The sequence below is a fragment of the Streptomyces sp. NPDC059957 genome (assembly GCF_042730015.1).
In the GTDB taxonomy this organism is placed as follows: domain Bacteria; phylum Actinomycetota; class Actinomycetes; order Streptomycetales; family Streptomycetaceae; genus Streptomyces.
Map to the genome: position 1 here is coordinate 29,055 of NZ_JBHWMB010000023.1, position 57,387 is coordinate 86,441.

At 71.2% G+C, this 57,387-nt stretch carries 46 protein-coding genes and 2 pseudogenes (1 of these 48 cut by a window edge); 20 read left to right on the plus strand and 28 right to left on the minus strand.

The genetic code is table 11. The features are described from left to right. Positions 1–153 precede the first annotated feature (153 nt). The gene (locus ACFWBW_RS17580) at positions 154–276 is read right to left on the minus strand and encodes a hypothetical protein (protein ID WP_385373481.1); all 123 of its coding nucleotides are present in this window, start codon (positions 274–276) and stop codon (positions 154–156) included. On the opposite strand from ACFWBW_RS17580, the gene ACFWBW_RS17585 reads away from it, so the two are divergent. Continuing rightward, on the plus strand, positions 261–1,037 hold the full coding sequence (locus tag ACFWBW_RS17585; RefSeq protein WP_385373466.1) for an aminotransferase class V-fold PLP-dependent enzyme: 777 nt from the start codon (positions 261–263) through the stop codon (positions 1,035–1,037). The genes ACFWBW_RS17580 and ACFWBW_RS17585 overlap by 16 nt on opposite strands. Before the next feature lie 435 nt (positions 1,038–1,472). Here ACFWBW_RS17585 and ACFWBW_RS17590 read toward each other — a convergent pair whose 3' ends face one another. The 4 genes from ACFWBW_RS17590 to ACFWBW_RS17605 form a co-directional block, all read right to left on the minus strand. Next, positions 1,473–1,775: a hypothetical protein gene (locus tag ACFWBW_RS17590; protein WP_385373352.1), complete on the minus strand. Its 303-nt coding sequence runs from the start codon at positions 1,773–1,775 to the stop codon at positions 1,473–1,475. 486 nt (positions 1,776–2,261) lie between these two features. Next, the gene (locus ACFWBW_RS17595) at positions 2,262–3,809 is read right to left on the minus strand and encodes a hypothetical protein (protein WP_385373354.1); all 1,548 of its coding nucleotides are present in this window, start codon (positions 3,807–3,809) and stop codon (positions 2,262–2,264) included. Next, positions 3,793–4,476, minus strand: a complete 684-nt coding sequence (locus ACFWBW_RS17600; RefSeq protein ID WP_385373356.1) for a hypothetical protein — start codon at positions 4,474–4,476, stop codon at positions 3,793–3,795. The genes ACFWBW_RS17595 and ACFWBW_RS17600 overlap by 17 nt, the downstream gene beginning before the upstream one ends. 287 nt (positions 4,477–4,763) lie before the next feature. Beyond that, positions 4,764–5,480: a TSUP family transporter gene (locus ACFWBW_RS17605; protein ID WP_385373358.1), complete on the minus strand. Its 717-nt coding sequence runs from the start codon at positions 5,478–5,480 to the stop codon at positions 4,764–4,766. A gap of 360 nt (positions 5,481–5,840) precedes the next feature. Here ACFWBW_RS17605 and ACFWBW_RS17610 point away from each other — a divergent pair, with 360 nt between their 5' ends. The 4 genes from ACFWBW_RS17610 to ACFWBW_RS17625 all read left to right on the plus strand — a co-directional run bounded on the left by ACFWBW_RS17610 (position 5,841) and on the right by ACFWBW_RS17625 (position 10,992). Then, positions 5,841–6,461: a LuxR C-terminal-related transcriptional regulator gene (locus tag ACFWBW_RS17610; RefSeq protein WP_385373360.1), complete on the plus strand. Its 621-nt coding sequence runs from the start codon at positions 5,841–5,843 to the stop codon at positions 6,459–6,461. 472 nt (positions 6,462–6,933) lie between these two features. Then, positions 6,934–9,528, plus strand: a complete 2,595-nt coding sequence (locus ACFWBW_RS17615; RefSeq protein ID WP_385373362.1) for a WD40/YVTN/BNR-like repeat-containing protein — start codon at positions 6,934–6,936, stop codon at positions 9,526–9,528. Between the two features lie 15 nt (positions 9,529–9,543). After that, positions 9,544–9,798: a hypothetical protein gene (locus ACFWBW_RS17620; RefSeq protein ID WP_314616007.1), complete on the plus strand. Its 255-nt coding sequence runs from the start codon at positions 9,544–9,546 to the stop codon at positions 9,796–9,798. A 369-nt stretch (positions 9,799–10,167) separates the two neighbouring features. Then, complete coding sequence (locus tag ACFWBW_RS17625) at positions 10,168–10,992, plus strand: DUF1826 domain-containing protein (RefSeq protein WP_385373364.1); 825 nt, start codon at positions 10,168–10,170, stop codon at positions 10,990–10,992. Here the strand turns inward: ACFWBW_RS17625 and ACFWBW_RS17630 are convergent. Continuing rightward, positions 10,928–11,854, minus strand: coding sequence for a hypothetical protein (locus tag ACFWBW_RS17630; RefSeq protein WP_385373366.1), 927 nt, complete (start codon positions 11,852–11,854; stop codon positions 10,928–10,930). The genes ACFWBW_RS17625 and ACFWBW_RS17630 overlap by 65 nt on opposite strands. A 49-nt stretch (positions 11,855–11,903) precedes the next feature. On the opposite strand from ACFWBW_RS17630, the gene ACFWBW_RS17635 reads away from it, so the two are divergent. Together ACFWBW_RS17635 and ACFWBW_RS17640 are read left to right on the plus strand one after the other, a co-directional pair. Continuing rightward, positions 11,904–13,265 carry a 2OG-Fe(II) oxygenase gene (locus tag ACFWBW_RS17635; RefSeq protein ID WP_385373368.1) on the plus strand — a complete coding sequence of 454 codons (1,362 nt, stop codon included), beginning with the start codon at positions 11,904–11,906 and terminating at the stop codon, positions 13,263–13,265. Then, on the plus strand, positions 13,262–15,412 hold the full coding sequence (locus tag ACFWBW_RS17640) for a sulfotransferase (protein WP_385373370.1): 2,151 nt from the start codon (positions 13,262–13,264) through the stop codon (positions 15,410–15,412). The genes ACFWBW_RS17635 and ACFWBW_RS17640 overlap by 4 nt, the downstream gene beginning before the upstream one ends. Positions 15,413–15,417: 5 nt before the next feature. Here the strand turns inward: ACFWBW_RS17640 and ACFWBW_RS17645 are convergent, their stop codons facing one another. Together ACFWBW_RS17645 and ACFWBW_RS17650 are read right to left on the minus strand one after the other, a co-directional pair. Continuing rightward, complete coding sequence (locus ACFWBW_RS17645; protein WP_385373372.1) at positions 15,418–16,236, minus strand: aspartyl/asparaginyl beta-hydroxylase domain-containing protein; 819 nt, start codon at positions 16,234–16,236, stop codon at positions 15,418–15,420. Then, the gene (locus ACFWBW_RS17650; protein WP_385373467.1) at positions 16,233–16,997 is read right to left on the minus strand and encodes a polysaccharide pyruvyl transferase family protein; all 765 of its coding nucleotides are present in this window, start codon (positions 16,995–16,997) and stop codon (positions 16,233–16,235) included. The genes ACFWBW_RS17645 and ACFWBW_RS17650 overlap by 4 nt, the downstream gene beginning before the upstream one ends. 63 nt (positions 16,998–17,060) lie before the next feature. On the opposite strand from ACFWBW_RS17650, the gene ACFWBW_RS17655 reads away from it, so the two are divergent. Beyond that, complete coding sequence (locus tag ACFWBW_RS17655) at positions 17,061–17,747, plus strand: DUF6492 family protein (protein WP_385373374.1); 687 nt, start codon at positions 17,061–17,063, stop codon at positions 17,745–17,747. A gap of 141 nt (positions 17,748–17,888) precedes the next feature. Here ACFWBW_RS17655 and ACFWBW_RS17660 read toward each other — a convergent pair. The 6 genes and pseudogenes from ACFWBW_RS17660 to ACFWBW_RS17685 form a co-directional block, all read right to left on the minus strand. After that, positions 17,889–18,219 (minus strand): annotated as a pseudogene (locus tag ACFWBW_RS17660) (PAS domain S-box protein); the annotation flags it as partial. Continuing rightward, entirely contained in the window at positions 18,158–18,841 is a 684-nt protein-coding gene (locus ACFWBW_RS17665) for a MarR family winged helix-turn-helix transcriptional regulator (RefSeq protein ID WP_385373376.1), read from the minus strand. The gene ACFWBW_RS17665 and the pseudogene ACFWBW_RS17660, both read right to left, overlap by 62 nt. Before the next feature lie 366 nt (positions 18,842–19,207). After that, on the minus strand, positions 19,208–20,731 hold the full coding sequence (locus tag ACFWBW_RS17670; protein WP_385373377.1) for an aldehyde dehydrogenase family protein: 1,524 nt from the start codon (positions 20,729–20,731) through the stop codon (positions 19,208–19,210). 56 nt (positions 20,732–20,787) lie between these two features. After that, positions 20,788–22,197: a GAF domain-containing protein gene (locus tag ACFWBW_RS17675; protein WP_385373379.1), complete on the minus strand. Its 1,410-nt coding sequence runs from the start codon at positions 22,195–22,197 to the stop codon at positions 20,788–20,790. A 118-nt stretch (positions 22,198–22,315) separates the two neighbouring features. Then, the gene (locus ACFWBW_RS17680) at positions 22,316–26,437 is read right to left on the minus strand and encodes a trypsin-like peptidase domain-containing protein (RefSeq protein WP_385373381.1); all 4,122 of its coding nucleotides are present in this window, start codon (positions 26,435–26,437) and stop codon (positions 22,316–22,318) included. Positions 26,438–26,501: 64 nt separating this feature from the next. Then, the gene (locus ACFWBW_RS17685; protein WP_385373383.1) at positions 26,502–26,831 is read right to left on the minus strand and encodes a CU044_2847 family protein; all 330 of its coding nucleotides are present in this window, start codon (positions 26,829–26,831) and stop codon (positions 26,502–26,504) included. Between the two features lie 282 nt (positions 26,832–27,113). Here ACFWBW_RS17685 and ACFWBW_RS17690 point away from each other — a divergent pair. Then, positions 27,114–27,940 (plus strand): annotated as a pseudogene (locus ACFWBW_RS17690) (IS5 family transposase). A 357-nt stretch (positions 27,941–28,297) separates the two neighbouring features. On the opposite strand, the gene ACFWBW_RS17695 reads toward ACFWBW_RS17690, so the two are convergent. Beyond that, positions 28,298–29,662: an SWF or SNF family helicase gene (locus ACFWBW_RS17695; RefSeq protein WP_385373385.1), complete on the minus strand. Its 1,365-nt coding sequence runs from the start codon at positions 29,660–29,662 to the stop codon at positions 28,298–28,300. A 5-nt stretch (positions 29,663–29,667) separates the two neighbouring features. Beyond that, positions 29,668–32,658: a DEAD/DEAH box helicase gene (locus ACFWBW_RS17700; RefSeq protein WP_385373386.1), complete on the minus strand. Its 2,991-nt coding sequence runs from the start codon at positions 32,656–32,658 to the stop codon at positions 29,668–29,670. A 223-nt stretch (positions 32,659–32,881) separates the two neighbouring features. Between ACFWBW_RS17700 and ACFWBW_RS17705 the strand changes: the two genes are divergently transcribed. Beyond that, positions 32,882–33,064, plus strand: a complete 183-nt coding sequence (locus ACFWBW_RS17705) for a hypothetical protein (protein WP_385373388.1) — start codon at positions 32,882–32,884, stop codon at positions 33,062–33,064. A gap of 19 nt (positions 33,065–33,083) precedes the next feature. Next, complete coding sequence (locus ACFWBW_RS17710) at positions 33,084–33,665, plus strand: MOSC domain-containing protein (RefSeq protein ID WP_385373390.1); 582 nt, start codon at positions 33,084–33,086, stop codon at positions 33,663–33,665. Between the two features lie 83 nt (positions 33,666–33,748). Here ACFWBW_RS17710 and ACFWBW_RS17715 read toward each other — a convergent pair whose 3' ends face one another. The 4 genes from ACFWBW_RS17715 to ACFWBW_RS17730 all read right to left on the minus strand — a co-directional run bounded on the left by ACFWBW_RS17715 (position 33,749) and on the right by ACFWBW_RS17730 (position 36,539). Continuing rightward, the gene (locus tag ACFWBW_RS17715) at positions 33,749–34,135 is read right to left on the minus strand and encodes a hypothetical protein (RefSeq protein ID WP_385373392.1); all 387 of its coding nucleotides are present in this window, start codon (positions 34,133–34,135) and stop codon (positions 33,749–33,751) included. A gap of 139 nt (positions 34,136–34,274) precedes the next feature. Then, positions 34,275–34,754: an SAM-dependent methyltransferase gene (locus ACFWBW_RS17720; RefSeq protein WP_385373394.1), complete on the minus strand. Its 480-nt coding sequence runs from the start codon at positions 34,752–34,754 to the stop codon at positions 34,275–34,277. A 99-nt stretch (positions 34,755–34,853) separates the two neighbouring features. Then, entirely contained in the window at positions 34,854–35,642 is a 789-nt protein-coding gene (locus tag ACFWBW_RS17725) for a hypothetical protein (RefSeq protein ID WP_385373396.1), read from the minus strand. A 396-nt stretch (positions 35,643–36,038) separates the two neighbouring features. Further along, positions 36,039–36,539: a methyltransferase domain-containing protein gene (locus tag ACFWBW_RS17730; protein ID WP_385373397.1), complete on the minus strand. Its 501-nt coding sequence runs from the start codon at positions 36,537–36,539 to the stop codon at positions 36,039–36,041. Positions 36,540–36,913: 374 nt separating this feature from the next. On the opposite strand from ACFWBW_RS17730, the gene ACFWBW_RS17735 reads away from it, so the two are divergent. From ACFWBW_RS17735 to ACFWBW_RS17755, 5 genes are all read left to right on the plus strand, one after another. Continuing rightward, positions 36,914–37,711 carry an MHYT domain-containing protein gene (locus ACFWBW_RS17735; protein WP_385373399.1) on the plus strand — a complete coding sequence of 266 codons (798 nt, stop codon included), beginning with the start codon at positions 36,914–36,916 and terminating at the stop codon, positions 37,709–37,711. 80 nt (positions 37,712–37,791) lie between these two features. Next, the gene (locus ACFWBW_RS17740) at positions 37,792–40,485 is read left to right on the plus strand and encodes a nitrate- and nitrite sensing domain-containing protein (protein WP_385373400.1); all 2,694 of its coding nucleotides are present in this window, start codon (positions 37,792–37,794) and stop codon (positions 40,483–40,485) included. Next, positions 40,485–40,943, plus strand: a complete 459-nt coding sequence (locus tag ACFWBW_RS17745) for a roadblock/LC7 domain-containing protein (protein ID WP_385373469.1) — start codon at positions 40,485–40,487, stop codon at positions 40,941–40,943. The genes ACFWBW_RS17740 and ACFWBW_RS17745 overlap by 1 nt, the downstream gene beginning before the upstream one ends. A gap of 56 nt (positions 40,944–40,999) precedes the next feature. Next, a complete protein-coding gene (locus tag ACFWBW_RS17750; RefSeq protein ID WP_385373471.1) occupies positions 41,000–41,326 on the plus strand; it encodes a DUF742 domain-containing protein in 327 nt (108 codons plus the stop codon). Continuing rightward, positions 41,326–41,964 carry an ATP/GTP-binding protein gene (locus tag ACFWBW_RS17755; RefSeq protein ID WP_385373473.1) on the plus strand — a complete coding sequence of 213 codons (639 nt, stop codon included), beginning with the start codon at positions 41,326–41,328 and terminating at the stop codon, positions 41,962–41,964. Before ACFWBW_RS17750 ends, ACFWBW_RS17755 begins: the two co-directional genes overlap by 1 nt. A gap of 84 nt (positions 41,965–42,048) precedes the next feature. Here ACFWBW_RS17755 and ACFWBW_RS17760 read toward each other — a convergent pair whose 3' ends face one another. Then, positions 42,049–42,477, minus strand: coding sequence for a PPOX class F420-dependent oxidoreductase (locus ACFWBW_RS17760; protein ID WP_385373402.1), 429 nt, complete (start codon positions 42,475–42,477; stop codon positions 42,049–42,051). A gap of 105 nt (positions 42,478–42,582) precedes the next feature. Between ACFWBW_RS17760 and ACFWBW_RS17765 the strand changes: the two genes are divergently transcribed. Next, positions 42,583–42,981 carry a roadblock/LC7 domain-containing protein gene (locus ACFWBW_RS17765; protein ID WP_243340556.1) on the plus strand — a complete coding sequence of 133 codons (399 nt, stop codon included), beginning with the start codon at positions 42,583–42,585 and terminating at the stop codon, positions 42,979–42,981. 230 nt (positions 42,982–43,211) lie between these two features. After that, positions 43,212–44,003, plus strand: coding sequence for a DUF6397 family protein (locus ACFWBW_RS17770; RefSeq protein ID WP_385373405.1), 792 nt, complete (start codon positions 43,212–43,214; stop codon positions 44,001–44,003). Here the strand turns inward: ACFWBW_RS17770 and ACFWBW_RS17775 are convergent. From ACFWBW_RS17775 to ACFWBW_RS17785, 3 genes are all read right to left on the minus strand, one after another. Beyond that, the gene (locus ACFWBW_RS17775) at positions 43,967–44,377 is read right to left on the minus strand and encodes a YchJ family protein (RefSeq protein ID WP_385373407.1); all 411 of its coding nucleotides are present in this window, start codon (positions 44,375–44,377) and stop codon (positions 43,967–43,969) included. The two genes, ACFWBW_RS17770 and ACFWBW_RS17775, sit on opposite strands and share 37 nt — an antisense overlap. 48 nt (positions 44,378–44,425) lie before the next feature. After that, positions 44,426–45,328 carry an acyl-CoA thioesterase gene (locus tag ACFWBW_RS17780; protein WP_385373409.1) on the minus strand — a complete coding sequence of 301 codons (903 nt, stop codon included), beginning with the start codon at positions 45,326–45,328 and terminating at the stop codon, positions 44,426–44,428. A 106-nt stretch (positions 45,329–45,434) separates the two neighbouring features. Then, positions 45,435–47,957 carry a DEAD/DEAH box helicase gene (locus tag ACFWBW_RS17785; protein ID WP_385373411.1) on the minus strand — a complete coding sequence of 841 codons (2,523 nt, stop codon included), beginning with the start codon at positions 47,955–47,957 and terminating at the stop codon, positions 45,435–45,437. Positions 47,958–48,102: 145 nt separating this feature from the next. Here ACFWBW_RS17785 and ACFWBW_RS17790 point away from each other — a divergent pair, with 145 nt between their 5' ends. Then, positions 48,103–48,894 carry a metal-dependent hydrolase gene (locus ACFWBW_RS17790; protein ID WP_385373413.1) on the plus strand — a complete coding sequence of 264 codons (792 nt, stop codon included), beginning with the start codon at positions 48,103–48,105 and terminating at the stop codon, positions 48,892–48,894. 143 nt (positions 48,895–49,037) lie between these two features. Here ACFWBW_RS17790 and ACFWBW_RS17795 read toward each other — a convergent pair whose 3' ends face one another. Further along, on the minus strand, positions 49,038–50,819 hold the full coding sequence (locus ACFWBW_RS17795) for an ABC transporter ATP-binding protein (RefSeq protein WP_385373415.1): 1,782 nt from the start codon (positions 50,817–50,819) through the stop codon (positions 49,038–49,040). Further along, on the minus strand, positions 50,816–52,684 hold the full coding sequence (locus ACFWBW_RS17800; RefSeq protein ID WP_385373417.1) for an ABC transporter transmembrane domain-containing protein: 1,869 nt from the start codon (positions 52,682–52,684) through the stop codon (positions 50,816–50,818). Before ACFWBW_RS17800 ends, ACFWBW_RS17795 begins: the two co-directional genes overlap by 4 nt. 298 nt (positions 52,685–52,982) lie before the next feature. On the opposite strand from ACFWBW_RS17800, the gene ACFWBW_RS17805 reads away from it, so the two are divergent. Beyond that, positions 52,983–54,197, plus strand: coding sequence for a tryptophan 2,3-dioxygenase family protein (locus ACFWBW_RS17805; protein WP_385373419.1), 1,215 nt, complete (start codon positions 52,983–52,985; stop codon positions 54,195–54,197). Between the two features lie 25 nt (positions 54,198–54,222). Here ACFWBW_RS17805 and ACFWBW_RS17810 read toward each other — a convergent pair whose 3' ends face one another. Together ACFWBW_RS17810 and ACFWBW_RS17815 are read right to left on the minus strand one after the other, a co-directional pair. Further along, a complete protein-coding gene (locus ACFWBW_RS17810; protein WP_385373421.1) occupies positions 54,223–57,159 on the minus strand; it encodes an FAD-binding and (Fe-S)-binding domain-containing protein in 2,937 nt (978 codons plus the stop codon). A gap of 84 nt (positions 57,160–57,243) precedes the next feature. Then, on the minus strand, positions 57,244–57,387 hold the end of the coding sequence (locus tag ACFWBW_RS17815) for a MarR family winged helix-turn-helix transcriptional regulator (RefSeq protein ID WP_385373423.1). It continues 372 nt past the right edge of the window; only the last 144 of its 516 coding nucleotides appear in the window; its start codon lies beyond the right edge, outside the window; the stop codon is at positions 57,244–57,246.

Sequence of the window (57,387 nt, forward strand, 5' to 3'; positions counted from 1 at the left end):
GTGCGTTTACGGGAGGGAGTTGGTAGGGGGTTTAGTCCGTGGGGGAGTGTGGTGGATGCTGTAGGAGGGAGACTGCGTTTTGATGCTCTCGCCCTCCCCCCCCCCTCCCCCGGGCCCCGGCCGATCAGGTGTCGGGGCTCAACTCAGCCAGGATCAGCTCGGGTTGGTGTAGACGTCGCACGCCGAGGAGGTCAGACGGACCGGACCGGCCTTGCGGACCTGGATCTTCTTCATGGGAATCTCCTTCACATCAGTGGGTGATGCGGACGTGTCCATCCTGGCGAGGGCCGCCATCGTTTCCCCAAATCTCCGCCAAACGCTTCACGGGGCGCGCACGAGGCGGTCGAGGTCGCGCAGCGCACCGGGGAGATCCCCCGGGCCGCCGGGGGTCCCCTATCTGCTCGACGCCACCCAGTCGGTCGGGCTGGGGCTGGGCGCCGCCGTACAACAAGCCCTCGACCTGGGCCCCGCGGAGACCGGGCGTCCGCGCTCGAGCGCGGCTGCGCGGCGCGCTGGACTCCGTACCGGGCGTCACGACGTACGACCAGGGCCGGGAGCGGTGCGCGATCGTGACCTGCACCGTCGCCGGAATGCCGACCTCCGCGGTCGCGGCCGCCCTGGCCGGGCACGGCATCAGCGTCAGCACGACCGACGCGCTCCAGGACCAGTTCGACACCGAGGTGTGTGGCGTCCACCCCCTGGTCCGGTTGTCGCCGCACTACTACAACACAGAGGCCGAGGTCGAACGCGCCCCCGCGGTCCTGACGGGGCTGGCCGCGGGCGGGCTCCCCTGCGGCGGCCTGCGCGGATGGTCTCGGCGGTGGCGGCAACAGCCTCTTCGTCCAGGCGGGACATCTCCCGCAGCAGCAGGTGCGCATCGGGCCGGGACTTCCTCGCCTCGCTCACCAGCGAGGCGATCACCTTCACCGAGTTGTGCGACCGCCCGTGGGTCTCCACGAATTTCTCGCCGACCGCCAAGATCTCGTCGGTGTTCCGCAGCACCCAGTCCAGGCGGGCGAAGGCAGCAGAACGGGTGAGGTGATTCACCGACCAGGTCTTGCCGTTCTCGGAGCACGGCTCACCCTGTCTGGCCGGGCAGGTGAAGCACGGCACTGCGCGCGTCAGCTCGTTCCAGCTCTCGGCGTCCAGCCCCTTGGGGTAGCGCTCTTGGCGGCGAGCCACGCCCCAGATCCTCTCGCCGTCCGGGCGGTTGGTTTTGTTCAGGAGGTGCGCCCCGGCGAGGGTGTACCGGTAGAGCGCATCGCGTTCCAGTGCCTTGAGGTCGGCGCTGGGAATCGTGGGCTCGAACGCCGGTGCTAGGCCCGGGTCCTTGCGCAGAGGGGCCATGAACAGGTTGCGGTTCACGACGAAACGGTCACCCACCGGGGACCGGGCTATCGCGTGTCCGTTCAGGCGTTGCGGGGGTAGCTGTCGACTCTCGCCACGGACGGCCAGCTGCTCGGTCTGCCGGGCTATTCGCGGTGGGCGGGATGCCCGTCGGTGAGGAGACTGCCGTACGCGAGGGCCAGAACGGGGAAGCCGAGGTCGTGCAGCGCAAGGCGGGCCGTCTCGGCGGTGGAGGGCTGGTAACCGGTGGCCTTCTTCAGGAGGGCGACAACGTAGTGCAGGCCCCCGCCGACGAGCGCGAACCAAGCCTGATTCTTGCTGAACGTGCAGCTGTGCGCGGGCACCAGTTCAGCTGCGGCCTGCTGGACCTGGGCGAGGGTGACTTCGCGGCGGGTGCCGTCGGAGAGGAACGTGGCGGTGGTGGGCATGGGCTGGTCCTTCGGGTCGGTGTCGCGCCCGAGGATCGTACGCGCCCCCTGCCTGGACGGGCCTGGGGGCGCTGGATCAGGCAGGTTATGTGCAGCCCAGACCAGCCCACCGGGTAACCGGTCCCCTCCACTCTGGAGTGAGTTGGCGTATCAGGCCATGCGCGCGGCCGCCGTCACAATGGTCCTGCGGACCACGTGATGAAAGCGTTGGGGCACAAAGGGCGTGCCCACACCCACGGCACCCTGCAGAGCCGAGCCGTCCCGTTGCGTCGTGCCACGAAAACGACTCTCGTGCTGCTTCCGGTAGGTGGTGTGGTCCGGGAATGGTCCGGGTCTTGGTCGTACGTGAGCTGGTTGGCGCAGCTGTCTTGCCGGAGTCACGTTGAGCTGCGCCTCGGCTTGGACGCGAGCGAACCAAGGGGGTCGGCGTACAGATCGAGTGGGCGCGGACCCGGCGGCTCGCCGCCTGACCCCCGGGGCCGCGAGTCATCGCTCCGGTCCGGTCCCCGCCGTCCGGTCGTCGAGGCCGAGGTCGCGCAGTGCGGCGAGTACCAGCTCCTCCGGAAGCTTGAAGCGGCGGGCCAGCTTCCGGCTGCCGAGACGTTCCACGGCCTGCCAGTCCTTCATCTTCTGCAGGGCTGCGATCTCGTTCACGGCCCTGGACACCCGGTTCACGGCCGTCCCCGGGGCCTGCACCACCTCGGGGCTCGGCGCGCGGTACGGGTCCGCTTCGGGCGCCGGTTCTTCCAGTGCCGAGCCGCTCACCGCCTCCGCCGCCCGACCGCCCCGTTCGTCGAGCTCGTACGCGCCCGGCCCCCACGTCTCCCACGGAATCGCTTGCTCGGCGTAGCGGCCCGTCAACAGGTCCTGGGTCGCGGCCCACTGGAGCCACGCCCGGGAGGGACGCAGGGCCGCCGCCACCCGCTCCGCCGGGCTGCCCGCGGGCAGCACCCGGCCGTCCTCGGCATCGGCGGGCAGCAGGCAGTGCCGGTACGCGGAACGGAGCATGGGCGGCCACGGCACCGTCATCGGTGTCAGCCGGGCCGCGGCGGCCAGGACGTCCGGATGCGCCGGCCGCAGCCGGTCCAGCAGCCCGCGGACCACCCTCGTGTAGGCCTTCGACGGCTTCCACCGGTCCCGCTCCCGGTGCAGGGCGAGGATCGCCAGCATGGGATTGGCATCCTTCTCGTTGGCGAGCTCATCGATCGCCTCCGGGGCGGGCATCACTCCGTCCCGCAGCCCTGCCAGCGCGGCCTCGACCTCCACTGCCGTGGGATCCCAGGGCTCCCAGACCTCGCCCAGGGGAACCATGTGGACCGAAGCGCCTCTCGGGTCCGGACCGCTGAGGGTGTTGGGGAGGAACACGAGGGTCTGCCAGCCGGCGCACAGCCAGACCGTCTGGTCTGTCCACTCCGTCCAGCTTCCCTCCACGACGGATCCCGGGTAGGTCTCCGTACGGTCTTCCGCGGCGCCCGGCACCGACCCCGGATACGCGGTGCGGCCGGTGCGCAGGAGATAGGGCCCCGGAGTCAGACGACCGCACCGCCCGATCGCGGTCCCGTGGGTGGGATCGGGTATCCACTCCGAGCTCCACTCGGACACCGGGCGCAGCCGCGAGTCGAGTAGGACGGCCAAGTCCCCGTCCAGTGGAGCTTGGGGGGAGTCGCGCAGGGTGCGCAGGATCAGTACCGCGCCCGATTCGGGGCCCGCACCGGCCGCGAGCACGGAGCTGAGGCGGCGTGTCAGTTCACCGTGGGTCTCGTTGACGGTCCGGGTGCCGTTCGCCGGGGCGCCGACGGCGAACTCCACCGTCAGGTCACGGTGTTCCTCCGCGCCGGGCGCCAGCATGATCAGCTGCGTGTTCTCGGCACTGCCCACCCTGCCCTGGATCCGGTAGACGCCGGGCTCCAGGGACATCCTCAGCTCGCCCTCCTTGGAGGCGATCGGCCGGAGCGCGCCGTCGAACACGCTGAGCAGTGTGTTCGGGACCTGACTGGACAGCGTGAGCGTGGCCGGTTCAGAGCTGAATGACACAGCTGCCTCCAATGGATGCCATGAACATGCCGCCACCGGCGAAGCGCGCCCCGTCGAACGTGCTGCGGAGCACGACGGCGTACGCTCCCGGCGCGAGGGGGAGGGCCCACGGGCCGGCCGTCGGATCGTAGGAGGCGACCCGCACGGTGCCCTGGAGGAGATCCACCGGCTCTGTCCAGCCGGCGGGGAAGCCAATGGTCACCATGCACTTCTCCTGGTCCCCGGCACTGCTGAAGACGATGGGATGCCCGGCATCCGAATACATCTCCGAGTGCTGCGGCACCGGCCTTTCCCGGGTGGCCTCCAGCACCGCAGTCGCGACGTATTCGGCGAGAGTGACGGAGGTGACGGCGTTGAAGGCGGGGTTCCTGTTCGCGCGGCGCAGGCCTTCCACGAGGGCCCGGGTGGAATAGCCCCGCCGCTCGTCGGGCGGGATGGCCAGCTCCCGCTCCTCGTACGCCGGATCGTTCGGTCCGGCCGCGTACCCCACCAGGGTGCGCACCCGTTCCCCCGGTTTGCACAGGTCGAACCCCACCGTGGACGGCTCCACCTGGCGGAAGTACGTACGGCAGCAGTCGGCGAAGACGACCACCTCGTGGAAGACCGCGCAGCTGCGGCCTTCCCCCGCATGGAGTCGAGGGTACGTCTCCGTCGAGCCGTCTGGCACGGGAAGCCGTCGCGCGGACCGGTTCCTTGACGGCGGCGCCCTTGGAGGTCAGCGCTTCGACCGTCCGTCCGAACTGCGCCGGCGTGGGGATGGACTTGTTGCCGGGTGACTCCGTGATCGTTATCAGGGGCCCTCTCCGGCGGTGGCCGCCTGACGGTGTGCTGCGCGGGTACCCATCAACGGGCCTATAACGCGTGCGAGTTCGCCCCGACGCCTCGCCCCATCCCAGCCCCGTACCGTAGCCCGAACCGCCGCACCGCGTGGGGCCGCGGCCGGTGCGGGCGATCTCACAGGCCGGCTAGCAGGCGGCCTGTATAGCCCACCATGACGGTCCAGAACAGCCCGGTGTAACCGCGTTCACCGATCTTCTTGTTGAACCGTCTTCCCATGAACGTCGCGACCAGCATCAGCGGCACGCACACCAGGGCGATGAGATAGTCCCCGCCGTTGAGCAACGCCGCGTCCGTCCAGACCGCCGTCTTGGTCACGTCCCCTACGAGTGAGGCCATGGACAGCGCACCCACGAGGTGAAGGCGGTCCAAGTCCAAGCCACGGACCGCCAGCCCCTTGAGGGGTCCGGACGTGCCACTGAAACCGGATGTCGCGCCTGACGCGAACGCCAGCAACGGGGATCCGAGCCGTCTGAAGCGGGTGAGGTCCAGGGACTCCACCAGGAACGCGACCACGAAGCTCAGGATGACCGCGATCGTCACCGCTCGTTCGGGTGCCGAGACGAGCAACTTCGCCCCCAGAAACGTTCCGGCGCCGACGAGCACGATCACGGGGACCGCTTTGCGGTACGGCAGGGTCTCCCGGTAGGCGAAGACCTTGACCACGTTGTTGGCGGCGAGAAGCAGCGCCGCCATTGCCACCCCGGACTTCGTGCCGAGCACGAGGGCCAGTGTCGGCACGAGGATCAGACTGCCCCCGAACCCGGCCGAGGCGGAGAGCGTGAACGCGGCGGCGACCGCCACGAATACGACCGGAAGCAGGTATGGCTCCATCGGTGCTCCTCAATCGGTCGGTCCCCAAGACAGAGCGGTGTGTTCCCCCTCTCCACGATGGAACGCTCTGCGCTGATTCGCCACAGGGGCGGGAGCCGGGGTGACAGGCTGCCCTGCGCAGGTGATTTCCGTTCGACTGCGGCCTGTTCACCCTGAAACCGCCGGGGCGGGAATCCACATGCGGGGAGAGCTACTCCAATCGGGCCGAGGGAATCGTTTCGCTTTCTCCCGTATGAGTGACCCGGCATTTCGAATGTGCCCAGCCCGCCGATCTGTGGCGATGCTGTCACGCAAGCAATTTTTCCACACCGAGGGAATCCATCGCATTGCCGCTACCATCCCCACGACTGAAGGTTTCAGATGGGTGCTGACCTGAGGCGTGTTGTGGCCGTAGGAGACTGCGCGCTCTTTCGGCTCGGCATCGTTCAACTGATCAATACCGAACCGGACCTCCTCCTGGTCGCGGCCATATCGTCCATCAAGGAATTCGACGACAGGCAGCCCGACGCCGGCATGGTGGTGCTCAACCTCCGGCTGACCACTTCCGAGCTCGCCCGTACCGTCGCCCGGCTCTGCGAGCACGGCTATGCGGTCATCGTCGTCTCGGCCTCCACGCGCATCGACCTCGTTCCGGTGATCCGAGCGGGCGCCCGTGGCTGTCTGGACAGCCAGGCCGAGCAGTCCGAGTTGGTGTCCGCCATCCGGGCCGTGGCTTCGGGTGAAACCTACGTACCAGCCCCGCTCGCCGTACACCTGCTGGTGGCGCCGCTCCACCTCACCGACCGGGAGCGGGAGATCCTGGGGCGGGTGGCCAGCGGCGACACTGACCGGGAGATCGCCGTCCTGCTCGGAATCAGCGAACATACGGTGCATTCGCATCTGGACCGGCTCCGCGACAAGATCGGCGGCCGGCGGAGAGCCGATCTCACTCGCTTCGCCATCGAGTACAGCCTCGTCCCACCCCCGCCCGGGCAGGGGTAGATCTACCCACCAGGCACTGGGTGATTAGGTCCTTGGCAGAACAAAGATCCTCACGAACACTGAACTCAGACGGCCGAGAGGCAACAACGCGCTGAGCGACGGCTGTCCCGTTCGGGATTTCACTACCCTGACCCCGTTGCGCCCCGCGCCCTTCGCCCCGCTGGTTCAAGGGGTGTTTCCCCGGGGTCATTCTTCTCCTTCGTCCGCACCGCAGCGGGGAGGCCGAGTTGATACGCAAACCGGTTGGCGCTTCAGACGACGCGGAAGACGACCGCGCGGCACGCCGAAGGGAGGAGTTTCTGCGGGCCAGGCGGCAAAGGGATGAGGACACCGGCGAAGAGGACGGTGAGGCCACGCCGGAGGAGGCCGACAACTGCGCGGCCGAATCAGACCCGGCCTCTCCTTCGGAGCCTCCCGATGACCATCGGGCCAAGCCGTAGTGCGCGACCTTGACGGCACGAGGAGATCAGCCATGCATGGGAAGCCCCAGGACACAACACTCCAAGCGTCCGAACACCAAGACTTCCCCGGCGGGAAGGCATTGGCGCGGCTGATGCTAGAACTGGCCCGCATCGGCCGGCCGGAAGAAGCCGTGGAGGCCGCCACCCTCGCGCTCCCGGACATGGACCGGACCGCGGCGCAAGCCCTGCTCGCCAGCGTGGCCGGCCCGCAAGGCGGTTCCGGATCCTCCTCCGGTCAAAACGACGGTGACGGTGACGGTGACGGCGGCAACGAGCAGTACGGTGCACCCCCGCCGAACGGCGGCGGAGGACCACCTCCTCCCGGGGAGGGGCTGGAACAACTCGCCGCGAACTACATGGCCGTGGCGGAGACGTTGTCCCTGACCCCGCCGAGCCCCACCGGTCCCGCCTGGCGCTCTCTCGGGCCGTGGACGATACCGAACGGGCAGACCTACGGCGCCAGCCGGATCAACGCCTCGGGCCGCGTCTCGTCCGTGGCCGTCGACCCCGCAAACGCCAACCACCTGCTGGCCGGAGGGGCCCACGGCGGAATCTGGGAAAGCCGCAACCGCGGGCTGTCCTGGGCTCCGCGCACCGACCACGCGGCGACCCTCACCACGGGAGCCATCGCCTTCCATCCGACCACGCCGGCGACCGTCCTCGCGGGGACGGGCGAAGGAGACTGGTGGGCCAATTTTGGTACAGGAGTGCTTCGGTCCACCAACGGCGGACTCACCTGGGCACCCCTGTGCACCGATCCGTTCGTCGGCCAGGGGTTCTACGACCTGGAATTCGACCGGGTTACCCCCACACGGGTCTACGCCGCGACGACGAACGGCCTCTACGTCTCCACGGACTCCGGTGCGACGTGGATACAGCGCCGCACCGCGAGGACCTGGACGATCTCGGTGGCCCCTTCCGGGGCCGAGGTACTCGCCGCATGTCAGGACGGCTTGTTCAGGTCCGCTGACAACGGCGTCACCTGGACCGCCGTGACCATGCCGAGCGCACCGGCGAGCTTCAGCAGGCTCGCCGCAGCCCTCTCCCCGTCCGACCCCACCGTCGCCTACGCGTGGGGCGCTTCCGGATCCACGGCGTACCTGGCGCGACGTGCTGGGGGCACCTGGACCTCGATCGGTGCTCCTACCGGGGTGAACGTCGGACAGGCCTGGTACGACTGGTTCCTGGCCGTCGCCCCGGACAACGCGGGCCAGATCTACTGCGGCGCCATCAGCGCCCACCGCGGCGAACTCTCCGGGACCACCTGGACCTGGACGGACATAGCGAGCAAGCCCTCCCCGGGCCAGTCCATACACCCCGACCAGCACGCCATCGCCTTCGAACCGGGCCAGCCCCAGGTGGTCTACATCGGCAACGACGGCGGGCTGTACCGCAGCCCGGACCGGGGCGTCACCTGGCAGCACCTCAACAACGGTCTGGAAATAACCGAGTTCGAGTACCTCGCACAGGATCTGGGCTCGTCGCGCTGGCTCCTCGGAGGCACGCAGGACAACGGCACCGAGCGCTGGACCGGTTCGCCGACCTGGCTGCACTCACAGGACGGTGACGGCGGCGACTGCGCGGTCAACCGCACCGACCCGCGCACCGTGTTCCACACCTTCTACGGCATGGGCCTAGAGCGTTCCACCTCGCGTGGAGACTGGCTCAGCTGGGCCTGGCTTCCGCCGACGATCCCTTCCGGGGAAGTGGCACTCTTCTATCCACCGGTCGAGGCCAGCGCCACCAATGGCAACACGGTTGCCCAAGGCGGCGGAGCCCTCTACGTGTCCCGCGACAACTGCACCAACTGGACACGGCTGGCATACCCCACGGCAGCCACAGCCAGCGCCATGTACATCCCGACGGCAGACCAGGTCTACGTCGGCACCATCGACGGCCGTCTGTTCGTCACGCGATGGAACGGGACCGCATGGGGCACGCTCACCGCGCTCACGACACCCCGCGCCAACGCCTGGGTCAGCGACATCCACGTCGATCCGACCGATCAAAGCCGCATGTGGGTGACCCACTCGACCCGCAACGGCGGCCGGGCCTGGCGATCGACCGACGGGGGCACGACCTGGGTGGACCGCACGGCCGCGCTCCCCAATCTGCCGCTGAACGCCGTCGAGGTACACCCGGGCAACCGAGACCGCGTCTGGGTCGCCGCCGATCTCGGCGTCTACCAGACCCTGGACGGTGGTGCCTCCTGGCAGAGCTTCTCCAGCGGCTTGCCCAACGCGTTCGTCGGAGACCTGCTGTACCACCGGCACGCCAGAGTGCTTCGGGCCGGGCTGCGCAACCGGGGTGTCTGGGAGATTCCGGTGGACGGCTGGATGACTCAGCCCGTATGCGGCGTCCAGTGGACGGGTACCGTCGCGGCGAACTCGACCCGGCGCTTCTTCACCTGGGGCTGGCCCGCCACCTGGCACGTCCTGTGGACGGTCATGCCCACCACGCTCCGTCCAGGTGCCGAGGAGATGAGGTGGCAAGTACAGGTGGAGCGAGGGGACGCCGAGTACCTCACGTACTGGGTCTCCGTCACCAACCTCACAACGATCCCGGTCGCCTTCGAGGGCCGGTTCGCCATCCTCAGCCGCTACTGAACCCGGAGAAGCGCGATGTGGACCAACGTTCATTACACCGGATCGCTCGGGGCCAACGCCAGCGTACGTCTGTTCACCTACGGATGGCCGGCCTCCTGGCACGTCGTCTGGTACCTGGTCCCGACCAACCCGCAGGCCGGTGCGCCCCAGGTGGACTGGGACGTGGCCGTCGAGCGCTACGAGGCCGGCTATGTGACGTACTGGATCACCGTGAAGAACCTCACGGCGGCCACCATGACCTACGAGGCCAGATACGCCGTTCTGAACTGAACCCCACACCCGCAACGGAAGGGCCGAGCCATGCGCATCACCATCGAGATCGACGGCGCCGCAGAGCAGCCGTCGTCCCAGGACTGTCCCCCTCCAGTGCCGAGGCCGGAGCCCGTATCCGGAGTCGACATGGGTCCTGCTCCGAACTCCGGCGCCCCTGGCGGACCCCCGCCGGCATCCTCCGACCAGTCCTATGCATCCGACCCGTCGGGAACCGCCACCGATCTGTCGGCCGGCGCGGCCCCCTCGATGTGACCATTGCGTCGGTATGAGGGGACCGGAACCGGCATCTGAGCCAAACGGGTGGTCGCACCTCGGGCCTTGCCTGTCGCACCACCTCCGGCAGGGTCGGTGACTACGCTGCGAACCGTGGTCCCAATCCTCAGGAACGGGGAGATGTTCCCCGCAGGTGTTCTTCACGGCTCCACGGCACGTGACGTCGCGCGGCTGACGGACCCCGGACTGAGCGCGGTCATCGTCGCCAGGGATGAACACCCCCACTGGCTCGACGAGTTGGCCAATCTGGTGGTCACGCAGCAGCTGGTCATCCCCCGTACGACACTGAACGCGGTCTCCCTCGACGTATTCGCCCGCTGGTCCCGCACCGCCCTGGCCGATACCGCCGGGGCGGTCGCGCGCCCGCTCCTGGACGACATGACGGGGATGGTGGAACAGGTCATGGCCGCGGCGGACGTGGCGCGCGTGATGGTGCGGGTGTTCACCGAGCCCCCCACCCGCCGCTGTGGGTTCCACGTCGACACAGTGCCGCCGCAGGCGCCGACGATCGGTGCCGTACGGGTCTACAACGGTCCGACGACCGAGTACGTGGCCGGCGACGACGTGCTGAGCATGGCGGACTTCTACACCTACCTGTCCCGCAGGGAGCGGCTGTCGCGGCGGGCGGGCCCAGGGGCCTGCGGCGACGCACCCGTCGATTCGCTGCTCGACCAGTTGGTTGCCATGGACGAATCACCCTCGTTCCTGCGGCCCCACGCCCCCGTTCACCGGGTGCCGCGCGACGCGACCGTCTACTTCAGACACATCGACGTACGGCGCCACTGGTCGCCGCATCCCGTGACCGACGTATGGATTCACCGGTCGCCGATGCACGGCAGTCCCAGGCTGGTTCTCAACGTGTCCCCGGCAGAGCGTGTTTCCGCGCGCCCCGGTCGGGGGTCACCAGCACGTGGGTGAGGTCGGGCAGCGACGGGTCCAGGGAACGCAGCAATCGGAGCACCCGCGCGCCCGCGCGGGCCGGCCCGTGATGCGCCATGAACCAGGCCCTCGGCCGGCCTGCGGAACCGATCACCTGGAGGACGGCCGGCACCACGTCGTGCGCGCCGTCGAAGAAGGCCCCGGTGAAGGGGTTGACGTACTGCCAGCCGCCGAGGATCGCCCGATTGACGACGACGGGCACATCGAGGCAGAGCGCTTCGGCGAGCACCCTTGGCGACGCGTCGAGGACGGCCGGTACGAAGAGGCAGCGCGCGGCGGCGATCGCGGCCAGCAGCAGCGGCCACTCCAGCGGCCCTGTCAGTCTTACTCCGGGGGGCGCTTCCGCGTCGGGCGGGGCGTCGACGACCAGGATCCGCAAGTTGGTCTCCTCGGCCAGCCGGCGCAGGCAGCGTGCGGCGAGGGGCCAGTTCTTCGCCCGCTGCCGCCAGGGCTCCCCGCCGGATACGTGCACCACGTCCGCGACGAGCTCCGGCGGCAGGGCCCGTGCCACGACGTGCGGGTCGACGCGGCGCGGGTCGGTGAAGTCGGACTCGCTCACCCGGGCCCGCGGTCCGTTCGGGGGCAGGAAGCTGTCCGGGTCCCGGAAGCAGTGCAGCCACGCCTCGCAGAGCAGCCCGTAGTCGCGTTCGTCACGGAATTCCGGCCCCGGGAAACCCAGGTAGCTGGTGGCACCGGCGAAGCGGCAGCCCTCGTCGACCAGTTGGGTCAGTCGCACGTGCTGTGCGTGCGTGACGACGGGCGCTCGGACCACCACCCACGGCAGCGCATCGCCGCCGGGCCCGGTCACCCGCAGAAAAGGTGCGCCCGCGGCGAGGTCCACCCGTCTTCCTCCACACCCGGATCGGCACAGCGACATGACAGGAGAGGCCATGACCCAGCCCATCAGACGCGACTTCTTCACGGATCGCAACGGCGGCACGCGGATCGAGATCTTCGACGAGCTCAGTGACACCGCGAAGGCCGCCCTGTACGCGTTCTTCCGGCGGACGGGCGCACCGCATCTGATGGACGAGGTGGTGCTGCCCCTGTTCTGTGACGGCGATTCGCAGATCTTCGCCGCCGTCCGCGACCGGCCGTGGCCGCCGTGGGGCCTGGGCGCACGCAACATCGTCGCCGTCCTGCAGACGCACTTGGTCTCCGACGGCTGCTGGGGCCTGAGCCCGGTGCACGTCGCCGATGAGGACCTGACGAATGTGGGACTGTGTGCCGCGCTGTACAAGGAGGCGCTGGAGACGCTGGCCGTAGACCCCGGCGCCGAGGTGCACTACCTCATCGGCGAGGACTCGAGGCTGGCCGACCTGGCCATGCGCCGCGTCGGCTTCGAGCGTACGGAGGACGTCTTCCTCACCGAGGCGGCGCGCTATCTGACCTACCGTGCACCGGCCAACGAGCTGCTGGTGAGCCTCGGTCTGGCCGGGACCGACACGATCGATGTGATCGCGGGCGCGATCGACGACGACGTGTACGAGCGCAACGCGGCCTTTCACGGCACGGTCTATCTGGGGTCGCGTGCGGAATGGGTGGTGGACCGGGTCTCCGTCGCGTCCGAGATCGCCCGCCTGGTGCGGGGCGGCCACTACAACAAGCCGGCATCGGTGCCCACGGGTACGGGCCGGTTCGAGAGGGACGCGATCGCGGAAGTCGCGCAGGGCGTACGGGAATTCCTCACCGAAGCGGAGCAGGACGAGCTTCTGGCGTACGTCCTCGGCAGGGAATCGGAGTTCTCGCCGGCCACGGTCCAGCCGCGCGGGACGGGGCCGGCGGTGGTGGACGAACGGATCCGGAGCAGCCTGGTCCTCGACGGCATCGGTCGCTTCGAAGCGTTGTTCACGGAGCGCATCAAGGAGCAGTTGGAGACGGTGCGGGCCCGGCTGGGCCACCCGGCGTTCCCGCTGGGCCGCATCGAACTGCAGGTGACGGCCAACGGCGACCGGGACTACTTCGGCATGCACCGTGACAGCGACGGCGGGGACACCCGCGAGCTCACCTTCGTCTACTTCTTCTCCTCCGAGCCGCGCCGGTTCTCCGGCGGAGAGCTGCGGGTCTTCGAGACGATCGTGGAGGGCGGGCAGATCGTCCCCACGGACCGGAGCCAGACGATCGTGCCGCGGCCGAATCTCGCGACGTTCTTCCCGAGCCGGCACGACCACGAGGTATTGCCCATCCGGGTGCCGAGCAAGGCGTTCGCCGACAGCCGGTTCAGCGTGACCGGCTGGATCCACCGGCAGTGAGCGGCCGACAGGACGGACGGGAGAGCGCGGCCTGGGCCGTGGTGGGTCACGTGGCGCTCCCGTCCGGCCTCGCGGGGCGGGCGGCGCGCGCGACCCACCACGGGCCCTTCCCCGAGGTGGCGGACCTGCTTGCCCGCAGCGTGCGCGCCGATGCCCGTGGAGTGCGCGCACGCTACCTCTTCGCCTCGGCCGCGGCGGCTTCGGGCTTCTCCGCGGCGCAGGACGCCGGGCTGACCCGTCTGGGAACACCGGCCACCGGGCCGGTACGCGCCGTCCCGGCGGCCTCGCTCGCGGCGCCCGTGATCATCGTCTCGCCGCCTCGCTCGGGAAGCACCGCGCTGTTCGACGCCCTTGCCCGCAACCCCGCCCTGTGGACGGTCGGCGGGGAGAGCGAAGGGGTGATCGAGGGCGTGCCCGGGCTCCATCCGGCGGCCCGCGGATACGCCTCGCACGCACTGGACGCCGAGGATGCCGAAGTGTGGGGAGGGGCGGTACGGGCGGGGTTCCTCGCCGATCTGTTCCCTGCGCGAGGGCAGCGCCGGCTCGACCGGGACGGCTTCCGGGCCGTGCCTTCCAGGCTGTTGGAGAAGACCCCGGAGAACAGCCTGCGGCTCCCCTTCCTGCTGCGGCTGTTCCCGGACGCCACCGTCATCCACCTGCACCGCGACGCCCGCGACACCGTGGCCAGCATGGTGCGGGCATGGACCCACCCGGGCTTCGTCAACATCCCCGACCTGCCCGGCTGGCCCCGGCGGGCCTGGCACCTCCTGCTGCCACCTGGCTGGCGGGGCTGGGCCGGCGACGACCTCTCGCGGATCGCGGCCCGGCAATGGGCCGCCTCCGTGGAAGCGACCCTGGATGCCAGGCCCCTTCGGCCGGCCGTCTCCTGGGTCGATGTCGACTACGCCGAGCTGCGCGGCGCACCGGCCCGGACGATCCGGTGGCTGGAGGCGGTACTGGGCCTGCCCGCCTCCGCGCAGGGCAGGGACCTGCCGCTGTCCGCCACGACGATCAGCCCCCCACGCCCCGGCAAATGGCGCGACACGCCCGGCTTCGACCCGTCGGCGCTCGACGCCGTGCGGGAGACCGTGCGGCGCCTGACGAACGGAGGCACCACGATGCCCAAGTCCACCGCGGCCTCCGGGACGACCCCGGAAACCCGGGTAGCCCGGGAAACCCGAGCAACCCCGGTGACCACCCGTCAACGCCCCTCTTTCGCCTGCTGGCTCGACGAGGTCGACGCCGAGGCGCCAGGTGCCACCGAGGCCACCGGGGCCACGGGCCGTCGCGACACCGCGGTGCTCGATCCGACCGCGGTGCTCCAGGCCGGGGTCACCATCCCCCTCGGACTGGCACGCCGGGCCCGCTTCCGGGACCGGTTCCTGTCCGGCCGCCCCATCCTGTGGACCGACGAACCCGCGACCGGAGCGCTCGCACCGTTCTGGGTCCGCTTCGAGGATTTCTGGGCGGTGCGCGAACTCACCCCCGGGCGCCCCGTGCCGCCCGGGTTCCCCGCGCGGCTGCGGGCCGCACTCGCCGGAGCTGGTGCGCTCGGGTCGGCGCAGGTGCGCGCGCGGCGGGCGGCCCTGGCCGAAGCCGCCCTGGCCGATGCCACCGAGGAGTTCGCGCGCACCGATGTCTGCGGGATGGGCCGCCTGGTGCACCCCGGGCACCGTAAAGCGCTGCTCGACTACTACGAACGGCTCATCTCGACCGGCTCCTGGCCGCTCGGGGACGCTCAGGTAACGGGTCGCTACGGCTGGTACAACGAGTCGCTGTCGCGCTTCTTCCACCACCAGTTCCGCGGTCTGGTGGGCCGCCTCGCCGGACGGCCGGTGCGTCCGTCGTACTCGTACGTCTCCGCGTACCGCGGCGGCGCCGTCCTCGACCGGCATGTCGACCGCGAGCAGTGCGAGTACACCGTCTCCCTGTTGCTCGGGGAATCGGGGCCGGAGATCGCGGGCGGCTGGCCACTGCTCCTCGACACCCCTCAGGGGTCCCTCTCCGTGCTCCAGCGTCCGGGTGAGGCCGTGCTCTTCAGAGGCACTCGCGTACCGCACTGGCGGCCGCCGCTGCCCGACGGGAGCACCCACACCTCCCTGCTGTTCCACTACGTCCCGGCCGAGTTCTCCAGGACCTTGTACTGAAGCGGCTACTGCGGCTCCAGGAAGTCGATATGGCGGGCCTCGGCCTCTTGGACCTGCGGCGCGATACGTTCCCACCGGCCGACCACGCGCCGGCCTGTGGGACGTACGGCGCGCACCCGCGCACGGGTGAAACCGTCGGGCGCCGCTCCCGTCCCGAACATCGCCTCGTTCGCGGCGGCGGTCAGCAGCATGTCCCACACGAGGTGGATCCGGTCCGTGGCCCCGGCGTTCTCGGCCGCGTGCACGCAGCCGTGGTTGACCAGGTAGACAGTGCCGGCTTCCAGGTGGTGGACATCGCCCCCGAGCAGCAGCGTCGCCCCCGGATTGGTGACCAGCGGCAGGTGGAAGCGGGCCCGTACGCCCGGGGTGCCGGTCCGCGACCGCACGACGCTGTGCTCCTCGTGCGGCGCGAGCGAAGCACCCGCGCCGAGCACGTTGATCCGGAAATTGACCAGGTGGGGCAGTGCCCCGACCAGTGCGGCCAACACGGGGTAGTGCGTGCCGTGGTGGAAGCGCTTACCGAAACAGGAGAGGTCGTGGTCCCGGGAGAAGTCGTCACACCGCCCCGACGCGTTGAGCAGACTGAACTGCTCCACGAGGCCGCGAGGACCGGCCCACGCCGTCACGTGGCCCTGAGCACTCGCCAGCGAGGGACTGTGCCGGGTGCGCAACCGCTCCACCTCCGCCGAGAGTGCCTTCCTCGTCGGGGCATCCGCGGAGAACAGCCGCAGACAGCGGATGCCGGGGCGGTGGTAGTTCGCGTCGCGGATGCCGTGGAGGAGGAACCGCGGATCCTGATCGTGATTCTGTTCCTGATCGGTCAACGGAAGGGACACCTCTCCAGGAGCAGGTCGAGGTCGGGAAGGTCTGCCGGGAGCGTCGCGAAATCGCCGAGCGCGACCGCGTCCAGGCCCGCTCCGGCGCGACCGACGGACATCGGGGGCGGCACCGGCACCCCGACAGAGAGGAAGTAGTCGTGGAACTTGCTGCCGTCGCCGCTGGGCAGATCCCGGTACCTGATCCAGACGGCGGGAATCCCGTAGGCGTGGCTGAGCACGATGCCGTGCAGGCTCGACGAGGCGACCAGCGAGGCGCCCATCAGCTGCTCGACGAAGTCTTCGACGCTCTGCTGCACGTCGATGGTCTGCCAGCCCTCCGGAACGCCGCGCCGGGCCTGGGCCTTGTCGGCGAAGTGCGGGACGACCGAGAGCCGTCCACCCGTAGTGCAGGGACGACGGGGCAGGTATCTCGGTACCAGCAGAGCGGGGTCACCGTAGACCGGGTGGCAGGGCGCGCCCGATCGCAGGGCCGCCTCCCGGGTGAGCGGACCCCGGACGGCGAGCAGTTCGGCCCGCGGGTCGATGTACTCACCGGCCTCCATCACGCCGGCTCCCCACACCACGGAACCCGGCCCCGCGAGAGCGACCACGCTGCCCGTGACGAAGTGCTTGCGGCCCGGGGCATGCGGAGCGACCCACCGGGCCGGGGCTCCGGAGATCTGGCGGATCAGCCAGGGAGTGAGCCGGTCACCGACGTTGCCCTGGCTGGGCGCCCGGCACCAGAAGGCGGGTACGGACTCGACCACGTCACCCACTGTAGCGAGCGGACCGCTCTTTTCATTCGCACCTACCACCGGGATGTCGCCTGGTTGGGCTATGCGCTGGCGGCCATCGAGAAGTGGTGCCACGGGTTCGCCGAAGTGGTCGTGGTCACTCCGCGCACCGGATCGGCCGCCGTACGCCGGGCGGTCGGCGGTGACGTCCGACTGGAGGTCTGCCCCAACTACCGGGACGATTACCTGGGGCAGCAGGTGAGCAAGCTGTACGCGGACGAGTTCACCGACGCCGACCTCATCTGCCACGTCGACTCGGACGTCATCTTCACCCGCCCCGTCTCGCCCGCCGATCTGCTGGACGACGGCCGCCCCTGGATCGTCCGCCGGGAGATCTCCCAGCTCGGCCGACACCGGCCCTGGCTCGCCTCGACGGAGGAGTTCCTGGGCCGGCCGGTCGCGTACGACTTCATGCAGCAGCCGCCCTTCACCTACCCACGCCGGCTGTACCCGGAGGTGCGCGCCCTGTCTCTGGAGCAGCACGGAATCCCGCTGGACCGCTACGTGGCGGGGCAGCCGCCTCGGGGCTTCTCCGAGTTCAACGTCCTCGGATCCCACGCCTACTCCACTCACCGCACCTCTTTCGCCTGGTACGACGCGGACACGGCAGTGGTTCCGCGGTTGTGCGGGTGGTACTGGAGCAGAGGCGGCATCGACGCCGGACTTCGGCGGGAGCTGAATCGGATCGTTACCGGTTCGACCGGCCCGGTACGGTCTGAGTAAGGGTGCGCATGTGCCGTCGAGTAGCCGAGCGGCTGTTGTTCCGCGACCTCGAGTGGCCGAGCTGGGCTCCTTGGTGACGGACCGCCTGATCCTGACGGCCGCAACGCGCTCGAACCCGTCTGGTGGCGCGGCGCCCGGCTGGACGTGCCGCGCCGCCCGCGCCAACGTGCTCGGATCGGCGGCGATGCCCAGGGCGTAGATGTCGCCGAGGACGTCCAGCAGCCGCATGTTGTGGAACTCCACCAGACGCGTGCTGCCATCCCTGTACCGGATCGGGAACGCGCCGGCCCAGCTCGCCCCGGTGCTCAACACCTCGGCGAACAGCCTGACCACGAGGTCCTGGTGCTCCTCGCGGACCAGCAGGTGCGGGGCGTACTGGCCCAGAGCCTCCTCGGCCGCACCCGCATACCTCATCGGCCTGCGGGCTCCAGAACACGATCCGCCCACGGACATCCAGCACGACCGCGGCCACACTGATCAGATCGAGCAGCCCACCCGGCGGCGGCGACGTCCCCGCCCCTCGGGCCCTCTCCGGCCCCGCGAGCGACTCGCGTGCACCCATGATCGGCTGGTGTTCGGCGCAGTCCACGCGTAGTTCGGGGTCGCCGATGGGGGCGTCGAGCAGGACGCACATGACCGCGTTTGTCGCCGGGAACGGGCTGCTCTTCGACGAGGCCCTTGCGGCGCAGGGCTGCCAGGGCCTCGCTGACGGTGGCGGCAGAGAGGTCGAACTCGGCTGGCAGCGTGCCGACTCTGCGTCGCTCGGGAGGATCAACCCACAGGCGCAGGAGGAGTTGGACCTGGATGGGGCTGAGCCCGTGGGCGGTGGCCTGGGTCCAGATCAGCGTGCGCAGTGCGTGGCCCGCGCGCTCGAGTGCCGAGGCGAGGCGCCGGTCCAGGTCGGACGGGTCTCCCGGGTTCCCGGGCAGCTCCTGCGCCGCCAGGTCGGGCGGCAGCTGTGGCACCGTCGGCGGATCGGTGTCGGTCGCGTCGGCCCCCAAGGCCGCGGCCGCCCTGCTCTTCGCCCGGTCCGTGCTGCGCACCAGGGGCTTCGTCGCCGACGCTGACCATGAGCGTGAACCGATTGACGACATGGCCCCTGCCCGAGGACTACGACGGGGCGAGGGCGCCGGTCCGCGGCAGGGAGGCAGAACGAGCCCCACACCCGGCGACTGGTCGGTCCCCCGCAACCACGCAGCCCTCGCCGACCGGCTGAAGGACGGACCGCTGCGTCCGCTGGCTCTCAATTCCCGGCTATGGGCGGCGAAGACGTCCACTGTCTGCTGGTATGCGCGGTCGACCGGCGATCGCGCTGGTCCGTGAATGGTCCGGATCTTCTCTACGAAGTGGGATTTCAGAGGCAAGCGAACCCTGGAATCACGCGACTTCGGCAGCTGTCCCGAGACCAGGGCACGGCGTCTGACCGGTCGTTTGTGCAGGTCAGACACCGTGCTCAACTTCTAGAAGAAGCCGATCTTCTTGGGGGAATAGCTCACTAAAAGGTTCTTCGTCTGCTGGTAGTGCTCCAGCATCATCTTGTGGGTCTCGCGGCCGATGCCCGACTGCTTGTAGCCGCCGAAAGCCGCGTGGGCGGGGTAGGCGTGGTAGCAGTTCGTCCAGACGCGGCCCGCCTGGATCGCGCGGCCCGCGCGGTAGGCCGTGTTGATGTCGCGGGTCCAGACGCCGGCGCCCAGGCCGTACGCCGTGTCGTTCGCGATGCGCACGGCGTCGTCGAAGTCCTGGAACGAGGTCACCGACACCACCGGGCCGAAGATCTCCTCCTGGAAGATCCGCATGCGGTTGTCGCCCTCGAAGATGGTCGGCTGGACGTAGAAGCCGCCCGCGAGTTCGCCGCCGTGCTCCACGCGCTGCCCGCCGGTCAGGATCTTCGCGCCCTCCTGCTGTCCGATCTCCACGTACGACAGCACCTTCTTCAACTGCTCCGCCGAGGCCTGCGCGCCGATCATGGTGTCCGTGTCCAACGGGTGCCCCGGCACGATCAGTTCGGTGCGGGCCACGGCCGCGTCGAGGAAGTCGCCGTAGCGGCCGCGCTCGATCAGGGCGCGGGAGGGGCTGGTGCACACCTCGCCCTGGTTGAGGGCGAACATCGTGAAGCCTTCGAGGGCCTTGTCCCGCAGGTCGTCGTCGGCGGTCCAGATGTCGTCGAAGAAGAGGTTGGGGCTCTTGCCGCCCAACTCCAGTGTGACCGGCTTGAGATGCTCCGCCGCGTACTGCATGATCAGTCGCCCGGTGGAGGTCTCGCCGGTGAAGGCCACCTTCGCCACGCGCGGGCTGGACGCGAGTGGCTTGCCCGCCTCCTCGCCGAAGCCGTTCACGATGTTCACCACGCCCGGCGGCAGCAGGTCGCCGATCAGGCTCATCAGGTAGTGCACCGACACCGGTGTCTGCTCGGCCGGCTTCAGCACCACCGTGTTGCCCGCGGCCAGGGCCGGGGCCAGTTTCCACACGGCCATCAGGATGGGGAAGTTCCACGGGATGATCTGGGCGACCACGCCCAGCGGCTCGTGGAAGTGATAGGCGACCGTGTCCTCGTCGATCTGGCTGAGGGCCCCCTCCTGTGCGCGCAACGCGCCCGCGAAGTAGCGGAACTGGTCGACGGCGAGCGGCATGTCGGCGGCCAGGGTCTCGCGGATCGGCTTGCCGTTCTCCCAGGTCTCGGCGACCGCGAGCGCCTCCAGGTTCTGCTCCATCCGGTCCGCGATGCGCAGCAGGATCGTGGAACGCTCGGTGATCGATGTGCGTCCCCACGCGGGCGCCGCGGCGTGCGCCGCGTCCAGTGCGCGCTCGACGTCCTCCGCCGTACCGCGCGCGACCTCGGTGAAGGTCTCGCCGGTCACGGGGGAGGGGTTGGCGAAGTACCTTCCGAGGGCGGGCTCGACGTGTTCGCCCCCGATGAAGTGGCCGTAGCGGGACGCGTACGACATGAGCGCGCCTTCGGTACCGGGCGCAGCGTAACGGGCCATGGATGGTCCTCCCCTTGCCGGGCACCGGCCGCCGTCGGCCGGTGCTCGCCGTGAGGCTAGGGGCGGGCAGGTTGCCGGTACGTTGCACGGCCGCGCGGCGAACGGGCTGCGGGAGGTGGTGCGGTGGTCCTCCCTGGTGTGGCGGTGCTCGCCGGTGTGGCCGTGGCCTGCGGCGTGCTGCTACCCCGCCTGGCGCCCGGCACGTCCTGTGGAGGCAGGCCGAGTTCCGCGTCGAGGGCCCGTACGCGGTCCAGCGCGGCCGTCCGGCCGGCTGCCGGGAGTACGGCCGCCAGGGCCCGCCAGACTTCGGCGTCCTCCGCGCCCCACGGGCTGCACACCCAGTCGGTCAGCAGCCCCGGGTCGGCCCGTGCGATCACGGCGGCCCGCGCCTGCTCCTCGATGCGGCGCCGGAGCCGGACGACGCCGGGCGCCGTGGAGGCGGGCAGCAGCGGACCCGGGTAGCGGGCCAGCGCCGCCGAGACGGCGCCCGAGGCCAGGTGGCGGGTGACGGCGGTGAAATCGGCCTCCACCGGCGTGGCCGTGCGGTAGGGGCGGGAGAGCGGGGCCAGTGGCCCCAACAGGCCGCGCAGCCGTGACATTTCGGCGCGCAGGGTCACCGGCGACACCGACTCGTCCTCGTACAGGGCGATCGCCAGTTCCTCCCCCGACAGCCCCTCCGGATGGTGCGCGAGCAGTGCCATGATCTCGCTGTGCCGCCGCCCGAGCCGGACCTCACGGCCACCGCCGGTCAGCAGCGCCTCGTCCCGGCCGAGCGCGGTGAGGCAGTCCCCGGGGGCCTGTGGCGCCGGATCCAGCAACGCGAGCCGGGCCTCCGCCGCGTACGCCACCGCCCGCACGAAGGCCAGGGAATGCGGATGGGCCAGCCAGTCGCCCCCGGTGACATCGACGGCGCCGAGCAGCCTTCCGGTGCGCGGATCACGGACCGGAGCCGCCGCACAGGTCCACGGGTGCACCCGGCGGCTGAAGTGCTCGGCGCCGAAGACCTGGACCGGCTCCCCGACCGCCACCGCCGTGCCGGGGGCGTTGGTGCCCATCGCCGTCTCCGCCCAGCGGGCACCGGGCACGAAGCCGAGGCCCTCCGCACGCCGCATCGTGGCGGGTTCGCCCTCCACCCAGAGCAGGCTGCCCCGCGCGTCGCACACCGCCAGCAGATGGGCCCCGTCCGAGGCGAAGGCCCCCACGAGGTCCCGGAACAGCGGGAGCACCCGGGCCAGCGGGTGCTGCTCGCGGTACGACCGCAGTTCCGCCCCGGCCAGCTCCACCCGGGGCACGCACTCCGGGCTGACCCGGGCTCGGGCGCAGCGGCGCCAGGACCTCGCGATGACCGCCCGCACCGGGGCCTCGACCCGCCCGTCCTGGGTGAACGCGGCGTGGGCCCGCCGTAGTTCCCGCGTCCGCTCGGCGGGGTCGGCCCCGCCCGGCAGCGCCACCGAAGGATCGTCCATGTCGCCCTCTCGCGGTGCCTTGGTACCCGGAGCGCCCCATCGTCGTACCGGCCCGCCGCCCCGGCAAGCGGTACGTCGGCCAGTGCGGGCCGCACACAGGCCGGTCCCCGTCGGTCAGTCACAGCGGGCACACTGGGCCAGATTCGGGGTCGGGCAGGTACAGGGACCGCTCCAGTTGCGTGAAGTTTCGGTGGAAGGCCCGGCAGACCATGCTGATCGCTTCCTCCGGGGTGGGCAGCTGGATGTCCCACAGGCGCACGGTCTTGTCAGAGGCGCTGGTGGCGAGTGTGTGACCGTCACGGCTGAAAGCCACCGAGTCCACGGGTCCGGTATGCCGAGTGAAGATCCGTCGAGCCTTGCCTGTGTCGACATCCCACAGGCGCACCGTCGCGTCATGGCCACCGCTCGCGATGGTGCGACCGTCAGGACTGAAAGCCACCGACTCCACAGGGCCGTTGTGGCCAGTGAAGATCCGTCGAGCCTTGCCTGTGTCGACATCCCACAGGCGCACCGTCGCGTCACGGCCACCGCTCGCGATGGTCTGACCGTCAGGACTGAAAGCCACCGATTTCGCGGAGTCGGTATGGCCGGCGAAGACCCGGACGGCTTCACCTGTATCGGTATCCCACAGCTGGAGGTTGCTGTAGGTGCTGCCGGTGACAAGGGTGTGGCTGTCAGGGCTGAAAGCCAGCATGTCAGGAGAAAAGGCGTTGTCTGGGAGAATGTGGCGGATCTTACGGTCTTCGGTATTCCATAGCCGGACACCTTTAGTGCTGCCTGTGGCAAGGGTGTGGCCGTCCGGACTGAATGCCACTGCGGTAGCGAAATCGGTGTCACCGGTCATCATGTCGTGCGTTTCACCTGTGTTGACATTCCACAGTCGCAGAGTTGTTGCCTCTTGGCCGGATAGCGGGGGATCCGCTCCGACCGCAAGAGTTTGGCCGCTGGAACTGAATGCCATCGATGCGACATCCATAGTGTGATGGAGAGATCTGCCGCGCATTTCTCCGGTATCGGTATCCCATTGCCGCACAGTGGTGAGATCGCTGATGGCGAGGGATTCGCCGCCAGGGCTGAGTGCTACAGGGGGCGGATACGGGCGTGCGATGGTGCGGCGGGCGTTGCTGCTGGCGGCATCCCAGATTCGTACGGTTTTGTCGCCGCTGGCGGTGGCGAGAGAGCGCCGGTCACGGCTGAACGCCAGTGAGTACACCGGTCCTGTATGGCCGACGAGTGTGTCGCGGGACTCTCCGGTGGACACATCCCACAACCTCACCTTGCCGTCGTAGCCGCCGGTGGCCAGGGTGCGTCCGTCAACGCTGTATGCGACTGAAGTGGCACCCATGGTCTCCGGGATGAGTGTGCGTACGCTCTTTCCGCTGTCGGTGTCCCACAACTGCACCTTCAAACGGTCACCGGTGGCCAGAGTCCTGCCATCGGGGCTGAACATGATCGAACCTGCCTGGGAAAACCTGCCGGAGAGCGCGCGAAGCTTCTTTTCGCCGGCGATGTCCCACAACTGCACCGTGAAGCTGTCTCCGGTGGCCAGAGTCCGGCCATCGGGGCTGAAGGCTAGTGAGTGGGCGTCATCGCTAAGGCCGGTCAGGGTCTTGCTCAGTTCCCGAGTAGAGACGTTCCATAGCTGTACGGTCTTGTTACCTCCGACGGCAAGCGTGCGGCCATCAGGACTGAACGCCAGTCTGACGCCGAACTCGGGCTGGTCGGCGATGGTGTGCTTGACCCCTCCTGTAGCCGCATCGCGCAGCCGTACGGTCTTGTCGCCGCTGGAGGTGGCGAGCGTGAGGCCGTCAGAACTCAGCGCCACGGCATCACCGTGTTCGGACTGCTTGTCGAGGGTGTACTTGACCTTGCCCGTGTCCGCGTCCGCGTCCGTGTCCGCGTCCCACGCTCGTACGGTCTCGTCATGGCTTGAGGTAACGAGGGTGTGACCGTCATGGCTGTACACCACCGAGGAAACGGCGTCGGAGTGACCGGTGAAGACGTGCCGGACAGGCAGTGCGGCGGCCGTGTAGAGAGTGGCCTTGGCCTCATGTGTCGCGCTGGTGTGGTGGGCTTGGACGGCTAGCAGCGAGGCAAGGTCGGGGTCGGTCTCCATTAGTGCGGTGGATTGGGTTGCCAGTTGCCGGGACTCGGCCACAGCCTGTGCGAAGACGGCCTTGTGTTGCTGCCAGAACGCGTACCCGCCGGCGACCAGGGCCAGAGTTAGCATGCAGGCCAGAGCAGCGTTGATGCGCCTGGTGCGTCGGATTGTCGCTTGCTGCCGCTGGCGGCTGGCGGTCAGGAACACGGCGATCTCTCGTGGCAGTCCGCGCTGACGAGACCAGGCGATGCCTTCGGCAAGGTCGGTCCCATCCAGTAGATCACCGGGGTCGCCGGTTGCGTTGAACCACACCTGCTGCTCACCGGCACGGTGGAGCCAGGCATGGAACTGGTGATCGGCCGCAACCCAATCGCGCAGGTCGCTCCAATCGCGGATGAGGGCGTCGTGAATGAGTTCGGCGGTCGCCTGGCCGGGCGTGCCATCGGACTTGGGTGCAGCCCTGGTTGCGATGATGCGGTAGCGGGTCAGGGCAGCCAGCACCGAATCGAAGACCTCGTCAGCATGCTCGTCGGGCGTCACGAGGTCCAGGGACAGGGAGCGCAAGTCCGCCAGGGGCACGTGCCGGCGGGTCGCGGGAGTGGCGTGAGCGTCGTCGGCGGGCCGTACCAGGGCGGTCAGGATCCGCTGGGCGGCGGAACGTTGTTCGACAGGCAGCTGGTTGAGCGCGGTATTGCACCATGTGGCGAGGCTGCCGCTGATGCCGCCGATCTGGTCGTAGGCTTGGTGGGTCAGCCGACCGTCCTGTCGGCGTTCCCACAGCTGGCTCAAGGCCAGTTGCAGCGGCGGCAAGAGAGTGACCGGAGCCTGCTGCCTGGCCGGGACAGAGGGCGCGGCAGCCAGAACATCTGTAATGATCCGCTCTGGCAGGCCGTCTTCCAGGTGAGCCCCCACCGCGCTGGCGGGCCGGGTGATGATGGCGTGCAGATCCTGGACGCTCAAGGTAGCCGGGACGTTCAGCAATCCAGGGGTCGCAGCTCTCAGCAGGTGGGGGGCGGAGGCCGCCAGCTGTGGGTAGAAGTCGTCCCGCATGATCAGAATGATGCTCACCGAGGCCGGCAGTTCGATCAGATCCACGAGTTGCTGCTCGACAGAGGCCAGATGGCCTTCTTGCGGCTGGGCATTGATCTGCGGGGTGAGGAGCTCCTCGAACTGGTCGATGACGACGACCAGCCGCGCGTCGGACGGTGCTGCGGCCAGCCGGTGCTGCACCGCAGGCACGATGCCTTCGGTTGCGGATCCGGGCAGTCCGGCCTGCTCCAGCTCGGCCGGCAGATCTTGTCCCGGGCGGGCGAGCAGTGGCAGCCATCGGTCGCTGCCCGGCAGGCCGCCTTTGCTGAGGGCAGGAAGGATGCCTGCTTGTGCGAGCGAGGACTTGCCGCTTCCTGAAGGTCCCAACAGCAGCAACACGCGTGGCTGACCGCGCAGTGCGGCCAGCGCCTCTTCCACCGCGACCTCTCGGCCCTGAAACCATCCGACGTGGGCGGCCGTGAACGTATCCAGTCCGAGGTAGGGGCACACCTGGTGGAGGGCCAACTCGGGGAAGACATCACGCAGAACCCGGGTGGGGGTGGCGTAGGCGATGCCCAGTCCGCGCTGCTGCCGGTCCGCGCCAGTGATCGCAGTAACCATGCCGATCACCAGGCCGGTGGCTTCATCAACGACCGGCCCGCCGCTGAAGCCCGTCGTCAAGTCGTTTGCGGCAGACAATTGCAGCAGGGCATCGGTGCCCCGATGGTCCGGGAGCAGGTCACCGGCCACTCCGTAGCCGAAATGCCCACGTTCGGGCGCCTGGCTGGGGAACCCGAAGGAACTGATGCGGTGCCCCGTGCATCCCGCTGCCGCCCCGAGCTTCACCTGGCGGGCACCTGCTGGGGTTCTGTCCAGGTGCAGGACGGCGACGTCCTCGTCCTCTGGCGCCCGCCACGCCAGCACGTGGCCATCCAGTTGTGGTGAGCCTGGCAGATTGGGGAAAGCCAGTCGCACCCGCCCGCCGGGCCCTTGCCCGGCAAGGGCGACAACGTGGGCGCACGTGATGACAGCATCCTCGGAGACGAGGAACGCGGCCCCGACCGTAGTGCCGTCCGGGCCAAGGACCTGGGCAACCGAGGCAGTATCCACGGACCGACCACTGCTCATCGGACCTGACCTCGTCTCATGGGCACCCTGCATGCTCCCCGGCCTTTCAGGCCGAGTCATGCTGCTTGCCGTTCCACAGCACCTTCACCTTCAGGTGCACTGCGGATTCACTCTTCGCGATGACGGCTCCGGCCTGGGCCGACAGATCCACCCCGAATTCGATCTCGACCTCGTCAGGGCCGATCCTCCGCAGCTGTTCCAGCGCCGCACGGGCCATGTCCGAGACCGGCCCCAGCGCCTGCTGCAGGGTTTGGGGCAGATCCCGCACCGCGTCTGTGGCCCGCCCGGCCTTGACGGGTCCGTCGAGCTCCGGCGCAGCTTCGAGCAGGATCGCGCCTCCGCCCTCCAGCGGAATCCGTACCAGGGTCTGCGCCAACGCCCTACCCCCATCTATCTGCATCCCGGGCAGCGCGCCGAGCCGGATGCCGGGAAAGGTGCATTTCCGAACATACAGAACAGCTCTTGAATCGACGACTGCCGTCGAGCGAATGGCCCACCCCATTGGGATTCGGAGCAACGAACTCACCCGTGCGGGGGCCTGAGGAAGTGCTGCGTCCTGCTGCTCGGCTCAGCGGCAGCGCGACGGCTCTGAGAACTCGTAACGAAATGACCTTCGAGGTGGTCGGATCGCTCCGGGAAGGTTGATCTGGGGTGTGGGATGGCTCGGCCGGAGCCATGGGTTGTCGATGACGACTTCTGGGCCGTGATCGAGCCGCTGTTGCCCAAGGTCGAGCGCCGGGTCCGTCATCCGGGGCGCAAGCGGCATCCGGACCGGTTGGTGCTCCAGGGCATCCTGCTTCGTGCTGCATACCGGAATCCCCTGGGAACGCCTGCCGCAGGAACCCGGCTTCGGCTCTGGCATGACCTGCCGGCGCCGCTTGGCGGAGTCGACCGAGGCCGAAGTGTGGCCGCGGCTACACGAAGCTCTCCTCGCCAAGCTTCGCGGTGCGAATGCCCTGGACTTCTCGCGGACAGCGGTAGACGGTTCCCCCATCCGGGCTCTGAAGGGGGACCCAGGACGGGACGAAGCCCGGTTGATCGGGGCAGGACGGGCAGCAAGCACCAGCTGATCACCGACGCCACCGGTATCCCGCTCGCGGCCACGCTGACCGGCGGCAACCGCAACGATGTCACCCAGCTCATCCCACTGCTTCAAGCGGTGCCATTTGTGCGAGGGGCGAGAGGCCGGCCCCGGCGTCGCCCTGACGTCGTCCTCGCCGACCGTGGCTACCACCACGATAAGTACCGTCGCCTGGTCTGGGATCTCGGAGTCACGCCACTGATCGCGCGCCGGGGAACAGAGCACGCTCCGGGCTGGGAATCGAACGCTGGGTTGTCGAGCGCACGTTTGCCCACCTGTACTGGTTCCGCCGTCTACGGATCCGCTGGGAGGTCCGCGACGGAATCCACGAGGCCTTCCTGAGCCTGGGGTGTGCACTGATCTGCCGGCGACGCCTTGCCTCACTGCCCGGCCAGGCAGGCTGATAGCGGGAGGTCGGCTGTCGCTGTCACTCCCAGCTGGTCTCCGGGATGTGGCTGTGAGAATGCGTGCCCCATCCTTCGCGATCATGCCGGGCGCAGTGGTCGGCAACCATGTCTTCCCAGGACCGATCCGGCCACCACAGAGCCCCATGTTCCTCGCGAAGGTGATCGTGAAGAGCCTTCAGTGCGACCGGATCCGTGACCCGGGTGAAGACGCAGAAGGGCCACTTCTTCCGCCCGGTGAAAATCCGGGTCGGCCTGATCTCCCACCTACCCACGAACACCCCTCACCGTCGACGTCGACGTGATGCGGCATGCGTCAGGACCTCGTTCGGCAGTTGATCATTCTGTTAGGAGTTCTCAGGGCGTGTTCTCCGCGTCCTCGGGGCCCTCGGGTTCCTCCGGTTCCAGTGTGGCCAGCGCCGCCGCCGGGTTTGCGGACGAGGGGCCCGCCGGGAGCCAGTGGTCCGCCGCGCGGCGGTACGGCCACCAGCGGCCCTCGCGGCCCAGACGGAGCTGGCGGTCACCGCCCGGCTCCGTCCAGCGGGCGCGGACCCGGCGGAGCACCGGGGCGGCGGCGTCGGAGCCGGTGTCGGTGTCCGCCCCGCCGGGCCAGGCCGACGCCAGCGCGGCCCGGGCCCGGGCGAGCGACGCCCGGTCCGGGGCCCAGTCCTCCTCCAGCACCGCGACGGACTGCGCCCCGCCGAAGCCCCACGCGAGTACGGCCCGGTCCATGGCGGCCCGGTCCCTGTCGGCAGCGGCCGACAGGCGGGAGCGGACCCGAAGGTCATGGGCCTCCGCCGTGAGCCGTACGGCATCCTGCACGAGGGTGGGCTCGGGCTGCGGGGCGCGCTCCGCGTGGGCCGGAGCGAGAGCTTCCGCGAGCAGCCCGTACGCCTGCGCCGCGGCCGCCTGCGCCAGGAACTCCACCCCGTCCACGTCCAGACCCGGCGGCTCCGTCCCCGTCTCCGTGTCCAGCGTCGGAGGCTGGCCCGGCGCGTCCGGCAGCCGCGCGGGCGGGGGCAGCGGGGGCAGGGCCGCAGCCGCCGCGTAGACCTCGGAGGCGGCGACCCCGGCGTCATCGGGGCCTTGCGGAGCCTCCGCTTCCGCCGTGCTGCGCTCCTCCAGCTCGGCCACCAGGCCGGCCTCCGCACGCCCGCGCAGCAGCAACAGCACGAACGGGTCCTGGTCCAGCAGCCGCGCCACCTGATAGCAGAGCGCCGCCGTGTGCGGGCAGTGGTCCCACTCGTCGCAGTCGCAGCGCGGGTCGAGGTCGCCGATCCCGGGCAGCAGCTCCACCCCGGCCGCCGCCGCGTCCTCCGCGAGCTCCGGCGGGACCTCCCGGTCGAGCAGCGCCGCGATGTGGCCGGACTCGGCGGCTGCCAGCCCGAGCAGCCGGTCCCATTCCGCTTCGGTGAACTCCTGAACCAGCACGTCGGTCCGGTGCGCCGTCCCGTCCGGGTCGCGCACCACGGCCGTCAGCCCGCCCGGCCGTACGGACACGGCCCCGACCGCGCCCGAACGCGCGTACCGCCGGCCCTGCTTGACCTGCTGTCCGTCCAGCGCGCTGTCCTCCAGGGCGCGCAACCAGGCATGACCCCACCAGGTGCGGGCGAAGGCGCGGCCGGGGGCGGGCGGGAGCGGCGGGAAGGTCTTCTCGTACGGGTCCTTCGCGTACGCGTCCTTCGCGTAGGGGTCCTTGGCGTACGGGCCCTTGGCGTTCATCCGTGTCACTCCCCGGAGGCGGTCGGGCGGAGCGCGACGAGTTCGGCCAGCTCCGCGTCGCTCAGTTCGGTCAGCGCGGCCTCGCCGCCCGTGAGCACGGCATCGGCCAAAGCCCGTTTGCGCTGAAGGAGTTCGGCGATCCGGTCTTCGACGGTGCCTTCGGCGATGATGCGGTGGACCTGGACGGGCTGGGTCTGGCCGATGCGGTAGGCGCGGTCGGTGGCCTGTTGCTCGACGGCCGGGTTCCACCAGCGGTCGTAGTGGATGACGTGGCCGGCGCGGGTGAGGTTGAGGCCGGTGCCGGCGGCTTTGAGGGAGAGCAGGAACACGGGTACCTCGCCCGCCTGGAACCGGTCCACGAGCTCCTCGCGGCGCGGGACCGGCGTGCCCCCGTGCAGCAGTTGGGACGCGACGCCGCGCGCGAGGAGATGGCGTTCGATGATGCGGGCCATCGTCACGTACTGGGTGAAGACCAGCACGGAGCCGCCCTCGGCCAGGATCGTGTCGAGCAGCTCGTCGAGGAGTTCCAGCTTGCCGGAGGCCGCCGCGGTGGTCGCCTCCTTCGAACCGGGCTGCTCCTTCGTGTACTGCGCAGGGTGGTTGCAGATCTGCTTGAGCGAGGTCAGCAGTTTCACGACGAGCCCGCGGCGCTCCATTCCGTCCGCCCCGGCGATCGCGGCGAGGGTCTCGCGCACGACCGCCTCGTACAGCCCGGCCTGTTCGCGGGTCAGGGATACGGCGTGGTCGGTCTCGGTCTTGGGCGGCAGTTCGGGGGCGATTCCGGGGTCGGACTTCTTGCGGCGGAGCAGGAACGGCCTGACGAGCGCCCCCAGTCGGGCCGCCGCCCGCGGGTCGCGGCCGCTTTCGACCGGATCGGCGTAGCGCGTGCGGAAGGTGCCGAGACGGCCGAGCAGGCCGGGCGTGGTCCAGTCGAGGACGGCCCACAGCTCGGAGAGGTTGTTCTCGACCGGGGTGCCGGTGAGGGCCACGCGGGCGGCCGAGGGGATGGTGCGCAGGGCCTTGGCGGTCGAGGAACGCGGGTTCTTGACGTGCTGGGCCTCGTCCGCGACGACCATGCCCCAGCGCACGGCGGCGAGTCGGGGCGCGTCCAGGCGCATGGTGCCGTAGGTGGTGAGGACGAACCCGCCGGCCGGTCCTTCCAGTTCGCGGCCCGAGCCGTGGAAGCGGCGCACCGGCGTGCCGGGGGCGAACTTCTCGATCTCCCGCTGCCAGTTGCCCAGCAGCGAGGCCGGGCAGACCACCAGGGTCGGGCCCTCGTGCCCGTGCTCCTGGCGGTGCAGGTGGAGCGCGATCAGTGTGACGGTCTTGCCCAGACCCATGTCGTCGGCGAGGCAGGCTCCGAAGCCGAGCCCGGTCAGGCGGGCGAGCCAGCGCAGGCCGCGGAGCTGGTAGTCGCGCAGGGTGGCGCGAAGGGCGGCCGGGACCTGTACGTCGGCCGGCGCGGCGGTGTCCTCCGGGGCGGCGTGCTTCGTGGCGGCGTGACCGGGATCTGAGTGACCGGGATCCGAGGGCACGGGATCTGCCGGGTCCGGGTCCGGCTCCGGCTCCGGCTCCGCACGTTCGGGATCGGCGGTGAGGAGCGTGCGGAGCCGTTCCAGCGCACCGGTGGCCTCTACGTCGTACCGCGTGCCGTCGAGCTCCGCCGAGCCGGTCAGTACGGCGGCCAGCGCGTCGGCGGCCGTCACCTCGCGCTCCTGGCGGGCGAGCGCCCGGGCCCGGCGGGCCGCGGCCGGATCGATCAGGACCCACTGGTCGCGCAGCCGGACCAGGGGCCGCTTCGCCTCGGCGAGCCGGTCCAGTTCGTCGGCGGTCAGATCGCCCTGGCCGCCCAGGGCGTAGCGCCAGCCGACGGGGTGTGCGGAGCCGGCGGAGAGCGGACCGGCCAGGGCGGCCGGACCGGAGCCGGTGGCCGGCCGGCCCACGACCGCGCGCGCCGTGAGCGTACGGGCGAGCCCGCGCGGCCAGTGCACCTGCACCCCGTCGGCCGCCAGGGCCTCGGAGGCCTCCCCGAGCAGCTCCGCGACCTCCTCGTCGGCGAGGTTCACCGCATCGGGGACGGCCGCGCCGAGCAGTGGCGCGAGCGGCGGCCACAGGCGGGCGGCACGGCGCAGGGCGCGCAGCGCGTCCAGGCGGGCGCGCGGCGGGAAGGCGGCCGCGGCGGGCCCGGAGCCGGCCCAGACGTCGGCTGCGTCCGCAACGAGCGCGGCGTCCGCGAGGCCGTGCATCTGCAGGACTGCGCGGAAGGTCGGCGGCTCGGTGTCCGGGTCCACTTCGATGCGGAGCGAGACCCGCACCCCGGCGTCGTGCCCGGCCGCGACCTCCGCGGCCCAGTCGCGCAGCTCGGGGTGGAGCCGGGCCGGGCGGGCGGCGAAGGCCGAGCCGCCGGCGGCGGCGGGTGCGGCGGGGGAGCGGGGCAGCGTGTCGGCGACGGCGTCGAGGAAAGCGCGCAGCAGCGGCTCCGGGGCGGGCAGCCGCGGCGGGGCGCCGGGGTCGCGGTCCCCGCCAGTGTCGCGGTCCCCGCCGGGTCCGGCGGGGGCGACGGGCACACAGTGGGCGTCGGGCGGCATGGCCGCCGCCAGCTCCCGGACCTCTTCCAGGTCGGCGGCGTCCAGCGGCCCGAGCCGCCAGGCGTCGTACCCGGCGGGGCTCAGTCCGGGCAGCAGCAGCCCGCGGGCGGCGAAGCGCAGGGCCAGCAGGGCGGCGGCGCCCCAGAAGGGCGCGGCACCGGCCGATGAGGCGGCCCGGACCCGGGTGAGCAGGGGCAGGGCGTCGGCGAGGGGCAGGACGAGGGCGGTCACCGTGGTGCGCCGCAGGTCGGGCGTGACGATGGTGAGCTGCTCGGCGGTGCCCTGGCCGTCCAGGCGGAGGCCCTCGGCCGGGTCCGCCCGCCAGAAGGCGATCCGGCCTTCGCGGGCCGGTTCGGCGGGGAGGAAGACGGCGGAGCAGGGGATGAGGCCGGAGATCGTCGGGAGCACGCATTCCTCAAACTTGACTACCGGATACGGGGTGGCCGAGACTAACCCACCCCCGACTGTGCCCGCCCGCGGCGACACCGTGACCCAGGTCACTTCCCGGGTCTTTCGCGCGGGCGAAAAGGTGCGGACGCCGACGCGCGAGCGGAAATGCCGGGGCGGGAACGCGGGGGCGGGAACGCGCGTTGTGTGGGGTAGTGGCCGACGGAGAAAGAGGGTGCCGCAGATGTCCACGAGCGGAAAGATCGCGGTTGCCGGTGTGGTGGCAGCCATCGTGCTGTTCTGGGCGGTCGGGTTCTGGGCCGGACTGCTGGTCCTGATCGGTGTTCCCGTGGCCGCCTACCTGCTGTTGGACTCCTCCCAGCGTCGTAGGCTGCGGGGCGTATCCAGGAAGCAGATCGGCCGCTGACGGCGGCAGGGGGGCAATCATGAGCACGGTGAGTACGGCAGGCGCGGCGAGCCCGGCGGGCGCGGCACAGGTCGCGGCGGTCAGCAGCAACGGGGTCTATTCGTTCACCAAGCCCACGCGCGAGAGCATCACGCTCCTCGAAGGGCTCGGGGTCGAGGGAGACGTCCACGCGGGGATCACGGTCAAGCACCGTTCCCGCGTGGCCCAGGACCCCACGCAGCCGAACCTCCGGCAAGTGCACCTGATTCACCGGGAGCTCTTCGAGGAGGTGGCCGAAGCCGGCCACCAGGTCGAGCCGGGCCAGCTCGGGGAGAACGTCACCACCGAGGGCATAGACCTGCTCGCCCTGCCGACCGGCACCCTGCTGCGCCTCGGCGTGGATGCGGTGGTCGAGGTGACCGGCCTGCGCAACCCGTGCCTGCAGATCGACAACTTCCAGCACGGGCTGCTCAAGCAGGTGGTGAGCCGGGACGAGGAGGGCAACCTGCTCCGCAAGGCCGGAATCATGGGCGTGGTCCACCGGGGCGGCACCATCCACCCCGGCGACACCATCGAGGTCACGCTCCCCCCGACTCCGCACACCCCGCTCGACCGAGTCTGACCGGCTGAGCCCGAGGCCCGGCCGGGGCTGAACCCAAGGCCGGGCCGGGGGCGAGCCCAAGGCCGGGCCGGGGGCGGGCCCTCTCAGTCGATCCACGCCCGAAGGCGCTCGCTGAGCACCACGTCGTGGGGCAGCTGCTCCAGCTCGTGCGCAGGAACGTCCACCCCGTGCTGCCCGAGGATACCGGCCAGGTGGCCCCAGTGTCCGGCGGCCATCTGCTCCTGCGTCATGCCGTCGAAGGGCTCGTCCGGCCCGACCACCGTCCGGGCCGTCTCCTCGATGTCCGCGACGGAGGTCAGCGCGGGGACGCCCGACGGGCCCGAGCTGCTCCAGCCGCGATCGTCGAGCAACACCACGCTGCGGCCGTCCGCGAGTACGGCCTCCAGCCGCGCCGACACCGACAACTGCTGAGCGTTCGTGGCGCCGACGTGCAGATCGGTGTAAGTGACCAAACGCGTCACCACGGTCATGCCACACCCCTGTCGGCTCGCTCGACGCCCGGCCCTGTCCTGTTCCCTGAGCTCCCCGTGACGGACCGTCACGCGCGCTCACGGAACCTCGGAGCCTACACTCGGCGCCCCGCCCCCAGCCGGCCCCACCCCGCGCGACTCAGTAGTAGTCGCGCATCAGCTCCGTCGCCCACTCCGGTTGGCGGTGCTCGCCGCGCGGGCCGAATTCCGTCATGTACGGCTTCAGGTCGAGCACCGGAGTTCCCGCGACCGCGTCCAGACCCTCCACGTGCAACTCCGGTCCCTCCACCGCCTGTACGTCCACCTTCAGGACTCGACAGCGCGAGAGGCCCAGCCGGTTGGGGCGGTTCTTGCCGCGCTGGGCGAAGATGCCGACGAGCGGCCAGTCCGCATTGCCCCGGGGGTGCCGAGCCCCCGTCTCGATCTTGTCCTCCGGCACCCGGTCGAAGTGGAAGACCACCTCGACGTGCGAAAAGTCCTCCAGCCCGTACAGGGCTTGCGGACCGAACCGCTCCGGGTCCAGGCGGATCACCGCCGTCTCCCGCCCCCAGTCGTCGTCGACGACCGCGGACCGGCCGCCCACCACCGCGCCCACCGGGACCACTTCCACCGGATCCATCAGCGCATCCTCCCCCTCACGACCAGCTCGGACAGCGCATGTGCCCCGCACGCGCACCCCCATTCCACCCGACCCCACCAGGCCCCGACCGTTCCGTGACTAGGCCGGCCGCACCGCGATCCGGTCCAGCGCCGCCAGCAGCTCGGACAGTTCCGGAAGCTTCCCGTGCGCCTCGTGCGGCACGGCCAGCACCTCGCTCGGCTCCTCGTCCAGCAGGACGAAGGCGGCCCCGCCGGTGCGGGCCACCAGTGACCATCCCGGCCCGTCGACGCGCAGCGTCCGCGCCTCGTCGCCCGCGAAGGACGACCGCACCCTGCCGGGCGGCGGTGGGCTCTGCGTGTACCCCAGGGCCTCCTCCAGCGCCCGTGCCAGCCCCGGGTGCGCGGCGGCGGCGGCCCCGCCGTCCGTGGCCTCGCGCTCGCTCCAGTCGGCCCACTCCCGGGCTATCTGGTCGGCGCCCATCCGCCGCTGCACCGAACCCCAGGCCTCGGCGGACGGCGGCGACAGCGGTACCCGCCCGGTGCCGTCCGCGCCCTGCTCGGGGTCGTGCGGATCGGGGATCCCGGCCGTGGCCACCGCGAGGTCCAGCGGCCAGCCCGCCAGCGAGACCACGATGGACCGTTCGTCGGGGGACAGGTCGTACTCCATCCCGCAGTCCCACGAGGCGATGGCCATGGCCACGAGCGAGACGTCGTCGACCACGACCGTCCAGCGCGCGCCCTGCTCGTCCTGCCCCAGCACCAGGCCGTACCCGGCCGGCGCCGGCGGCACGCCCAGCAGCGAGCAGGCCTCGGGGTAGTCGTCACCCAGGATGCTCGGGAACTGCGCGGGGGTCAGCAGCACGGCGGTCAGCACGTACAGCGAACCGCCGTCCTCCTCTTCGGACACGTGGCCTCCCGGTCGTTCTCTCGTCGGCGCACCCTAACCAGCGAGTAACCACCGCGTCGAGAGCTGGCGGGAGCCGATTTCCAAGCCCGCCACCTGCACGGAGGGGCGGCCACCCGTCACGGGAACCGGTTCGGCGGGGCCGACGGCGTGCCCGGGGACGGCGCGGCACGCGCCGGTACGCCCGCGATGGAACCGCCCACTGCGCAGGGTCACCGGCCCGATCGCCCTCTGTCGACCGGGCCACGGGCCGCGCCGGGCCTCGCTGTGCGGAGCCGTGCCGCGCCCGGCCGCGGCGGTCCGGCACGCGGGTCCGGCGCGCGGGTCCACCAGGCCGCCACCCGGGTCGCATCAGCGGGCCCGGTCCCGGGCAAGTGGCCGACGTAGAAGGTTCGTCGGTCAGGAAGCGCGGACCGCCAGCGCGAGGAAGCGGGTGTCCTCGTCGGCGTACGAGGTCAGCTGCCAGCCCGAACCGGCCAGGAGCGGGCCGAGGTTGTGCTCGGCGCGCATGTCGTCAGGGGTCAACTCCCGGCCGTGGCGGGCCGCGAGGGCTGCCCTGCCGATCGGGTGGAAGAGCGCGAGCCGGCCGCCCGGCCGGACCACGCGGGCGAGCTCGCGCAAGTTGTCACCCGGATCGGGCAGATGGGCGATGAGGCCGGCGGCGAACACGGCGTCGAGCACGCCGTCGCGCAGCGGCAACAGGGACACGTCCGCCAGGACCAGGGCGCCCTCCGCGTCCCGGCCGGCCTCCTGCGCGGCGCTCAGCATCTGCGGAGTGACATCGGCGCCGAGCACCGTTCCCGACGGGCCGACGGCCGCGCGGAGCGCGGTCAGCGCCCGCCCGGTGCCGCAGCCCGCGTCGAGCACCCGGTCCCCGGGCCGCAGCCCGAACTCGCCCACGGCGGTCGCGAAGGCGGGCCCGTCCCCGGGGAACTTGAGGTCCCAGCCGGCCGCGCGCGCCCCGAAGAACTCCTGGACGTGGCCGCGGTCCCCCGTCTGGTCCCGGGGCCGGTCCCGAGCGGGGTCAAGAGGCCGGTCCCGAGCGGGGTCCTGTGACCGGTCCCGAGCGGGGTCCCTAGTGTGGTCCTGTGTGCGGTCTTCGCTCATGTGCCCATGATCCCTCACCGGGGCTCCGGCACATGCCTGCGGAACGTGTTCAAGGTGGTACGTGGCGTGATCGAAGATGAACGTATCTCTGTCATATTCCAGCAGTTCCAGTGGCTTTCGAAATGCGGCCCGTGTTCGCTCCCTCACCCGGACTAGCTTCCGTGGCCATGGGACACCTGGACCACGCCGCCTATGGCTGGCTTACCCCCGCGCTGTCATACGTGATGGCTTCGATCGGCGCCGCCCTCGGCCTGCGCTGCACCGTTCGCGCGCTCGCCGCGACGACCGGAGCCTCCCGCCGCAACTGGCTCCTCACAGCGGCCTCGGCCATCGGCACCGGGATCTGGACGATGCACTTCGTCGCCATGCTCGGTTTCCACGTCACCGGGACCGAGATCCGCTACAACGTGCCGCTGACCATCCTCAGCCTCCTCGTCGCGATGCTCGTCGTCGGCGCCGGAGTCTTCGCCGTCGGCTACGGGAAGGACCGCGGCCGGGCCCTCGTCCTCGGCGGTCTCACCACCGGCCTCGGCGTCGCCAGCATGCACTACCTCGGCATGGCGGCCCTGCGCCTGCACGGCTCGGTCTCCTACGAGCCGCTCACGGTCGGGCTCTCCGTCGCCATCGCGGTCGTCGCGGCCACGGCCGCCCTGTGGGCGGCCCTCAACATCAAGTCCCCCGCGGCCGTGGCCGTCGCCTCGCTCGTCATGGGCGCCGCCGTCAGCAGCATGCACTACACCGGCATGCTCGCCGTCGCCGTCGAGGTCACCCCCTCGGACACGGCCCTGCCGGGGGCCACCGCCATGCAGTTCATCTTCCCGCTCGCCGTCGGCCTCGGCTCCTACCTCTTCATCACCTCCGCGTTCGTCGCCCTCTCGCCGACCGCCGACGAGCGGGAGGCCTCCGCGATGGCCTCCGCCGACCTCCGCCTGGGAGAGCGGGCCGCCACCGCCCCCGCGGGCTGAGGCGGCGCCGCCCGCGCCCCCACCCCGCCACCGCCCCCGCGACCGTCACGTACGTACGCACCGCCCGGAACGAGGAGCCCATGCGCAGACCCCGCAGAACACCGGAAGCAGCGGCGTCGCGGCCGCCCGCGCCCGCGCCGGCGGGTGGCCGCGGCAAGGGGCCGGGCCGCCGGGCGCACGCCGGACCGCCCGCCCGGGAGCCGATGGAACACGAGGGCTCCGGCATGCTCGCGGCGATACCCGGCGCGGCCGGAGGCGGCGGCCGGGGTCCGCGCCTGCGGCTGCGCCCCGCCACCGTCCGGGCGAAGATCGTCTCGCTGCTGATGGTGCCGGTGGTCTCGCTGCTCGCCCTCTGGGCCTTCGCCACCGTCGACGCGGCCCAGGACGTCGCCCGCCTCAGCCGCGTCCAGCGCGTCGACCGGGAACTGCGGGCACCGGTCGAGACCGCCGTCGCCGCGTTGCAGGCCGAACGGCGCACGGCCGTACGGCTGCTGGCCGACCCCACCGGCGGTCAGGCGGCCGCCGCCCAGACCCCCGGCCAGGCCGCCGCCCTGGACGAACAGGCGCGTCGCACCGACGGGGCCCTACGGGCACTGCGGCTCGGCGACCGCAACACCGTGGCCGACTCCGGCGACTACCGCACCGACATCGTCATCCGGCTGCGCGCCTTCGTCGCCGCCGCCGAGGGGCTGGGCCCGGCGCGCGAGGACGTCGCCGGGCACCGGGCGACCCCGGAAGCGGCGTACGAGACGTACACCCGGGTCATCGACGCGGCGTTCGAGGTCGGCGGGGCCCTCTCCGGAGGCGGCCAGGACGCCGAACTGGGCGTCGACGCCCGGGTCCTGCTGGAGTTCGCGCGGGCCGGGGAGCAGCTGTCGCGGGAGGACGCCCTGCTGGCGGTGTCGGGGCCGCGCACCGCTGAAACGCTTCGCCGGCTGACCGGCGCCGTCGAGACCCGGCGGGCCCTGACCGCCTCCGCCGCCCGGGACCTGCCCGCCGCACAGCAGGACGCCTGGCAGTCCGTGGCCAAGAGCGCCGCCTACGCCGACCTCACCGGGGCCGAGGACCGGGCGCTGGCCGCCACGGCCGGTGCCGGGGCCATGGGCCCGCCCTCGGGCTGGGAGGCGGCGTACACCTCCGTCTCCGGGTCGATGCGGGAGATCGGGGACGCCGCCCACGCGGCGGCGGCGGACCGCGCCGACCCGTTCGGCGCGGGCGCGCTGAGTCCCGCCGGAGCCGCCGTCGCCCTGGGCCTGGCCGCCGTGGCCGCCTCACTCGTCATCTCGGTCCGCATCGGCCGGGCCCTCGTCGTCGAGCTGGTCTCGCTGCGCAACACCGCACTGGAGATCGCGCACCGCAAACTCCCGCACGCCATGGACCGGTTGCGGGCCGGACAGGACATCGACGTGTCCGCCGAAACCCCGCGCGGACCTGTCGCCGACGACGAGATCGCCCAGGTCGGCGAGGCCCTGGCCACGGTCCACCGGGCCGCGCTCAGCGCCGCCGTGGAACGCGCCGAACTGGCCAGTGGCGTGAGCGGGGTCTTCGTCAACCTCGCCCGGCGCAGCCAGGTCCTGGTGCACAAGCAGCTCACCCTGCTCGACTCGATGGAACGCCGCGCCGACGACCCGAACGAGCTCGGCGACCTGTTCCGCCTCGACCACCTCACCACCCGGATGCGACGGCACGCGGAAAGCCTGATCATCCTCTCGGGCGCCGCCCCCGGTCGCGCCTGGCGGATGCCGATCCCGCTGACGAACGTCGTACGGGCCGCCGTCTCCGAGATCGAGGACTACCCGCGCGTCGAGGTCCGCCAGCTCGCCGAGGCCGCCGTCGTCGGCGGAGCCGTCGCCGACCTCACCCACCTGCTCGCCGAACTCATCGAGAACGCAACCCAGTTCTCCCCGCCCCACACCAAGGTCCGGGTCAGCGGAGAACCCGTGGGCGCCGGCTACGTCCTGGAGGTCGAGGACCGGGGGCTCGGCATGGGCCGCGAATCCCTCCAGGAGGCCAACCGGCGCATCGAGCAGTCCGAGGCGCTCGACCTCTTCGACAGCGACCGGCTCGGGCTCTTCGTGGTCAGCCGCCTCTCGGCCCGCCACGGTGTGAAGGTGCACCTGCGCATGTCACCGTACGGCGGCACCACCGCGGTGGTGCTGCTCCCGAACTCCCTGCTCCAGGGCGCCCTCACGGCCGCCGCCCCGCAGCCCGAGGAGCAGGTGCCCGCGGCGCCGGCGCCGACTGCGGAGCCGGTCGCCGAACCGGTCCGGGAGCGGCTGCGGGAGCCGTCCCAGGCCATCAGCGTCGTACGGGACGACGTGCGCGGCGTCCCGGTCCCGGACCGGAGCCACGTACGGGAGGAGCCCCGGCCCTCCCCGGTGGCCCCGCTGCGGCCGCGCGGCTCCGCGGGCGCGGTTCCCCGTACGCCGGCCCAGACGGCTCCCGCTGCCCCCTCGGGCCCGGCCGCCTCGGTCACCGAACTGCCGCGCCGGGTCCGGCAGGCGAGCCTCGTCCCGCAGCTGCGCGAGGCCCCCGCCCCCAAGGCACCGGCCGGCGTGCGGGGAGCCGAGGAACCGCGCGGCCGCAGCCCCGAGCAGGCGCGCGAGCGGATGGCGGCGTACCGGGCGGGCTGGGTGCGGGGCACACAGGCGAGCGGCGAAGCCGGCGCGGACGGGCAGGGGAGCACAGACGGTCAGGGGAGCACGGGCGGAACAGGTGGGACAGGCGGCACGGGCGGGACAGGCAGTACTGGCGAAGGCGAAGGAGCACGATGATGATCGAACATCAGAGGATCGACCTCGACGGCGTCCGCAGGTCGGGCGAGCTCGACTGGCTCCTGGACGACCTCGTGGTCCGGGTGCGCGAGGTGCGGCACGCCGTGGTCCTGTCCAACGACGGCCTGGCGGTGGGCGCTTCCAGCGCGCTCAGCCGCGAGGACGCCGAGCACCTGGCGGCCGTGGCCTCCGGCTTCCACAGCCTGGCCAAGGGCGCGGGCCGGCACTTCCACGCCGGGGGCGTGCGCCAGACGATGGTGGAGATGGACGAGGGCTTCCTCTTCGTGGCGGCCGCCGGAGACGGCTCCTGCCTGGCCGTGCTCAGCGGGGCCGGCGCCGACATGGGGCTGATCGCGTACGAGATGGCCCGGCTGGTCAAGCGGGTCGGCGAGCACCTGTACACCCCGGCCCGGTTCGCGGCGCGGCCGCCGGCCGCCGGCCCCGGGCTGCGGCCTTGAGCACGAACGGCCAGTGGTACGACGCCGACGCGGGCCCGCTCGTCCGTCCGTACGCCATGACCGGCGGACGTACGAAGCCGGGACCCCACGGGGTCCGGTTCGACCTGATCGCGCTGGTCGTCGTGGACCCGGAGGGAACGGACGAGGCGGCCGAGTCGCTGCTGGGGCCGGAGCACCGTGCGCTGCTCGGCCTGTGCCGGGACGAGACCCAGTCGGTGGCCGAACTCGCGGCGGACGCGGACCTGCCCGTGGGCGTGGTGCGCGTACTGCTCGGGGACCTGCTGGAGGCCGGACACGTCAAGGTCAGCCGGCCGGTGCCGCCCGCACAGCTGCCGGACGAGCGGATTCTGCGTGAAGTCATCGAGGGATTGCGAGCGCTGTGATGGGACTGCAGGACAACGGGCCGGCGCCGGCCGCCGAGGGCGGCGAGGAACTGGCAGCGCTCGCGCTGAAGATACTCGTGGCGGGCGGCTTCGGGGTCGGGAAGACGACCCTGGTCGGTTCGGTCAGCGAGATCCGGCCGCTGCGGACGGAGGAGCTGCTCAGCGAGGCCGGGGAGCTGGTCGACGACACGGGCGGCGTCGACCAGAAGACGACGACCACCGTGGCCATGGACTTCGGGCGGATCACGATCAGGTCAGGGCTGTCGCTCTACCTGTTCGGGACCCCGGGGCAGGACCGGTTCTGGTTCCTGTGGGACGAGCTGTCGCAGGGCGCGCTGGGCGCGGTGGTCCTCGCCGACACGCGGCGGCTGGAGGACTGCTTCCCGGCGGTGGACTACTTCGAGCACCGCAAGATCCCGTTCGTGGTGGCCGTCAACTGCTTCGCGAACGCGCGGCGGTACGCCTCGAACGAGGTCGCGCGGGCGCTGGACCTGGATCAGGGGACACCGGTGGTGCTGTGCGACGCGCGGGACAAGGACTCGGGGAAGGAAGTGCTGATCCGGTTGGTGGAGTACGCGGGGCGGGTGCACACGGCGCGGTTGCTGCAGTCGGTGGAACCGCGGGCCGATTCGGTGTGAACCGGCCCGCGGCCAAGGGATGGTGCGGGGTGGGCGGGCGGGTGGGTGCGGTGCGGTGCTGAGGGGTGGGCGCGCGGGCTGTGGTCAGTCGGCCACGCCGGCGGCCGAGATCACCTTCTCGATGCCGACCCGCACGAGGAGTTCGCCGGGGACGGCGTTGCGGCGGCCGAAGGCCTCGCCGTGCTCCTCGCCCATGTAGCGGGCGCCGATCCTGGTCGCCCAGGGCAGCATCGCGTCCAGGTCCTCGCTGATCTGTGCCCGGCCCTGGAGGATCACGTAGGAGAAGGGCGGCCGGTCGTCGTCCACGCAGAGCGCGACGCGGCCGTCGCGGGCCAGATTGCGCCCCTTGACGGTGTCCTTCCCGGTGTTGAACACGAAGGAATCGCCGTCGAGAACGAACCAGATGGGAGCGATGTGAGGGCTTCCGTCCTCACGGACGGTGGACAGTTTCCCGGTGCGGGTGGAGTGGGAGACGAACTCCCGCCATTCCTCTTGAGTCATCTTCTTCACCATGGGTCCATCCTCCTTGCCGGAAAGCCGCTGGTGGGGAAGGCTGGCGGCACGACTATGCGGGGTGGGGCGCGGCCGGTCGGCCGCGTCGACGGGGAGGGACTGTATATGGCGCTGGACAAGCAGCTGGACTGGCTGCTGGACGACTTGACGCGGCGGGTGCAGCAGGTGCGGCACGCGGTGGTGCTCTCCAACGACGGCCTGGTGACGGGCGCGAGCGCGGGACTGGCACGGGAGGACGCGGAGCACCTGGCTGCCGTCGCCGCGGGGCTGCAGAGCCTGGCGAAGGGCTCGGGGCGGCACTTCAGGGCCGGTGAGGTCCGTCAGACGATGGTCGAGTACGACGACGGGGTCCTCTTCGTCATGGCGGCGGGTGCGGGCAGCTGCCTGTGCGTGCTGAGCGCCTCCGAGGCCGACATCGGGCACGTGGCGTACGAGATGACGCTGCTGGTCAACCGGGTGGGAGAACATCTGGGTGTCGCGGAGCGGCGGATCACCGGCGGCTGAGGTCGGGGCGGCGCGTTCCGCCCCTCGGCCGGGTTGTCCACAGGCCCTGCAGGGTGTCATTGCTCTGCGTTACGTTCTTCACACACAGTAATCACTCTGGTGGGGAGAGCATGATGACGCAGACGATTCAGGCGCCGCAGTCACTGTCGGCACCGCAGCCACTGCAGGCAGCGCAGACACCGCAGGAACGGCAGACACCGCAGCAACGGCAGGTACCGCGGGCGACGGACATGGCGGACGCGGCGGACGTGGCGCTGGCCGCCGGGCTGATGGGCGGCGGGCGGGCCGCGGGGGAACTGGGTCTGAGCCGCAGTGAGTTCGCGCGCGCCGTGCAGCTGGGCATCGTACGGGCCGACCCCCAAGGGGCCGCCGGGGCCGCGCGGTACACCCGCACCGAGCTCGACCGGGTCCGGTCGGCCGAAGGATTCCCGGACACGTTGCTCGAGCGCGTGGAGACGATCGCGGGAGCGGAGGCGGCGGCCGCCGTCCTGGGGGTGGGCCCGAGCCGGTTCACCCGGCTGGCACGCTGCGGACACATCGCTCCGGTGGGATACCGGATCAACCGCTACCGGGCGGTGGTGTGGCTCTATCTGACCGCGGAGCTACGGGACTTCGCGGCACGCGAGCCCGGGATGCTCCGCGGGAGCGCGCCGCCGGGGGACCGGGAGTTGATCGAGGCCAGGGCCGACTTGCGACCCCGCAAGTGGCGGGAGCGGCATGTCGGACTGTTGCTGAGACGGACCGCCGACCCCTGGGAGAGGGCTGCCGTTCTGGCCTCGGTCCTCCCCGAGGACGATGTGCGGGCGACCGTGCCCGATCCGGCGGAGCGCATCCTGCTCGGCGCACTCGCCCCGCCCCCGCCCTACGGGCACCCGCAGGTTCCGGCGGCTGCCGAGGTGGCGGTCCGGCTGCTGCGGGCCGGGCCGCCGGACGAGAGCGGCTGGTACCGCACCAGCCTCGACTTCGCCCTGACGGGAGCGAGGGGTCAGTCGAAGTCCACGGGGGAGAGGGGGCCGACGTAGACCCAGGCCCCGTTCTCGCGGGCGAAGGAACTGTGCTCGTGCAGAGAGCCGGTGTGCCGGCCCTCGCGGTAGTGCGCCCGGAACTCCACCGAGCCCTCCGTCTCGAACATCCCGCCGCGCTCGGTGGCCAGGATCTCCAGCCGTCCCCAGCGCTGACCGGGATCCAGGTCGAGCACGCCCGGCCGGGTCGACGGGTGCCAGGAGCGCAGGAGGTACGCGGTGTCGCCGACGGCGAAGGCGCTGAAGCGGGAGCGCATCAGCAGCTCGGCGGTGGGGGCCTGCCGCTCACCGGAGTGGAAGCGGCCGCAGCACTCCGGGTAGGCGGCGGGCAGCCCGCAGGGACAGGGCAGGGCTGGAGTGGCCGGCGTGGGCATGGGAACTCGCTCAGTTCTTCGAGGGCGCGATTCGAGGGCGGAGGGGGACTACTGGGGTGACACGGCCGGCTTGGAAGCCTTGGCGCCGTAGGGGCGGAAGAGCCCCTCCTGGACCACCGAGACCAGCAGCTTGCCTTCGAGGTCGTAGATGCGGCCGCGGGCCAGGCCCCGGCCGCCGTGCGCGATGGGCGATTCCTGGTCGTACAGGAACCACTCGTCCGCCCGGAACGGCCGGTGGAACCACATGGCGTGGTCGAGGGAGGCCATGTCGAAACCGCGCATGCCCCACAGGGGTTCGACGGGGATGCGCACGGCGTCGAGGAGGGTCATGTCACTGGCGTAGGTGAGGGCGCAGGTGTGCACGAGCGGGTCGTCGCCCAGCGGGCCCACGGCGCGCATCCACACCGCGCTGCGCGGATCGGCGTCCTTGAGCTCCTCGGGCGTCCAGCGGAGCCGGTCCACGTAACGGATGTCGAAGGGCTGGCGTCGGGCCATCCGCTCCAGCGCCTCCGGAAGCGTGCCCAGGTGCTCGCGGATCTCGTCCACGACCTTCGGGAGCGCGTCCGGGTGCGGGAAGTCGAGGCGGGGAGGCAGCTGGTGCTCGATGCTGCCCTCCTCCGGCTGATGGAAGGAGGCGGTCAGATTGAAGATGGTCTTGCCCTGCTGGACCGCGGTGACCCGGCGGGTGGTGAAGGAGCGCCCGTCGCGCACCCGCTCCACCTGGTACACGATCGGCACGCCGGGAATGCCGGGGCGCAGGAAGTACGAGTGGAGGGAATGGACGGGCCGGTCGCCCTCCGTGGTGCGGCCGGCCGCCACCAGCGCCTGGCCGGCGACCTGGCCGCCGAAGACGCGCTGGAGGGACTCCTGGGGGCTGGCGCCCCGGAAGATGTTGACCTCGATCTGCTCCAGGTCGAGCAGATCGACCAGCCTCTCGGCGGGGTTCGTCATCAGAGGATCTCCACTGTCGGGCCCGGCGGCCGTGACGGCGCCGGTCGGTTGCGGGTCGGGGGAGGGGTGCGGAGCGGGTGCCCGCCCGGGCGGGGCCGGGAGGAGGTCAGAGCTGGCCGAGTTCGCCGACCGAGGTGACGCGCAGGACCGCCCGGCCCTCCTCGTCGGAGGCGGCGAGGTCCACCTCGGCGCTGATGCCCCAGCCATGGTCCCCGTTGGGGTCGGCGAAGGTCTGCCGGACGCGCCACAGGCCGTGCGCCGCGTCCTCCTCGATCTGGAGCAGCTTGGGGCCGCGCGCGTCGGGGCCCGTACCCAGGTCGTCGTACTCGTCCCAGTAGCCGTCCATGGCCTCGCCCCAGGCGTCGGCGTCCCAGCCGGAGTCGCCGTCCAGCTCGCCCAGCACGTTGACGTGGTCGAGGGCCGCCAGCTCCACCCTGCGGAACATGGCGTTGCGGACCAGGACGCGGAAGGCGCGGGCGTTCGCGGTGACCGGCTTGACCTGGTCGGCCTTCTCCTGGGCCTGCTCCGCCGTCTCCACCTCCGGGTTCGCCAGCTGCTCCCACTCGTCGAGCAGGCTGGAGTCGACCTGGCGGACCAGTTCGCCGAGCCACTCGATCAGGTCCTGGAGGTCCTCGGACTTGAGGTCGTCGGGGATGGTGTGGTCCAGGGCCTTGAAGGCGCTCGCCAGGTAGCGCAGCACGATGCCCTCGGTGCGCGCCAGTTCGTAGTAGGAGGTGAACTCGGTGAAGGTCATCGCGCGTTCGTACATGTCGCGGATGATCGACTTCGGGGAGACCGGGTGGTCGCGGACCCACGGGTGGCTCTTGCTGTACACGTCGTAGGCGTGCAGGAGGAGCTCTTCGAGCGGCTTGGGATAGGTGATCTCCTGGAGCCGCTCCATCCGCTCCTCGTACTCGACCCCGTCGGCCTTCATCGCGCCCACGGCCATGCCGCGTTCCTTGTTCTGCTGGGCGGCGAGGATCTGGCGCGGGTCGTCCAGCGTGGACTCCACCACCGAGACCATGTCCAGCGCGTAGGAAGGGGACTCAGGGTCCAGCAGGTCGAACGAGGCCAGCGCGAAGGTGGACAGCGGCTGGTTCAGCGCGAAGTCCTGCTGGAGGTCGACGGTCAGCCGGATCGTGCGGCCCTCGGCGTCCGGGGTGTCGAGCTTCTCGACGACACCGCCGTCGAGCAGGGAGCGGTAGATGGCGATGGCCCGGCGGATGTGACGCAACTGGGCCTTGCGCGGCTCGTGGTTGTCCTCGAGCAGGTGGCGCATCGCCTTGAAGGCGTCGCCGGGCCGGGCGATGACCGACAGGAGCATGATGTTGGTGACCTTGAAGCGCGAGGTCAGCGCCTCCGGGTCGGCGCCGATGAGCTTCTCGAAGGTGGTGTCCGACCAGGCCACGAAGCCCTCGGGAGCCTTCTTGCGGACCACCTTGCGGCGCTTCTTCGGGTCGTCGCCCGCCTTGGCGAGGGCCTTCTCGTTCTCGATGACGTGCTCGGGCGCCTGGGCCACCACATAACCGGCGGTGTCGAAGCCGGCCCGGCCGGCGCGGCCGGCGATCTGGTGGAACTCGCGGGCGCGCAGCGTGCGGACCCGGGTGCCGTCGTACTTGGTCAGCGCGGTGAACAGCACGGTACGGATCGGGACGTTGACGCCGACCCCGAGGGTGTCGGTGCCGCAGATGACCTTCAGCAGACCGGCCTGCGCCAGCTTTTCCACCAGGCGGCGGTACTTGGGCAGCATGCCCGCGTGGTGCACGCCGATGCCGTGGCGGACGTAGCGCGAGAGGTTCTGGCCGAACTTGGTGGTGAAGCGGAAGTTGCCGATCAGCTCGGCGATCTTGTCCTTCTCCTCGCGGGTGCACATGTTGATGCTCATCAGCGACTGCGCCCGCTCGACCGCCTGGGCCTGGGTGAAGTGCACGATGTAGACCGGTGCCTGCCGGGTCTCCAGCAGCTCGGTGATGGTGTCGGTGATCGGCGTCGTGACGTACTCGTACGACAGCGGGACGGGCCGGGTCGCGGAGCGGACCACCGAGGTGGGCCGGCCGGTGCGCCGGGTCAGGTCCTCCTCGAACCGCTTCATGTCGCCGAGCGTCGCCGACATCAGGATGAACTGCGCCTGCGGGAGCTCCAGGATCGGGATCTGCCAGGCCCAGCCGCGGTCCGGCTCCGCGTAGAAGTGGAACTCGTCCATCACGACCTGGCCGATGTCGGCGTACTTGCCGTCGCGCAGGGCGATGGAGGCCAGCACCTCGGCGGTGCAGCAGATCACAGGCGCGTCCGAGTTCACCGAGGCGTCGCCGGTCAGCATGCCGACGTTCTCGGTGCCGAAGAGTTTGCACAGGTCGAAGAACTTCTCGGAGACCAGCGCCTTGATCGGCGCGGTGTAGAAGGTGACCTTGTCCTGGGCCAGGGCCGTGAAGTGCGCGCCCGCCGCCACCAGGCTCTTGCCGGAGCCGGTCGGGGTGGACAGGACCACGTTCGCGCCCGAGACGACCTCGATCAGCGCTTCTTCCTGAGCCGGGTACAGGGTGATGCCCTGGTCCTCCGCCCACGAGGAGAAAGCCTCGAAGAGGGCGTCGGGGTCGGCGTTCGGCGGGAGCTGATCAATGAGGGTCACGCCCCCCATCTTGCCTGGCTTCCCCCCGGATCAGGGAACCGGCGGACAGAAGGAAGATCATCGACGGTACGCTGTGCCGTCGATGCGGCCCGAACGACACCGTCAACAGGGCCCGACCAGCACACCACCGGGGCGGGGAACGACCATGATGGGTCCGGCGCACTCACTGTCCGGGGCAGCGGCCTGGCTGGGGGTGGGCGCCGCGGCCGCCGCCTACGGGCACCCGATGCCCTGGCCCGTCCTCGTCGTCGGCGCGCTGATCTGCGCCGGAGCCGCCCTCGCCCCCGACCTGGACCACAAGTCGGCGACGATCTCCCGCGCCTTCGGTCCGCTCTCCCGGGGCCTGTGCGAGGTGGTCGACAAGATCTCCTACGGGGTCTACAAGGCCACCCGTGCCCCGCGCGACGCCCGCCGCACCGGAGGCCACCGCACCCTGACCCACACCTGGGTCTGGGCCGTCCTGATCGGCGCCGGTTCCTCCGCGATCGCCGTCACCGCGGACCGGTGGGGCGTCCTCGCCCTCCTCTTCATCCACTTGGTCCTCGCAGTCGAAGGCCTGCTGTGGCGGGCCGCCCGCATGTCCAGCGACGTCCTGGTCTGGCTGCTCGGCGCGACCAGCGCATGGATACTGGCCGGCGTGCTCGACCAGCCCGGCAACGGCTCCGACTGGCTCTTCACCGCCCCCGGCCAGGAATACCTGTGGCTCGGCATCCCGATCGTGCTCGGCGCCCTGGTCCACGACATCGGCGACGCCCTGACCGTCTCCGGCTGCCCGATCCTGTGGCCCCTGCCCATCGCGGGCAAGCGCTGGTACCCGATCGGCCCGCCGAAGATGATGCGCTTCCGTGCCGGCAGCTGGGTGGAGCTCAAGCTCCTGATGCCGGTGTTCATGCTCCTGGGCGGAGTAGGCGGAGCCTCCGCCCTCGGCTTCCTCTGACAGCGCCCCCCCGGGGAGCCTGCGGCCCGCCCATCTGGTGTCCGAGCGCCTGGTCGAAGCACTGCTCCGTGACTCCGAGATCGAGGCCGTCCGCCTGTCCTGGACCACGTAGAGGAGGTCCAGGACAGGTGGCGCGGCGGCGGTCAGCCGTGCCAGGAGCGCCACAGGGCGGCGTACGCGCCGTCGGCCTCGACGAGGGCGTCGTGCGAGCCGAGCTCGGTGATGCGGCCGGCCTCGACCACCGCGATCACGTCCGCGTCGTGCGCGGTGTGCAGCCGGTGCGCGATCGCGATGACCGTGCGGCCGTCCAGCACCCGGGCCAGCGAGCGCTCCAAGTGCCGGGCCGCGCGCGGGTCCAGCAGCGAGGTGGCCTCGTCCAGCACGAGCGTGTGCGGATCGGCCAGCACCAGTCGGGCCAGCGCGACCTGCTGCGCCTGTGCCGGGGTCAGGGCCACGGATCCCGAGCCGACCTCGGTGTCCAGACCGGCGTCCAGCGCCCGCGCCCAGTCCTCCGCGTCGACCGCGCCGAGCGCCGCCCACAGCTCGGCATCACCGGCCTCCGTGCGCGCCAGGCGCAGGTTGTCCCGCAGGGAGCCGACGAACACGTGGTGCTCCTGGTTGACCAGGGCCACGTGCTCGCGCACCCGCTCCGCCGGCATCTGCGACAGCCGCGCCCCGCCGAGGGTGATCTCACCGGTCCGCGGCGCGTAGATGCCGGCCAGCAGCCGGCCCAGCGTGGACTTGCCCGCGCCCGAGGGCCCGACCAGGGCCATCCGGGTACCGGGCGGCACCGACATCGACACCTGGTGCAGTACGTCCACGCCCTCGCGGTACCCGAAGTGCACCTGGTCCGCCCGGACGTCCCTGCCGTCCGGGGAGACACCCGCGTCGCCCGCGTCCGGCTCGATCTCCCGCACGCCCACCAGCCGGGCCAGCGAGACCTGCGCGATCTGCAGTTCGTCGTACCAGCGCAGGATCAGGCCGATCGGGTCGACCATCATCTGCGCGAGCAGGGCGCCCGTGGTCAGCTGCCCCACCGACATCCAGCCCTGGATCACGCAGTACCCGCCGATCATCAGCACCGAGCCGAGGATCGTCACGTAGGTGACGTTGACGACGGGGAAGAGGACCGTGCGCAGGAACAGCGTGTACCGCTCCCACGCCGTCCACTCCTTGATCCGCCGCTCCGAGAGCCCGATCCGCTGCCCGCCGAGGCGGTGCGCCTCGATGGTGCGGCCCGCGTCCACCGTCTCGGTGAGCACGGCTGCGACCGCCGCGTACCCGGCCGCCTCGGACCGGTAGGCCCGGGGCGCCCGCTTGAAGTACCAGCGGCAGCCGATCACCAGCACCGGCAGCGCCACCAGCGCGGCCAGTGCCAGCGGCGGCGCGGTCACGGCGAGCGCCCCGTAGAGCAGTCCCGCCCAGACCACGCCGATGGCCAGCTGCGGCACGGCCTCGCGCATCGCGTTGGCCAGCCGGTCGATGTCGGTGGTGATCCGCGACAGCAGGTCACCGGTTCCCGCGCGCTCCAGTACGCCCGGCGGCAGACCCACCGACCGCACGAGGAAGTCCTCGCGCAGATCGGCCAGCATCTCCTCGCCGAGCATCGCCCCGCGCAGCCGGACCAGCCGCACGAACACGGTCTGGACGGCGAGCGCCAGGGCGAACAGCAGGCCCACGCGACCCAGATGGAGTTCGCGGGCCCCTTCCGAGAGCCGGTCCACGACCTGGCCCAGCAGGTACGGGCCGACCATGGAGGCGATCACCGCGACCGTGTTGACCCCCACCAGGACCAGGAAGGCCCGCCGGTGGCGGCGGAACAGGCCGCGCACATAGCCCCGTACCGTCGCGGAGCTGCCCACGGGCAGGGTCGCGGCCGTTTCCGGGGCGGCCGGATCGTAGTCCGGCGGCGCCACGCCGATCATGCGGATTCCTCGATCTCTGTCAGTACGGATTCCAGCCGCGGGAGCCGCTGGTCTTCCCCGGCCCGCTGTTCTTCCTCGGTCTCGCGGGTGACGACCGCCCGGTAGCGCGGATCGCCGTGCAGCAGCTCGCGGTGCGTGCCGCTCGCCACCGCCTTGCCCTCGTGGATCAGGACGACCCGGTCGGCTCGGTCCAGCAGCAGGGGCGAGGAGGCCAGTACCACCGTCGTGCGACCGGCGCGCAGGGCCGCGATCCCGTCCGCGATCCGGGCCTCGGTGTGCGAGTCGACCGCCGAGGTCGGCTCGTCCAGCACCAGCACCTCGGGATCGGTCACCAGGGACCGAGCCAGCGCCAGCCGCTGGCGCTGGCCGCCGGACAGCGAGCGGCCGCGCTCGGTGATCCTGGCGTCCATCGGGTCGTCCACCCCGTCCGGGGCGGACTGCAGCAGGGCGTCCAGTACGTCCGCGCACTGGGCCGCCGCGAGCGCCGCCGGCGCTTCGACCGCCCCGGACGCCGGTACGTCGAACAGCGCGTGCAGCGTCCCGGACGGCAGGACCGGATCCTTGTCCTGTACGAGGACCAGCGTGCGCGCGGTGTCCAGCGCGAGCTCGTCCAGCGCGACCCCGCCCAGCAGGACGGAGGGCCCCGCCGCGGCGTCCATGGGATGCCCGCCCAGGCGCTCCGCGAGCCGGCCCGCCAGGTCGGGGTCCCCGCACACCACGGCGGTGAACCGGCCCGCGGGGACCAGCAGTCCGGTCTCCGGGTCGTACAGGTCCCCGCCGGGGGCCGGGGTACGGGCGGCTTCGGTGGAGGCCACGGGCTCCGCACCGGCCACAGCCTCCGCCCCCGCCTCCGTTTCCGCCTTCGCGTCGGTCCGCGTCAGCGACAGCACCCGCGCCGCCCGCTTGGCGGAGGGGCGCGAGAAGGAGTACGCCATCGCGATCTCCTCGAAGTGCCGCAGCGGGTAGAGCATGGTCGCCACCGCGCTGAAGGCGGCGACGAGTTCGCCGACGTCCAGCCGGCCGTCCAGCACGAGCGCGGCCCCGTACCAGACCACCGTGACCAGCAGCGCTCCCGGCAGCAGCACCTGGATCGCGGAGATCAGCGCCCACATGCGGGCACTGTGCACGGCCGCTTCGCGGACCTGCTGCGAGGCCTCGCGGTAGCGGCCGAGGAAGAGCTCCTCACCGCCGATGCCGCGCAGGACCCGCAGGCCCGCCACGGTGTCCGAGGCCAGTTCGGTGGCCTTGCCCGCCTTCTCCCGCTGGAGGTCGGCGCGCCCAGTGGCGCGCGGCAGCAGCGGCAGGACGGCCAGGGCGAGCACCGGCATGCCGAGGGCCACGACCACGCCGATCGTGGGCGCGTAGAACAGCAGGACGACACAGCCGATGACCAGGGTCAGGGCGGCGGCCAGGAAGCGGGACACCGCCTCGACGAACCAGCCGATCTTCTCCACGTCGCCCGTGGAGACGGCCACCACCTCGCCCGCCGCGACCCGCTGGGTCAGTGCGGAGCCCAGCTCGGCGGTCTTGCGGGCGAGCAGCTGCTGGACCCGCGCGGCGGCGGTGATCCAGTTGGTGACGGCCGTGCGGTGCAGCATCGCGTCGCCGAGCGAGATCGCGACGCCGAGCAGCGCGATCAGACCGCCGACCCACAGCAGCCGGGCGCCGTCGCCGTCCACGACCGCGTCGATGCCCATGCCCACGGTGTACGGCAGGCCCGCGATGCCGCCGAAGTGGAGCAGCCCCCAGCACAGGCTTTTGGCCTGTCCGCCGAGTTGGCCCCGGCCCAGCCACCAGAGGAACCGGGGGCCGGAGCGAGCGTCGGGTACCCCTGGGTCCGGATACGGAAGATCGCTGATCTGCATGACGCCCCATGACTGGTCGAGTGTTCCAAACCGTGCAAGGTTCGCGTTCCGGACCGGTCCGGGGCAATCGATTTTCCGTTGGCCGCAGCTCTGCGCAGCAGGGTCTGCTCACCCGGCGGGCGAGCCGGAACCCGACGCCGTCCTGCCCCGGCCGGGGGGACACCGGGCCGCCGGGAGCGCCGGAGCGGGCTCGGTGCCCGCTGTCAAGGCACGAATTCCCGAGACATGACGTGCGGTCTTTCGATCAGGCCTAGTGGAAATCGACCCTTCACTTCGCCTGACGGATTGGGAGAGACCGATGGTGACGAATCCCGAGATCGAGCGCTGGGCGGCCGCTGACCGAATGCCGGACGAGTCCGACGGCATTTCCGTCGCCCGGTCCGTGACGGAACACGTGCGGCGGACAGGGAAGCATTTCCTTTCGAATCGATCACTTGTGCGATTGGATGCCATCAGGCGGCGGCACGGCGCGAACCGCCCGTTCCTCAAAGCCTTTCTCGACTGCGCCCTCGACAAGCACGAGGGACGTTTCCAGAACCGCACCTACCTCGCACTGCCGGTCCTGGAGCTCCTCATGGACGACCGGAACGGCGGGCCGAGCGCGGACCGGATGTCGACCCTGCTGATGGCCGACGTGGTCCGTTTCGAGATAGGGGCGGCGGCCGGGTCGCCCGAGGGCCCCGCGCGGGACCGGCCGGATGCGGCGACGCTGAGCACGCGGTTGAGGCACGCCCTGCGACTCGTGACGACGGGGCTCGGTCCGTCGGAGGCCGACGACCTTCCGTCGCGGCTGGCGCACACCAGCCGATCCCGCCTCGAAGACCTTGCCGAGCGCCTGCCCCGGCCGCCGGCGGCGGATTGCGGCCGGTGGTTCGACGTCACCGTCCAGCCCGTCTCCGTCGTTCATGACGAATATTTCTTCATCCGCGTCCTCCAGACCCACGAAATGCATTTCTCCGCAATAGCGGCAGTGGTGAAGAAGGCGATCGAGGCGCTGCGCGCAGGAAATCCGGAAGGGGCCGTGGAGTTGCTGGACCGCGCGGTGGTGATGTTCGAGCGGGCCGCGACGCTCTTCCGTGTCGTGGCCACGATGAGGGCGGAGCAGTTCACCGCCTTCCGCCAGTACACCCAGGGTGCCAGCGCCATTCAGTCCGAACAGTACAAACGGTTCGAGAGCCTGTGCGGTGTGCCGCCCGCACCGCGCCTGCAGTCGTCCGCGTTCACGAGCGTGCCCGCCGTACGGGCCGAGGTGGAAGAACCCGGCCACGACACCGTCACCCGGGCTTACCTCGACCTCCGGAACGAGGGGCGTTTCGACCGGGCACGGTGGAACCGCCTCGACAGGGCGATCAGCCGTCTGGAGAGCGGTCACCAGCGGTGGAAGTCGGCCCATCGCGGGCTCGCCGCGCGCATGCTCGGCGACGCCCACGGTTCGGGCTACACCGACGGCGTCCCTTACCTGACGAAGTGCCTGGAGAACCGACTGTTCTGGCAACTGGACACCAGCCCGTGATGCGCCAGTACGCCCGCGCCCGCCCTCAGGGCCGGGTGGCGCGCTCCAGTTCCAGCAGCGCCGAGTAGTAGCTGCGGCCCGTGGCCCGGTCCATGCCCACCTCGCACATCCGGTTCGCCGACAGGTGCGCGTCGAACTCCCGCGCCCTCACCTCGGCGGCCTCGCGGGCCGTCGCCGACTCCGTCAGCTCCGGGTGCAGCATGCCGCGGTCGCCCGCGAAGGCGCAGCACCCCGCGTCGTACGGGACCACCACCTCGTCGGCGCAGGCCTCGGCCACCGCCCGCAGCTGCGCCTCGTCGTCCAGGTGCCGCATCGAACAGGTGGGGTGGAGCACCGCCGAGCCCACCGTGCGCCGGACCTCCAGGTGCGGCAGCAGCTCCTCGGCGGCCCAGACGATGGAGTCGACGATCCGCAGCTCGGCGTGGAGGGAGCGGTTGTCGTCGGTCAGGTACGGGACCACCTCGTGCGCGATGCCCAGGGTGCAGGAGGACGCGTCCACCACGAGCGGCAGCCGCCCGCCGGCCGTCCAGCCCCAGGCGGCCTCCACGATCCGGTTGGCCATCACGCGGTTGCCGGCGTCGTACCCCTTGGAGTGCCAGATCGTCGCGCAGCAGGTGCCCCGGACGTCCCCGGGGATCCACACCGGCCTTCCGGCCCGCTCCGACACCGCCACCACGGCCTCCGGAAGGGAAGGGCCGGGCCGGCCTTCGGGGCCGCCGAAGATCCGGTTGACGCAGGCCGGGTAGTAGACCGCGGCGGCGCCCACACGCCGGGTGGCGGGCAGCTTGCCGGCCGCGGCGCCGGGGACCTGGGGCAGCCACTCGGGAACCAGGTCGGGCCGTACGGCCTTGCGCGCGGCCCCCGTCACGGCCTGCAGGATCCGGTCCCCGACGGCGTCGGTGATCTTGTCGGCGGCGGCCACGGCCAGCCGCGCGGCCACCTCGACCGCGCCGAACCGCAGGGCGGCGAGCTCGGCCGCGCGCTCCTCGCGCGGGCTGTGCCGGCGGTGGCGGAAGTCCTTCATCAGGGCGCCGGTGTCGATGCCTACGGGGCAGGCGAGCTTGCAGGTGGAGTCGCCGGCGCAGGTGTCCACGGCGTCGTACCCGTACGCGTCGAGCAGGCGGTCGAGCACGGGGGAGCCGGGCTGCTGGCGCATCATCTCCCGGCGCAGCACGATCCGCTGGCGCGGGGTGGTCGTCAGGTCCTCGCTGGGGCAGGTCGGTTCGCAGAACCCGCACTCGATGCAGGGGTCGGCGACGGCTTCCACCTGCGGAATCGTCTTGAGGCCGCGCAGGTGCGCCTTCGGGTCGCGGTCCAGGAGGATCCGCGGGGCGAGCACCAGGTCGGGGTCGACGACCCGCTTGGTGCGCCACATCATCTCGGTGGCCCGGGGCCCCCACTCCAGTTCCAGGAAGGGGGCCATGTTGCGGCCGGTGGAGTGCTCGGCCTTCAGGGAGCCGTCGAAGCGCTCCACGGTGAGCCGGCAGAAGGCCTCCATGAACGCGGCGTACCGCTCCACGTCCGCGGGTCGGGCGGCGTCGAAGGCGAGCAGGAAGTGCAGGTTGCCGTGGGCGGCGTGGCCGGCGACGGCGGCGTCGAAGCCGTGCTCCGCCTGGAGTTCGAGCAGGGCCTCGCAGGCCTCGGCCAGCCGGGACGGGGGGACCGCGAAGTCCTCGGTGATCAGGGTGGTGCCGGAGGCGCGGGCGCCGCCGACGGCGGTGACGAAGGCCTTGCGGGCCTTCCAGTAGCCGGAGATGGTCTTGGCGTCGCGGGTGAAGGCGTTGGCGACCGAGGCCACCGGGGTCACCAGGTCCAACCCGGCCAGCACCTCGGCGGCCCGCCGCTCGTACTCCGCACGGCCGGCCTCGTCGGGGGCCCGGAACTCCACGAGCAGCGCGGTGGTGTCCTTGGGGAGGTCGGCCCAGTCGGCGGGGACGCCGGCGACGCTCACGGAGGCGCGCAGGGTGTTGCCGTCCATCAGCTCGACGGCCAGCGCCCCCGCCGCGTTGAAGAGCGGCACGGCGGCGGCCGCGGCGGGCAGCGAGGGGAAGAAGAGCAGGGCGCTGGTGAGCTCGCGGTCCAGCGGCAGGGTGTCGAAGACGACCTCGGCGATGAAGCCGAGGGTGCCCTCGGAGCCGACCATCAGCCCGCGCAGGATCTGCACCGGGGTGGCGCCGTCGAGGTAGGCGTCGAGGCGGTAGCCGGTGGTGTTCTTGATCTCGTACTTGGCCCGGATGCGGGCGACCAGCTCCGGATCGGCCTCGATCTCCTTCTTGATCTCCATCAGGCCGTGGCACAGGGCGGGCTCGGCGTGCTCCAGCTCCTCGTCGGCGAGCGGGTCGGCGGTGTCCACGACGGTGCCGCTCGGCAGGACGAAGGTCAGGGAGGACAAGGTGCGGTACGAGTTCCTCGTGGTGCCCGCCGTCATGCCGGAGGCGTTGTTCGCGACGACTCCGCCGAGGGTGCAGGCGATGGCGCTGGCCGGGTCCGGGCCGAGGATGCGGCCGTGCCGGGCGAGCGCGGCGTTGGCGCGCACGACGGTGGTGCCGGGCTGGATCCGGGCGCGCAGGCCCTCCTCCAGCACCTCGACCCCCGCCCAGTGGCGACGGACGTCGACGAGGATGTCCTCGCCCTGGGCCTGGCCGTTGAGCGAGGTCCCGGCGGCCCGGAAGACCACCTCGCGCTGCCTGCCGTGGGCGTAGGACAGGACGGCGGAGACATCGTCGATGTCCTCGGCGATCACGACGACCCGGGGCAGGAACCGGTACGGGGAGGCGTCGGAGGCGTAGCGGACCAGGTCGGAGACGCCCGAGAGCACCTTGTCGGCGCCCAGCAGTTCGCAGAGCTCGCTCCGCAGCGGTTCGGGGGTGCCCGTCGAGGCGCGGTCGGGCACCCGGTCGGGGGCGGGGCCGCTGATGGTGCGCGGGCGCAGGGCCCCCGGCTTCGGTTCCAGCAGTGGCATCTGCAGCCCCTCAACTCGCGCCGTGTGGATCGGTCTCACTCGTTCGGCGCAGCCCCGGCCCTGTCCCGGCCGGACCGTCGCCCGTCAGCAGCCGTGCTCCGCAGGAGCGTCCGCCAGAGCGTTCAGCAGGCCGCCGAGCACCTCGCGCTGATCGGCGGTCAATGGAGCCAGGATCTCCTCTGCGGCGCCGGTTCGCGCGTTGCGCAGGCGGCGCAGCGTGGCGCGGCC

Coding starts and splice junctions, on each gene's coding strand:
- ACFWBW_RS17585 (WP_385373466.1), top strand. CDS start 261: ATGCGGACGTGTCCATCCTGGCGAGGGCCGCCATCGTTTCCCCAAATC.
- ACFWBW_RS17580 (WP_385373481.1), bottom strand. CDS start 276: ATGGACACGTCCGCATCACCCACTGATGTGAAGGAGATTCCCATGAAG.
- ACFWBW_RS17590 (WP_385373352.1), bottom strand. CDS start 1,775: ATGCCCACCACCGCCACGTTCCTCTCCGACGGCACCCGCCGCGAAGTC.
- ACFWBW_RS17605 (WP_385373358.1), bottom strand. CDS start 5,480: ATGGAGCCATACCTGCTTCCGGTCGTATTCGTGGCGGTCGCCGCCGCG.
- ACFWBW_RS17610 (WP_385373360.1), top strand. CDS start 5,841: ATGGGTGCTGACCTGAGGCGTGTTGTGGCCGTAGGAGACTGCGCGCTC.
- ACFWBW_RS17615 (WP_385373362.1), top strand. CDS start 6,934: ATGCATGGGAAGCCCCAGGACACAACACTCCAAGCGTCCGAACACCAA.
- ACFWBW_RS17620 (WP_314616007.1), top strand. CDS start 9,544: ATGTGGACCAACGTTCATTACACCGGATCGCTCGGGGCCAACGCCAGC.
- ACFWBW_RS17635 (WP_385373368.1), top strand. CDS start 11,904: ATGACCCAGCCCATCAGACGCGACTTCTTCACGGATCGCAACGGCGGC.
- ACFWBW_RS17665 (WP_385373376.1), bottom strand. CDS start 18,841: ATGTCGTCAATCGGTTCACGCTCATGGTCAGCGTCGGCGACGAAGCCC.
- ACFWBW_RS17670 (WP_385373377.1), bottom strand. CDS start 20,731: ATGGCCCGTTACGCTGCGCCCGGTACCGAAGGCGCGCTCATGTCGTAC.
- ACFWBW_RS17675 (WP_385373379.1), bottom strand. CDS start 22,197: ATGGACGATCCTTCGGTGGCGCTGCCGGGCGGGGCCGACCCCGCCGAG.
- ACFWBW_RS17695 (WP_385373385.1), bottom strand. CDS start 29,662: ATGAACGCCAAGGGCCCGTACGCCAAGGACCCCTACGCGAAGGACGCG.
- ACFWBW_RS17705 (WP_385373388.1), top strand. CDS start 32,882: ATGTCCACGAGCGGAAAGATCGCGGTTGCCGGTGTGGTGGCAGCCATC.
- ACFWBW_RS17710 (WP_385373390.1), top strand. CDS start 33,084: ATGAGCACGGTGAGTACGGCAGGCGCGGCGAGCCCGGCGGGCGCGGCA.
- ACFWBW_RS17715 (WP_385373392.1), bottom strand. CDS start 34,135: ATGACCGTGGTGACGCGTTTGGTCACTTACACCGATCTGCACGTCGGC.
- ACFWBW_RS17720 (WP_385373394.1), bottom strand. CDS start 34,754: ATGGATCCGGTGGAAGTGGTCCCGGTGGGCGCGGTGGTGGGCGGCCGG.
- ACFWBW_RS17735 (WP_385373399.1), top strand. CDS start 36,914: ATGGGACACCTGGACCACGCCGCCTATGGCTGGCTTACCCCCGCGCTG.
- ACFWBW_RS17740 (WP_385373400.1), top strand. CDS start 37,792: ATGCGCAGACCCCGCAGAACACCGGAAGCAGCGGCGTCGCGGCCGCCC.
- ACFWBW_RS17745 (WP_385373469.1), top strand. CDS start 40,485: ATGATCGAACATCAGAGGATCGACCTCGACGGCGTCCGCAGGTCGGGC.
- ACFWBW_RS17750 (WP_385373471.1), top strand. CDS start 41,000: ATGACCGGCGGACGTACGAAGCCGGGACCCCACGGGGTCCGGTTCGAC.
- ACFWBW_RS17755 (WP_385373473.1), top strand. CDS start 41,326: ATGGGACTGCAGGACAACGGGCCGGCGCCGGCCGCCGAGGGCGGCGAG.
- ACFWBW_RS17760 (WP_385373402.1), bottom strand. CDS start 42,477: ATGGTGAAGAAGATGACTCAAGAGGAATGGCGGGAGTTCGTCTCCCAC.
- ACFWBW_RS17765 (WP_243340556.1), top strand. CDS start 42,583: ATGGCGCTGGACAAGCAGCTGGACTGGCTGCTGGACGACTTGACGCGG.
- ACFWBW_RS17770 (WP_385373405.1), top strand. CDS start 43,212: ATGGCGGACGCGGCGGACGTGGCGCTGGCCGCCGGGCTGATGGGCGGC.
- ACFWBW_RS17775 (WP_385373407.1), bottom strand. CDS start 44,377: ATGCCCACGCCGGCCACTCCAGCCCTGCCCTGTCCCTGCGGGCTGCCC.
- ACFWBW_RS17780 (WP_385373409.1), bottom strand. CDS start 45,328: ATGACGAACCCCGCCGAGAGGCTGGTCGATCTGCTCGACCTGGAGCAG.
- ACFWBW_RS17790 (WP_385373413.1), top strand. CDS start 48,103: ATGATGGGTCCGGCGCACTCACTGTCCGGGGCAGCGGCCTGGCTGGGG.
- ACFWBW_RS17795 (WP_385373415.1), bottom strand. CDS start 50,819: ATGATCGGCGTGGCGCCGCCGGACTACGATCCGGCCGCCCCGGAAACG.
- ACFWBW_RS17800 (WP_385373417.1), bottom strand. CDS start 52,684: ATGCAGATCAGCGATCTTCCGTATCCGGACCCAGGGGTACCCGACGCT.
- ACFWBW_RS17805 (WP_385373419.1), top strand. CDS start 52,983: ATGGTGACGAATCCCGAGATCGAGCGCTGGGCGGCCGCTGACCGAATG.
- ACFWBW_RS17810 (WP_385373421.1), bottom strand. CDS start 57,159: ATGCCACTGCTGGAACCGAAGCCGGGGGCCCTGCGCCCGCGCACCATC.